Below are 56,046 nucleotides of genomic sequence, written 5' to 3'. Positions count from 1 at the left end.
TTGTCGGCCTCACGGCTCTCATCGTAGGCGGCGTCGGCATCGCCAATGCGGTGCGCGCTTTCCTCGATGCCAAACGGACGACCATCGCCACATTCAAATGCCTCGGCGCTCCGGCCTCGGTCGTGACGATGATCTATCTTTTCCAGATCATGCTTCTGGCCGCGATCGGAATTGTCGTCGGCCTCGTGATCGGCGCGATCTCGCCCTTCATCGCCTTCCGTTATCTCGAAGGCGTGCTGCCCGTTCCCGAACAAGCAACCATCTATGGCGGCGCTCTGGCGATAGCGTCCGCCTTCGGCCTGCTCGTCACCTTCGCCTTCACCATCCTGCCACTCGGCCACGCGCGGGAAGTGCCGGCAACGGCGCTGTTCCGTGAACAGGGTTTCGAGGCAAGGCGCCTGCCGTCATGGCCCTATCTGCTCGCAGCCGGAGCGGCCCTCGCAGCACTCGCGGCGCTGGCTATCTTCTGGGCCGACGACCGGCGCATCGCCTCCGTCTTCCTTGTCGCGGTTGCCGGATCCTTCCTTCTGCTGCGAGTGGTCGCCGCCGGCATTGCGGCGCTTGCCCGACGGAGCCCGCAAGTCAACTCGCCCGCCCTCCGCCTGGCGATCGGAAACATTCACCGCCCCGGCGCACTGACGCCATCAGTCGTATTGTCGCTCGGCCTCGGTCTCGCGCTGCTCGTGACACTGGCGCTGATCGACGGCAACATGCGCAATCAGCTGACCGGGCGCATCACCCAAGGGGCGCCGAACTTCTTCTTCGTCGACGTCCAGAGCGCCGAAGTCGACGGCTTCCGGCAGCTGTTGAAGACGCAGGCTCCCGAAGGAAAGGTCTTCGAGGTTCCGATGCTGCGCGGGCGCATTCTCGCCTTCAATGGCAAGGACGTCAGCCAGATGAATGTCCCGCCGGAAGGCCGCTGGGTTCTGCGCGGCGACCGCGGCATTACCTACGCGAAGAACAAGCCGGAAAGCTCGACGCTGACCGCTGGCGAATGGTGGCCGGAAGATTATGACGGCGAACCCCTCGTCTCCTTCTCTGCGGAAGAGGCGGGCGAACTTGGCCTGAAGCTCGGCGACACCGTCACCGTCAATGTTCTCGGCCGCAACATTACCGCAAAAATCGCCAGTTTTCGCAATGTCGAGTGGGAATCGCTCTCGATCAATTTCGTCATGGTCTTTTCGCCCAACACCTTCCGCGGCGCACCCCACGCCTGGCTGGCAACCTTGACTGAGCCATCCGCTTCGGCAGCGAAGGAAGCCGAAATCCTGAGAACAGTAACCACGGCCTATCCGACGATCACAAGCGTCAGGGTCAAGGATGCGATCGACCTGGTCGATCAGCTGGTCGGTCAGCTTGCAACCGCCATCCGTGCGGCAGCGGCAGTCGCGCTCGTCGCGTCGGTTCTGGTCCTGGCCGGTGCGCTCGCCGCCGGCAACCGAGCCCGCACCCATGATGCGGTCGTGCTGAAGACGCTCGGCGGTACGCGCCGCATGCTGATGCGTGCCTTCGGTTACGAATACCTGATCCTCGGCACGGCGACCGCGGTCTTCGCACTGCTTGCCGGCGGATTGTCGGCTTGGTTCGTGGTTGCCCGCATCATGCGCATGCCATCCTCCTTCCTGCCGGACGTCGCGGTACTCACGCTTGTGATCTCGCTGGTTCTGACGGTCGGTATCGGCCTTATTGGCACCTGGCGCATTCTCGGCCAGAAGGCGGCTCCGGTGTTGCGGGAACTCTAGGGTCATTCCAGCATAAGCGAGAACCGGCTTTGTGTCCGGGGTTACACCAAAACAAAGAGATAGGACGGTTTCGCGGTTCGAAGAAGCGTGAAAACGCCCTGATCACTCAGGGGTTGCAAAATACCGGAAATATCCGTCGAATTCGCGCAATAATATCCCAGAGGTTGCTAAATTACACGCGCAGTTGATGTTTTCCAGCGGCGAACCCCTTGTATGCAAAGCGATCTCGCATCATATTCTACGTCAGGCTTGCTGGAGCTCCGCAGCGGCGCCTGGGTCATATATTAGGGGGCCCGACACCGTAGTAATTCCGGAGCTTAAAGAGGAAACAATGGCTGACTTCAACAACTACCAGAACCGAATGGCGCAGTCCCGTGCGCAGTCCGGTGAGATGATCGATGCAGGCCTGCGCGCCTACATGCTTCGGGTCTACAACCTGATGGCACTCGGACTTGCGATCACCGGTGTTGCTGCTTACGGCACCTATGCATTCGCGGCCTCCAACCCGGCCGTTGCACAGGCGCTTTACGGCGGTCCGCTCAAGTGGGTTATCATGCTGGCTCCGCTGGGCATGGTGTTCTTCCTGAGCTTCCGCATCAACAAGATGAGCGTTCCGGCTGCGCAGATGACCTTCTGGGTCTATGCCGCACTGATGGGTCTCTCGCTGTCCTCGATCTTCCTGGTCTTCACCGGCCAGAGCATCGTTCAGACATTCTTCGTCACCGCAGCATCGTTTGGCGCCCTGTCGCTTTACGGCTACACGACGAAGAAGGACCTGTCCGGCCTCGGCTCGTTCCTGATCATGGGTCTGTTCGGCCTGATCATCGCGTCGATCGTCAACATCTTCCTACAGTCGTCTGCAATGGGCTTCGCGATCTCCGCCATCGGCGTGCTGATCTTCGCTGGCCTGACCGCGTACGACACGCAGAAGATCAAGGAAATGTACTGGGACGGTCACGACTCCGCCACGACGGGCCGCATGGCCATCATGGGCGCACTGACCCTGTACCTCGACTTCATCAACCTCTTCACCTTCCTGCTGCAGTTCATGGGCAACCGCGACGAATAAGCGGAAGAGTGATCGTTACTAAGAAGGCGGCTTTCGAGCCGCCTTTTTTGTTGCCTGGTTTTTTGAGCAAGCCTAGGCTGGACACAGTTTCAAACCAACATCCCGCTTGTTCCCCGCCATGACATTTTCCATTCGCAATGCTACTGCGGCCGACCTTCCGGCCATCACCGAAATCTATCGTGACAGCGTGCTGAACGGCACTGCAAGTTACGAAATCACTGCCCCCGACCTGATCGAGATGACCAGCCGCCAGTCCGGCATCATCGAAAAAGGGTACCCCTATATCGCAGCGGAAGCGGAAGACGGCAGCCTTCTCGGCTATGCCTATGCCTCAGCATTCCGCACCCGCCCGGCCTATCGCTGGCTAGTGGAGGATTCGATCTATCTCGCACCCGAAGCCCGCGGCAAAGGCGTCGGCAAGGCCCTGCTGAAGGAATTGCTGATCCGCTGTGAAGCGCTCGGCTTCCGGCAGATGGTAGCCGTCATCGGCGGCGCCAGCCCCGCTTCGGTTGCCGTCCACAAAAGTCTCGGCTTCGAGATGACCGGCACGCTGAAAGGCACGGGCTTCAAACATGGGAAATGGCTGGATACAGTCCTGATGCAGGTCTCGCTTGGTGAAGGCACTAAAACCGACCCGGATCTTGCAGCCTATCCCGGAACGCTGTTTGCGGGATAACGCGGACTCGTAAGCACCCATCGCTGCGCATCAATCGATCAGCTTCAAAGCCTTGTCGAAAACCTTCAGCACCTGCTGCAGTTCATGACCCCGTTTGAGAATCATGCCGTTAGTGCTGATCACCGAATAGGCGCCCTGTTTGCCGGCAAGCTTGGGATTTTTCTCCACTCGGAAAAGCGGCATCTCACCGGATCGTTTGAAGATGGAAAAGACTGCCCGATCCTTCAGATGATCGATCGCGTAGTCCTTCCACTCGCCTTCACCGACCATGCGGCCGTAAATCCAGAGAATGGCATCCAGCTCGCGCCGGTGAAATGTCACTGGAACAGGGTCAAGGCTCCGCTTGTATTCGCTGAGACTGACGACAACGGCCGCATCCTGGGGCCGCGCGCCCGCTGGCAAATCAGACTGATCGGCCATCAAAGCTCCAAACGTTACATGTCTTTGGTATGACAGTGTGCCCGACCCGTACAAAAATGCAAGTCATCGAGAAGGCTGCAGCAAGCGTCCCCCGCCGGGACAGATTTTTTCATCTGCCTAAATTCGGACAAAACAGCGCCAAAATCGGCATACATGTTGCGGCTGTTGGTTGGCGCGTTTAGCGCCATTGGCCCGGTCAGGTGCATTGACCCTTACCCCCAGCCCCCCAATGTTTCCGGGCCGGGCCATCCAACAACTTTCCAAGCTCATCGAAAAAAACGGCCGCCGGTTTCGCGCCAGGCAAAGACCGGGCACGATTTCCTGTTTTGAAAAAAGGCAGAAACGTCTTCGGAAAATATCCGGTCAGTCTTTTTTGCGGCCTGCCATCAAGACCGTCGCACCGATGATCGAGGCAGGCTCGCCTCCTGAACCAGATGTCTGCAGGAGGATGGCGCAGCCGTCCTTTTTGGTCTTGCCAAGCGCCTTGCCGGGCAGTTTCAGCGTCATCTTCTGGCCGTTCCACATACCGACCGACTGCACGTCGTAAACGGCATGCCAGTATTCCATGTTCTTGCCGCTGTTTTCGCCCTTGGTCACGTCCACCTGCTGGTGCTTGGTGAAATAGGCAACCACGACATCGGCCTGTCCCTGCCCTTCGCCGATCTCGATCTCGATCTCGTCCCCGTGCATGGTAGCAGCGACGGGGACGGTCAGGCCCTTGCCGGCTTTCTGCAGATCATTGACCTTGCCATTGATGACCGTCTGATCGGTGCCCTTCACATGCTCGCGGCCGTTGATGATCGCCTGCGGCGTGTAGACACCACTGCGCCCCATCGTCTTGGCGTAACCATATTGCCGCTCGGTGTTTTCCTTGGAGGACAGCGTGTCGGTCCAGCCGAGATAGTTCCAGTAGTCCACATGATAGGAAAGCACCACGAGATCACCCTGGGCCACCAGCTGCGACAGCGTGTTGTCGGCCGGCGGACAGGAAGCACAGCCCTGCGAGGTGAAAAGCTCGACGACGCCCTTTGGCGACCGCACCTCTCCGGCCGATGCGATACTGCCAACGAGCAGGCTCGCAAGGACGATAACGGCACGCAAGGCAAACGGCATGGATGACGAACCTTTTGTCAGGGCAATCGCAAGAAGCGGTTGCCATCGGCAGGAAAGAAAACAAATCTCTGGGCTGGCGGAAAGTAACCATCCACAATTTCAAGAGAAAGTCACGATGGGGTGAGAACGGAGAATGTGATTAATCGTCGCCTTTTGGTTGTAAAACCAACTTGGGTAACACCGAAGGATTAGACGAGCTTAAGCAAACCCTGCGCGAGATAAACCGCACCTACGCCAGTCACGACCCAACGGGTCCAGGCGCGAAAATTTGCATCCGTCATCTTCTGCAGAATGCCGTTTCCGGCCCGTGCGCCCAGGATCGCAATCGGTGCAGCAATCAGCACAGCGATCGCGTCCACAGTCGGCAAATGCGAGGCTGCATCCCAGTAGAAGGCGATCTTGGCGAGATGCGACAACGTCTGGATCGACGCCTTGGTGGCGATGATCTTGCGGCGGTCCATCTGGGTGCGGATGAAGAAGATATCGACGGTCGGACCGGCGACACCGACGCTGATCGTCATCGCGCCGGAAAGAAGCCCCGCCAGAAACGCATGCGACGGCCGTGAGGCGTCAAGCTGCAATCTGTTGACCGGCAGCCAGACAAGGATCGGCATCAGCCCGACGCCGATCAGAACCACGATCAGGCTCGGCGTATAATTGGTCAGGAACAGGACGACCGCCGACAGCGCTACCCCGGAACACAGGATGGAAAGGATCCGCCAGTCGATATAGGCGCGAGAAAACCAGGCGCGCGATCCGTTCGATACCATCTGGATGACGCCCTGGATCGCGATCGCGGTGCCGACCGGATAGAGGAAAAGCAGCACCCAGAGGAGGATCAGTCCACCGGCCATGCCGAAAATGCCGGAAAGCAGCGACGTCAGGAAAACGGTGACGGCCATTCCGATGAAGATGATGAGGGACAATAGAATACGCCTGAGAGGTCGAGCAGCCCCTCATCCGCCTGCCGGCACCTTCTTCGCCGCGAGCGGGAAGAAGGGATGTACCGCATCGTTCTGCCACATGTGCAACAACGACGTAGGCCACGTCCCCTCTCCCCGCAAGCGGGGAGAAGGTTAGGGTGAGGGGCGCCCCAATTACTGAAAACCACCCGCCGGAATGCCCGGCGGGTGGCTGATGTCGTTAAGCCGCGAGATCCCGCAGAACCGTCTGCAGGATGCCGCCATTGTTCATGTAGATAACCTCGTCGAGCGTATCGATGCGGCAGAGGATGTTGATCTCCTTCACCGTGCCGTCGCCATAGGTGATCTGGGCGGTCTTCCATTCGCGCGGCTTGATATCGCCTTCGAGGCCCTCGATGGTGACGACTTCGTCACCTTTGAGGTTGAGCGAAGCCCAGGTCGTACCCTCTTCGAAGACGAAAGGAACGACGCCCATGCCGACAAGGTTCGAGCGATGGATACGCTCGAACGACTGGGCGATCACTGCCTTGACGCCCAAGAGGTTGGTACCCTTTGCAGCCCAGTCGCGCGACGAACCGTTGCCATATTCGACACCGGCGAAGATGACCAGTGGAACGCCCTCTTCCTTGTATTTCATCGCCGCATCGTAAATCGACATCTCTTCCTTCGACGGATAGTGGATGGTGTAGCCGCCTTCCTTGCCGTTCGGGCCCAGCATGTGGTTGCGGATGCGAATATTGGCGAACGTGCCACGCATCATCACTTCGTGATTGCCGCGACGCGTGCCGTACTGGTTGAAGTCTGCAACGGCGACGCCGTTTTCGGTGAGATAAGCACCGGCCGGCGAGGACGCCTTGATTGAACCGGCCGGAGAAATGTGGTCGGTGGTGATCTTGTCACCGAAGAGACCAAGCACGCGGGCGCCCTTGATATCCTTCAGGCCCGAGCCCTTTTTGCCCATGCCGACGAAGTAAGGCGGGTTCTGCACATAGGTCGACTTGTCGTCCCAGGCATAGGTCTCGCCATCCGGGATCTGCACGGCCTGCCAGTTTTCATCACCCTTGAACAAGTCCGCATACTTGCTCTCGAACAGTTCGCGAGTGACGTATTTGGCGATGAACTCCTGCACTTCGGCAGATGTCGGCCAGACATCCTTGAGGAAGACCGGCTGGCCATCGCTGCCGATCCCGAGCGGTTCCGTCGTCAGGTCCTTCTGCACCGTGCCGGCCAGCGCATAAGCGACGACGAGCGGCGGCGAAGCCAGATAGTTGGCCTGGACATCCGGCGAGATACGGCCTTCGAAGTTTCGGTTACCGGAAAGCACACCCGAAACGATCAGGCCCTTGTCGTTGATCGTCTTGGAAATCGGCGCAGGCAGCGGGCCGGAATTTCCGATGCAGGTCGTGCAGCCGAAGCCGACAAGGTTGAAGCCAAGCGCATCGAGATCATTTTGCAAGCCGGACTTGGCAAGATATTCGCCGACGACCTGTGATCCCGGTGCAAGCGAGGTTTTCACCCACGGCGCGGTCTTCAAACCCTTGGCAACGGCGTTGCGGGCGAGAAGGCCGGCTGCGATCAGCACGCTCGGGTTCGAGGTGTTGGTGCACGACGTGATGGCAGCAATTGCGACGTCGCCATGGCCGAGATCGAAATCGGTGCCTTCGACCGGATAGCGGTTATCCAGCTGGCCCGGCTTCTTGTAGTCACTTTCCATCGAACCGGCGAAACCGGAAGCAATGTTTTCCAGCGGAATGCGGCCTTCCGGGCGTTTCGGACCGGCCATGGAAGGCACGACATCGCCGAGATCGAGTTCCAGCGTATCGGTGAAGACAAGCTCGGAACCGTCCGTGTCACGCCACATGCCCTGCGCCTTCGAATAGGCTTCGACGAGCGCGATACGCTCCTTGGTGCGGCCGGACATGTTGAGGTAGTTGACGGTTTCGGCGTCGACCGGGAAGAAGCCGCAGGTCGCGCCGTATTCCGGGCCCATGTTGCCGATGGTGGCACGGTCGGCGACCGGCATGTTGTCCATGCCCGGACCGAAGAATTCAACGAATTTCGAAACCACGCCCTTTTTGCGCAGCATCTGCACTACAGTGAGCACGAGGTCGGTCGCAGTGACGCCCTCTTTCAGCTTGCCGGTCAGCTTGAAGCCGATCACCTCCGGCAGAAGCATGGAAACCGGCTGGCCGAGCATCGAGGCTTCCGCTTCGATACCGCCCACACCCCAGCCGAGAACGCCAAGGCCGTTAATCATCGTGGTATGGCTATCGGTGCCAACGCAGGTATCGGGATAGGCGGTGACTTCACCGTCTTCTTCATTGGTCCAGACGGTCTGGCCAAGATATTCGAAATTCACCTGATGGCAGATGCCGGTGCCGGGCGGCACGACGCGAAAATTCTTGAACGCCTGCTGGCCCCATTTGAGGAAGCGGTAACGCTCGCCATTGCGCTGGTATTCCAACTCCACATTGCGGGCAAAGGCGGTCGGCGTGCCGAATTCGTCGACGATCACCGAGTGGTCGATCACGAGATCGACGGGCACGAGCGGATTGATCTTTTCCGGATCGCCGCCGAGCGATTTGATGCCGTCACGCATGGCGGCAAGGTCGACCACCGCCGGAACGCCGGTAAAGTCCTGCATCAGAACGCGCGCCGGGCGATAGGCGATTTCAGCCTCGGTCAGACCCTTGTTGCTCAGCCATTCGGCGACCGAAAGAATCTGCTCCTTGGTGACGGACTTTCCGTCTTCGAAGCGCAGCAGGTTTTCGAGCAGAACCTTCATCGAGAAGGGCAGCTTGGAAACACCCGCCAGGCCGTTCGCTTCGGCCTTGGGCAGTGAGAAATAGACATAGTCCTTACCGCCTACGGTAAGGACGGAACGACATTGAAAGCTATCGATAGACTTGGTCACGGATTAGAACCCCGCTGATATCAAGAGCCAACACGCGCGTGCGGACGCCTATGCATTAGAAATGCACTATAGGATGCGGGTGCGACCATTTCCGCTGTCCGCACGAGAAGATTTTGGTCTTCAGGTCCGGCGCTGAGTGGAAATCACGCCGGCCGCTGGCGTGGTTGCTATGTATATAGATAGTTTCTAAGAACCTTCCAGACACTTTGTCGCAGCGGGCAAACAATTTTTTGCGGCTAGATGATTGAGAACTTAAACAAGGTTTCCGTGATGCGGCTGACGGCCGAAAACTTGAGCGCCAGACGCGGCGAAGACCTGATTTTCAAGGACATTTCCTTCACTTTGGAAGGGGGTGAAAGCCTTGTCCTGACAGGGAAAAACGGCTCGGGAAAATCGACACTGCTGCGCGCCGTGGCCGGTCTTCTGCGGCCCGAAAGCGGGCGAGTGATCTGGGAGCAGGATGGCGCAGAGGCTGAAATGCGCGCCGCCGAAGCCTGCCACTATCTCGGCCACCGCAATGCGATGAAGGCCGAACTGACCGTCTCGGAGAACCTTTCCTTCTGGCGCGATTTCCTCGGTGATTTTAATGGAAATGCCGGCATAGGCATCGGCGAAGCAGCAGAAGCGGTCGGCCTCGGAGGCATCACCCACCTGCCTTTCGGCTATCTCTCCGCCGGCCAGCAGCGCCGCATGGCGTTTGCAAAACTGCTCGTCGCCTGGCGTCCGGTCTGGATCCTGGATGAACCGACCGCCGCGCTGGATGTGAGTGCCGAAGAGGTGTTTACAGGGCTGATAAAAGAGCATCTGGCCGCTGGCGGCATCGCGCTTGCCGCGACCCACCAGCCGCTCGGGCTGAAGGAGGCGCAGGAATTGCGGATGACAGGATTTGCCGGGCTGATGGAGGATATATGGTGACCCATTATCGTCTCGCCCAGTCAGCTCCCCTCTGCCCTGCCGGGCATCTCCCCCACAAGGGGGGAGATCAGCTGGGCGCACTCTCCTCAGACCACTTCAGTCTTGCCGCAAAGCGCATGCTTTTTGGAAGAGCGACAGTCAGGCCTCTGGTGATCTCCCCCCTTGTGGGGGAGATGTCCAGCAGGACAAAGGGGGGTAACTCCACCCACCAAGATAGCGGTCCTCATCCCATGGCTGATAGCAATACGCGGGGAACTCGAGCCCGATGACCGCCCTCCTCCTCCGTGACCTGAAACTCTCGGTCCGTGCCGGCGGCGGCGCACTGATTGGCGTGCTGTTCTTCATGACGGTCGTCGCCGTCATCCCCTTTGGAGTTGGGCCGGATCTCAATCTTCTCTCCCGTATCGGCCCGGCCATCGTGTGGATCGGCGCACTTCTCTCCGCACTCCTGGGCCTCGACCGCATGTTCCAGACCGACCGCGAGGACGGATCACTTGACCTGATCCTGATGCAGGAACACCCGCTGGCGCTGACTGTGCTGGTCAAATGTCTCGCCCACTGGCTCGGCAACGGCCTGCCGCTGGTCATCGCCTCGCCGCTGCTCGGCCTGTTCATGAACATGAGCGAAGTCGCGATCGGCGCGACCATGCTGACGCTTTTGGTCGGCACGCCGGCGCTGACTTTCATCGGCGCGGTGGGTGCTGCCGTCGCCGTTGCCCTTCCCCGTGGCGGCCTGCTGGTCTCGATCCTCGTCCTGCCGCTGGCAATCCCGGTATTGATCTTCGGCGTCAGCGCATCCTATGCGGCTGTCGAAGATCCCGCCCCCTTCATGCCGCCTTTTCTGATATTGGTGGCCATCACGATGTTTTTTGCGGTGATCGGTCCTATCGGCGCGGCACTCGCTTTGCGAAACACGGCCGATTGATTAGAATCATTCTCGAAAACGCACGACCCGGTTAGAAAGTCCAATGCCCGAAAGCCTTGCCATCACGAAAATCTCCGATCTGGCCAACCCGACACGCTTCCTCGGCCTGGCGGCGCGTATCCTGCCATGGATGGCCGGCATCACCGCGATCCTCTTTGCAATCGGGCTTTATCTCACCTTTGCCAGCGAAGGCGATTACCAGCAGGGCATGACGGTGCGCATCATGTATGTGCATGTGCCGGCCGCCTGGCTGTCGATGATGTGCTATTCGGTCATGGCGATGTCGGCGATCGGCACGCTCGTCTGGCGCCATCCACTGGCGGATGTTTCCCACAAGACCGCTGCACCGCTTGGTGCAGCCTTCACCCTCATCGCACTCGCCACCGGATCGCTCTGGGGCAGGCCGATGTGGGGCACATGGTGGGTCTGGGATGCAAGGCTGACTTCCGTTTTCGTGCTGTTTTTGATGTATCTCGGCCTGATTGCGCTCAATCGCGCCATGGACGATCCAAGCCGTGCTGCCCGCGTTTCGGCCGTGCTGATCCTGATCGGCTTCGTCAACATCCCGATCATCAAGTTTTCGGTCGACTGGTGGAACACGCTGCATCAGCCAGCGAGCGTCATCCGCATGGGCGGCCCGACGATCGACAAGGAATTTCTCTGGCCGCTGCTGATCATGGCCCTCGCCTTCACGCTGCTGTTCTTCACCCTGCATATCGCGGCAATGCGCAACGAGATCTGGCGCCGCCGTGTCTCGGCCCAACGCCGCATGGCCGCCCGCATGGCAGGCCGGACACCGGCGAAGGAGGCGTAAGATGAGCCATACGTTCTACATCTCCGCATCCTATGCCGTCGCCGCCATCGTTATGCTCTGTCTGATTTTCTCGGTCTGGCTAGATGGCCGCGCCCGCCAAAAGGAACTGGCAGAACTGGAAGCCTCCGGCATCCGCCGCCGCTCCGCTCGCCCTGCCCCAACAGACGGAGCCTCGTCATGACATCCGGCACGGAAGACGCCAACCTCAAACCAAAACGCAACCGCAGCCGTTACGCACTGGCGCTGATCCCGCTTGCCGTCTTTCTGGGCTTTGCCGCGATCGCCGGAAAGATGCTCTACGACCAGGACGTCAACGGGCTCGACGTTTCCGCCATCCCGTCTGCGCTGATCGGCAAGACGGCGCCATCGCTTGCGTTACCACCGCTGGAAGGTTCGAACACCGCTGCCCTGACGGATGCCGCCATCAAGGGCAAGCTGACCCTGGTCAACGTCTTCGCCTCATGGTGCGTGCCCTGCCGGCAGGAACATCCCATCCTGAAGCAGCTGGCGAACGATAGCCGGCTTAACATCGTGGGCATCAACTACAAGGACCGCAACGACAACGCCCTGCGTTTCCTCGGCGAGCTTGGTAATCCCTACAAGGCGATCGGCGTCGACCCGAACGGCAAGGCGGCAATCGACTGGGGCGTTTACGGCATTCCGGAAAGCTATCTGGTCGGCCCGGACGGCACGATCCTCTACAAGAAGGTCGGCCCCTTCGATGAGCGCAGCCTGACACAGCAACTATTGCCAGCGATTGAAAAGGCTTTGGGCGCAGCCAAGAGCTAACTTTATCTTTAAGAAACGATCCTGAGCGGCGGCGGTCCCTCCGGCGGCCGTTGCCCTTCTGTCACGACCCTGTTGCGACCGGAATTCTTTGCCGTATAGAGACAGGCGTCCGCCCGCGCGAGGGCATCATGCACGGAATGATCTCCGGGTGCGGTGGCCGAAACACCGAAACTCGCTGTAATCGTCCCATCGACCCCATGATCTTGCCAGCTCATGGCGGCAAACCCGAACCTCGCCTTTTCCACCATATCCGCCGCTTCCATTCGGCCGATACCAGGCAGAAAACTGACGAACTCTTCGCCCCCAAAACGCGCGATCGCAACACTTCTGAGGTTCGCTCTCAAAATCTGCGCAAACCCGATAATGACATGATCACCGGCTGCATGGCCGAAGCGATCATTGACCTGTTTGAAGTAATCGATATCCCCGACGATAACAGCCCCTGCAGGAAAGGCACCTCCCTTGGCTTCGGGCAAAGCCAGCTCGAAACCGCGTCGGTTGAACAACCCGGTGAGAGGATCGCGGCACGCCGCATCACGATGACCCATAACCACATCCGAGACGACCGAACCCAAAACAGCCAGCGCCATGATGAAGCCGACGATGCTCGCCGCCATCTGCATCAGGAAAGCATATTCGGAAGACAAGAACTGGTCGAGTGAATCAAAATTGCCAGCAGACGTGGAAACAAGGAGAGCCGACACCCGGATGGCGGTCTCCAGCACGACCATTGACGCCATAACCACGAGCAAACGATCAATCGCCGACTTGGCAAATCTCCACACGGAAACGATTGCAATACCAAGCAGCACCGCCAGCGATGAATCGCCGATCGCAAGCTGCGATCTCAGATCTTCCTCGACAAGGATAAACCAGCAGACGACCGCAAAAGCCGTCAACGTGAAAAGCAGCCGCGGCAGCAACAATGTCGGGCGCCTGAACCTGACAAGCATGGCATGGCTATAGAGAAAAAATGCTGCGTAGAAGAACACATTCGAGAGCACTGCCTGTGCCGGCAAAGGCAGCGCATAGGCAAGGATAGGAAAGGCAAAGCCGAGCGCCGCCGAAATGTAGCCCAGCCCCCAGTAACGAGCTGAGCCATCGGACCATCGGTCGGCGATCAGAAAAATGCTGCCGAAAACCAGAAAAATGAACGGCAAGAGATAGGCAAAATTATCGGTCTGTTCCATCTGACCCTGCGCAGAAAGCCTTCATGCATCCTGTCGGTTATGAAAAAGCCCTAGGCCTAGAACGTTAACATTTCGACGACAGTGGGGCTCGAAAAGGTACCTCTGCACAGGTTCAGCCGATGGCGCTCTGCCATGTCCTGACCGCATCTATCGGCCAGATCAGCATCAGCACATTGAGCGTGAGGTTGTCACGGATCAACCAGCCGGTGAAAAGCTCGAAAACGATTGCGACCGTGACGGTCAGCCAGACGGGCATGCGGGAAGCAAACAGAAACCCGAGTGTCATGAACACCGTATCCATTGCCGAATTGAGGATGCTGTCACCCGAATAACCAAGCGCCATCGTCGCATTGCGATACCGGTCGATAATGAGCGGCGAATTTTCCGCGATCTCCCATGCGGCCTCGATGAAAACCGCCAGCGCCAGACGCTCGGAGATCGACCGGCGACGCAGGAGCAACCAGCCAAAAGCATAAAACAGGAAGCCGTGAATGATATGCGACGGCGTGTACCAATCGGCCAGATGCTGCGAGTTTCCCGGCGAATTCACCCCCGGTTCGAACAGCTTCACATATCCGCATTCGCAGATCGGCACGCGACCCATGAAATAGAGGATCGTGATCTGCAGCAGAAAAAGGACGAGTGCGGCGATCAGCCGGCGCCGGGAGACATCGTCGGTTTCCGGCGTAAAGGTCGTCACTTGTCACCTTCGGCAACGGTGTCCTGCACGGTGTGGCGCATGATCAGCGGCATCTGCGACAGCGTGAATAGAATGGTGATCGGCATCGTGCCCCAGACCTTGAAATTGACCCAGGCCTCGTCGGAGAAATTGCGCCAGACCACCTCGTTGAGTATCGCCAGGAACAGGAAGAAAATTCCCCAGCGCAGGGTCAGCTTCTTCCAGCCCTCCGCATCCAGATTGAATGCGGCATTGAAGACATAACCGAGCAGCGACTTGCCGAAGACGAGGCCGCCGAGCAGCACGACACCGAACAGCGTGTTGACGATGGTCGGCTTCATCTTGATGAAGGTCTCGTCCTGCAGCCAGATCGACAATCCACCGAACACCATGACGACGACGCCCGAGACGAAGGGCATGACCGGCAGATGCTTGAAGACGATCTTCGAGATGATCAGCGAGATTACCGTCGCAACCATGAACAGCGCGGTGGCGATCAGCAGCGGCCCGCCGATGGCAGACAGTGCCGGAAACTTGCCGACCAGCCATTCGCCACGCAGGTTGCCGAAGAAGAAGACCAGCAAGGGGCCCAGTTCCAGTGCCATTTTCAGGCCCGGCTTCTGCTTCTCTTCCTTGGTCGGCGTAACATCGCTTTCGATCGTCTGCATGGGACCCAACTATAATTTGTATTTATCCGAAGCCAAATCTTTACTTCGTGTCATCAATGCGGCGCAGGTGTCAGCCCTGCAATCGCCTCGGCAAAATCCTTCGCCTCGAAGGGTTCGAGATCGTCGACACCTTCGCCGACACCGATGAAATAGACCGGTAGGCGATGCTTGGCGGCGATCGCCACCAGAATGCCGCCGCGCGCGGTCCCGTCGAGCTTGGTCATGATCAGACCGCTGACGCCGGCGACGTTGCGAAAAATTTCGACTTGGTTCATCGCGTTCTGACCGGTCGTCGCATCGAGCGTCTGCAACACGGTGTGCGGCGCATCCGGATCAAGCTTGTTGAGGACACGCACGATCTTCTCCAGCTCCGCCATAAGCTCGGCCTTGTTCTGCAGTCGGCCGGCAGTGTCAATGATCAGCACGTCGGACTTGTTTTCCTTCGCCTGCACATAGGCGTCATAGGCAAGTCCCGCCGCATCGGCGCCGAGCTTGGTGCCGATGAATTCCGAATTGGTGCGATCCGCCCAGATTTTCAGCTGCTCGATCGCCGCGGCACGGAACGTATCGCCGGCAGCCAGCATGACCTTGAGGCCCGAGCCCGAGAGCTTTGCCGCCAACTTGCCGATGGTCGTCGTCTTGCCGGTGCCATTGACGCCGACAACGAGAATGACATGCGGCTTGTGATTGAGATCGAGTGCCAGCGGCTTGGCGACCGGCGCCAGAACCTTGGTGATTTCGGCCGACATGATGCGCGACACATCCTCGCCGGTCACGTCCTTGCCGTAACGTTCCGATGACAAGGTACCGGTGATCCGCATCGCCGTCTCGACGCCGAGATCGGCCTGGATCAGCAGGTCCTCGAGATCTTCAAGCGTCTCGTCGTCCAGCTTGCGCTTGGTGAAGAGAGCGGCGATCTGGCCGGTCAGCTGCGAGGACGTGCGGGCAAGCCCGGCGCGCAGCCGCTGGAACCAGGTGAGCTTCGGCGGCGGCACGACTGCCACGACTTCCGGCTCGGATGTCGAGGTGGAAAAGCCTTTGGGGAGGACTGGCGGTGCGGCTTCCGTTACTTCGGAGGCGTTACCCCCCTCTGTCCTGCCGGACATCTCCCCCACAGGGGGGGAGATCGGCTGGCGGCTAACCGCCTGTTCCATATCAGCCGTCGAATTTACAGCATCGTCACCATCAGAAAGCTCAGTGCCTGCGGCAGCAATACCCTCTCCTTCAGCACCATCATCAAAAGCAGCCGTCAGCGGCGCATCCTTGATCTCCCCCCCTGTGGGGGAGATGCCCGGCAGGGCAGAGGGGGGTGTTTCCGCGAGAACGATGCTATCGGTCTCAGCCGCAGCCTCCGCCTCCAGCAGCGACAACGGCACGACACCGAGATCCGACGTCTCCTCAGCCCCGGCAAGAACCGCAACCGCCTCATCGCCCGTCGCCTCATCACTCGAAGGCCCCCCGGCCGTCTCGATCTCGGTCGGTGCGACCGGATCAACCGGCGTGACCGGCAAGTCCTCGACGGCAACGACGCCCGATGCAGGCGACTGGTCTTCAACCGGCTTTTCGACCGGCTGCTCGGCAGACCTGTCAACCGGCCGATCAACAGGCTTGTCGCCGAAGGTGAAGACGCGTTTGATGAAACTTACCATTACTTACAATCCGTTTCGGTCAAGCCGCCCGCTCATGGGTAGCCAGAAGCCGCATGTCGAGATGTTTGCCACTATGTCCCGTAATCATAACGCGCTCGATGTCGCGGGGAACCAGTCCCGGCGCTGCAACCAGCGAAAAGTTTTCCGTATGCGCCATGCCATTGTTTTCAATGATGACGGTCTGCTCGGTTCCGACCATCCGGTCGAGATGCGCAAGATGCAGCGCCTCTCCACGGGCGCGAAGCCTTGCGGCACGCTCCTTGACCAGCGCGCGGTCCACCTGCGGCATGCGCGCTGCCGGCGTGCCGGGGCGTGGGCTGTAGGGAAAAACATGCAGGAAGGAGATACCGGCCTCTTCCGCCAGGGTCGCAGCTCCTTCGAACATCTCTTCCGTCTCGGTCGGGAACCCGGCGATCATATCCGCACCGAAGGCAATCTCCGGCCGCAACCGTCGCGCCTGCTCGACGAAGGCCAGAGCCTCCGCGCGGGAATGACGCCGCTTCATCCGCTTTAAAATCATGTCGTCGCCATGCTGCAGCGACAGATGCAGATGCGGCATGAAACGCGGCTCGTCGGCGATCAGGTCCCACAGATGCGTATCGGCCTCGATACTGTCGATCGACGACAGCCGCAGACGCAGAATCTCCGGCACCTGTTTCAGAAGCGTCTTTGCGAGATAACCGAGCGTCGGATTGCCCGGAAGATCCGCGCCATAGCTGGTTGCATCGACGCCGGTCAGCACGATCTCGCGATAGCCGCTTTCGGTAAGTTTTCGCGCCTGCTCCACCACTGCGCCCATCGGCACCGAGCGGGAGTTACCCCGGCCGTAAGGAATGATGCAGAAGGTACAGCGATGGTCGCAGCCGTTCTGCACCTGGATGAAGGCGCGTACATGCCCGTCGATATGCTTGACCATCTGCGGCGCGGTCGCCTTGACGCTCATGATGTCGTTGACGCGCAGCTTTTCTTCCGCCGAAACGCCGAAATCCGGCAGGCCGCGATAGGAAGTGCTTTTCAGCTTTTCCTCATTGCCTAAAACGGCATCGACTTCCGGCATGTCGGCAAACACCTGCTTTTCGGTCTGCGCCGCACAGCCGGTGACGATGATGCGCGCATGCGGATTTTCCCGCCGCGCCCGGCGGATCGCCTGCCGCGCCTGCCGCACCGCCTCGCCTGTCACGGCGCAGGTGTTCACCAGCACGGCATTGTTGAGGCCAGCCTTTTCGGCCTCGGCCCGCATCACTTCCGATTCATAGGTGTTGAGCCGACAGCCGAAGGTTATGACCTCGACGCCGCTCAATTTGCCTTTACCTCGGGTTCCGCATCGCGGCTGAATGCGCCGGTTTCCGGATCGACCTTGCCCGACCATTCCCATTCGGCAGGTCCCGTCATCACCACATGATCGTTATCTTTCCATTCGATAACGAGCGGCTGGCGGCTGGGGGCGGAGGCAACATCGATGGTCACCTTGCGGCCGGTGCGACCGGTGCGGGCGGCCGAGACGCCAGCGGCACAGGCAGCCGAACCGCAGGCAAGCGTCAGGCCCGCACCGCGCTCCCAGGTGCGGGTACGCAAGGAACTGTCGCTTGTGACTTGCGCCAGCGTGATATTGGCCTTTTCCGGAAACATCGGATGGTTTTCCAGCATCGGCCCGAAGCGCTCCAGATCGAATGCCATCGGGTCCCTGTCGACCCAGAAGACCGCATGCGGGTTGCCCATCGACATGGCGGACGGCGAATGCAGGATCGGCGCATCGATCGGCCCGATCTGCAGCTCGATCCGGCTGGTATCGAAAAATTCTTCCGCAAGCGGGATCTTGTCCCATTGAAAAACCGGCTTGCCCATGTCGACGGAAATCGTGCCGTCCTCATGCTCCTGCGCATTCAGGATGCCGGCAACCGTCTGGAAGGTAAACGTCTTGCGGCCCGTCTCGGAGGCCAGCGCCTGCACCACGCAGCGCGTGCCGTTGCCGCAGGCCTGCGCCTTTGTGCCATCGCAGTTGAGAATATCGATCCAGGCATCGGTGCCCTGAGCCTTGGAATCATGGATCGCCATGATCTGGTCGAACTCGGTGGCTGGATCGGCAGCAAGCGCAATCGCGGCCTCAGGCGTCACCTTGTCGGTGCGACCACGCATATCGACGACCAGGATCTTGTTGCCAAGCCCGTTCATGCGCGCGAATTCGACCTGTCCTGCCATGATGATATCCACTCTTCGGGCCGTCAAACCGTCAATGGCCCACTCTTTATGGCGTATATGGCCGAAAGTGCTGCAAATTACCAGTGGCGGCGCATATGCCTAAAGATTGGCGCAAAGCCGCAACGCGTGTTAGGGGAGCCCCAAAAAGAGGCTTGACGATGTTACCCTGGGTTCAACTGGACAGCGCAAAGATACCGGACGATGGCGGCGAGTTGCGCCTGAAACAGCGCGGCCAGGAATTCTCCATCATGCTCGGTTCAAACGAGCTGATGAACAGCCGGCTGAGCGGCTCGGAAGAGGCGCTTGCGACGCTCTCCTGGGAAAAGATCAGGGATAGGTCCAAGCCATCCATCCTGATCGGCGGCCTCGGCATGGGTTTTACGCTCCGCGCCGCACTGGCGATCGTTCCGCCGGACGCCACCGTCACCGTCGCCGAACTGGTGCCGGCAGTGGTGAAATGGGCGCGCGGCCCGATGGCCGAGGTCTTCAAGGGCTGCCTCGACGACCCGCGCACGAAAATCCATCAGGGCGATGTCGGTGAACTGATCCGTGAATCGAAAGCAAGGTTCGACGCCATCCTGCTCGATGTCGACAACGGTCCGGACGGACTGACACGCGACAGTAACGACGCACTTTATAACGACCGCGGCCTGCGTGCCGCCCGCGAAGCCCTGCGCCCCGGCGGCGTGCTCTCCGTCTGGTCATCCGGCCCGGATTACGGCTTCACCAAGCGGCTGAAGGACACAGGCTACGAGGCCGAAGTCGTCAACACCCGCGCCAACGGCAAGCGCGGCGCCAAGCATGTGATCTGGGTGGCGACGCGCCGTTAATGATCGGCTGAAAATCAGCCGAAGATTTCGTCGACCAGCGCATGAACACGACGGAAGGCAGCCTTGGCGCCTTCGGCAGCTTCGAGTTCCTCAGCTTCAGTCAGCGGAAGATCGTTATAAGCGGCAACGAAATTGCGCCAATGCAGACCACGACCATCGGGATGCCCTGCCAGATGGCGTGCGCCAAAATCGTCCGACAGGCCGATCTTTGCCGCTTCCTTGCGCAGGAAGGCCGCTCCGAGATTGGAGCCTTCCGCAACATAGACCCAGCCGAGCGCCTGAGCCGGCGTCAGCGGACCGGTCGTTGCGCCGAGCTCTTCCGGAACGCCGCCGAGATCGACGATATCCTGACGCAGGGCTTCGTAACGATTGCGCTCGGCAAGGCCGGGCAAACGGCGATTGAGGTCTTCGTCGGCAAAAAGCGGCGCGACATCGGCATGAAAATGATGCTGGACCTCTAGGAACAGCGCATAACGCTCGCGGCTGGCAAACGGCTCGGCGCGCATGATGCGCTTGTCCAGCGTGTCATGGGTCCCGGTCGTCAGAGCCTTCAGCCGCTGGATACGGGTTTCTTCGGTCGGACGCTCTAACTCGATCTGCATTACTTTCCCCATGCACTCATGTTTTTCGCATCAAGCAAATCAAGGTGCGACAAGTCAAGCAGGACGTGAAGCCGGAACCTTGAAAACTTCACCGGGTCGCATCGGGCGGAACCGATCGCGGGCGATCTGTTGTGCATCGAGCGCCGCATGCAGTGCCTCGACCGGCTGTTCTATTCCCTCGTTGGTCAGCTTCACCGTACCCCAGTGATGCCCGGCAACATAGGAAGCGCCGCAAAGCTGCATGCCTTTGACCGCCTCTTCCGGGTTCTGGTGCTGCGCCTCCATGAACCAGCGCGGCTCATAGGCGCCGAACGGAAGATTGGCGAGCCGGAATGGCCCGTGCTTTTCACCGACAGCCCGATAGTTGCGACCTTCGTGAAAACCGGTATCGCCGATATGGTAGATTTTTCCAGCCGGCGTCTCGAAAACGAAAGCGGCCCAGAGCGCCTCGCGGCGATCTCCCAGTCCGCGCGCCGACCAGTGATGGCAAGGCTCGCAATGGAAGATAACACCGGGGCCGGCCGTCTCGCTGCCACCCCAGTCCATCACCGTGATCCTGGCATCTGGCACACGCGAACGAATGATCGTGTCATTGCCGAGCGGCGTGATGAAATGCGGCTTGTCGCGGCTCTGCAGCACCCAAAGCGTTTCGAGATCCATGTGGTCGTAGTGATTGTGGGTGACGAGCACGATATCGATCGGCGGCAGATCGCCGATGCGGATGCCGGGCGGGTTCACACGCTTCGGACCGGTCCAGGAGAACGGGCTGGTCCGCTCCGACCAGACGGGATCGGTGAGGATGTTGAGACCAGCGACCTGAATGAGCATCGATGCATGCCCGACCATCGTCACAACGATCCGGTCACCGTTCACCCGCGTCTCAGGCACCGCCTGCGCAAACGGGCTGGCAAATGTATCCGGCCAGGGAATATTGCCGTTTCCGAGCTTCCAACGCAAAAGATCCAGCCCGCCGCGCGGTTCGGTTCCACCCGGATTGAAAAAGGCCTTGCCGTCGAAATGATCGGACACGGGGCCGGAATAATACTTGTTGCCAGCCATGGCACTCCTTGCCGTGACCCCGCCGGCAAGCGCCGCGATGGCTGCAAGACCGGACCATTTGAAGAATGTGCGTCGGTTCATGGGGAATTATTATGGGATACAACGCACTAATCGCAAGAGAATGCGACCTCTTAGAAAGGCGAGCATTGAGGAATTTAGGATTTTTGCTGCGGCAAAGATTTGACCGAATTCTTGAAATTGCATCGCCGCAGCAGCTTTACAAGGACTCGTGCGTCGGCAATTTCGCGGATTCAAGAGGCGAATGAAAGACTCCAATCCTTGACTCTCCGCCGCATTTCCTGTTTAAGCCCGGCAATCTGCTGACAAGTCACGACTTGGAGCCGCCGACCGGGGCCGACATACTGAGCCCGGAGGTCAACATCCGACAGCGCGTTGCGCCCTCGGGTGCTTTTTGGCTTTGCGCGTTTCTGACGTCTTGTTTTTGCCGGCAAAAGACCCGACGTTTCCGGGCACCGAACGGAAACGAAGAAGGAAATGACGATGTTTGAAAACCTCCAGGACCGTCTTGGCTCCATTCTGAATGGACTGACCGGCCGTGGCGCATTGAGCGAAGCGGATGTTTCCGCCGCCCTGCGCGAGGTTCGCCGCGCGCTTTTGGAAGCCGACGTGGCGCTCGAAGTCGTACGCGCCTTTACTGATAAGGTCCGCGAAAAGGCTGTTGGCGCCGAAGTCCTGAAATCGATTAAGCCGGGCCAGATGGTCGTCAAGATCGTCCATGACGAACTCGTCGAGATGCTCGGCTCCGAAGGCGTCAGCATCAGCCTTCAGGCGGCAGCCCCCGTCGTCATCATGATGGTCGGTCTGCAGGGTTCGGGTAAGACGACCACGACCGGCAAGATCGCCAAGCGGCTGACCGACCGCGACAAGAAAAAGGTGCTGATGGCGTCGCTCGATACGCGCCGCCCGGCAGCACAGGAACAGTTGCGCCAGCTCGGTGTGCAGACCGGCGTCGATACGCTGCCGGTCATCGCCGGCCAGTCGCCGACCGATATCGCCGCCCGCGCCGTGCAGGCGGCAAAACTCGGCGGCCATGACGTCGTCATCCTCGATACCGCCGGCCGCACGCATATCGACGAACCGCTGATGCAGGAAATGGCGGAAATCAAGCGGAAGTCCAATCCGCATGAAATCCTGCTCGTAGCCGACAGCCTGACCGGTCAGGACGCCGTCAATCTTGCGCGCAATTTCGATGAACGCGTCGGCATTACCGGCCTCGTTCTGACCCGTATGGACGGCGATGGCCGTGGTGGTGCCGCGCTTTCCATGCGCGCCGTTACCGGCAAGCCGATCAAGCTGATCGGTGTCGGCGAAAAGATGACGGAGATGGAGGAATTCCATCCCCGCCGTATCGCCGACCGTATTCTCGGCATGGGCGACATCGTTTCGCTGGTCGAAAAGGCCGCCGAAAACATCGACGCCGAAAAGGCCGCCGCCATGGCCGCCAAGATGGCCAAGGGCAAGTTCGACCTGAACGATCTCGCCGACCAGTTGCGCCAGATGAAATCGCTCGGCGGCATGGGCGGCATCATGGGCATGATGCCCGGCATGGCCGGCATGAAGGACAAGCTCGCCGCTTCCGGCATGAACGACAAGATGTTCGACCGCCAGATCGCCATCATCGGCTCGATGACCAAGGCCGAACGCGCCAACCCGGACATGCTGAAACATTCCCGCAAGAAGCGTATCGCGGCCGGCTCCGGCACGGATGCTGCGGAAATCAACAAGCTTCTGAAAATGCACCGCCAGATGGCCGACATGATGAAAATGATGGGCGGCAAGGGCAAGGGCGGCATGATGAAGCAGATGATGGGCGGCCTTGCCTCCAAGATGGGTCTTGGTGGTGGCATGGGCATGCCCGATCTGTCGAAGATGGATCCGAAGCAACTCGAAGCCCTGCAGAAACAGGCGGAAGCCGCAGGCCTGAAGCCGGGCGGCATGCCGGGTCTTGGTGGCGGCCTGCCCGGTGGAATGGGTGGCCTGCCCGGTCTCGGCGGAGCAAAGCTTCCCGGCCTCGGCGGTTTCCCCGGTCTGCCGGGCAAGAAGAAATAAGGGAGGACGCGAATGGTTGATCCTGAAGTGAAGGCACGGCTTTCGAGCTACCGCCAGTCGATCGACAATATCGATGCGGCGCTGGTGCATATGCTCGCCGAGCGTTTTCGCTGCACCAAGGAAGTTGGCGTCCTGAAAGCCAAGTACGAATTGCCGCCGGCAGACCCGGCGCGCGAGGAATACCAGATCGAACGCCTTCGCCGTCTGGCAAAGGAAGCCAATCTGGATCCGGATTTCGCCGAGAAGTTCCTGAACTTCGTCATCAAGGAAGTCATCCGGCATCATGAAGCAATCGCCGCCGAACACGGTGGTGCAAAGTAAACAGCATGACCCGAGCCCGCCTGACGGCGGCCTCACAACAACAGATCGGACCACCGGATGGTGGCCCAAAAAGAAACCTAAGGAGTAAAACAATGTCCCTGAAGATTCGTCTCGCCCGCGGTGGTTCCAAGAAGCGCCCTTACTACACCGTTGTTGTTGCCGACGCCCGTTCGCCGCGTGACGGCCGCTTCCTCGAAAAGCTCGGTTCCTGGAACCCGATGCTCGCCAAGGACAACGAAAAGCGCGTTGAACTGAACGAAGACCGCATCAAGCATTGGCTCGCAAACGGCGCACAGCCGACCGACCGTGTTCTGCGCTTCCTCGCTGAAGCCGGCATCGCCACCCGCGACGCCAAGAACAACCCGGAAAAGGCAAAGCCGGGCAAGCGCGCTCAGGAACGCGCTGCTGAAAAGGCTCAGAAGGCTGCCGACGCAGCTGCCGCTGCAGAATAATTTCTGCAACGATTGTATTCGACGGGCAGTGCGGCAACGCACTGCCCGTTTTCTGTTTGGCCATGCTTGCGTTGCACCGCGAGCGGTTCATGGCTAAATGAGCGCAGACCAATCGGAACACCCGGCATGAAGAAGCTTGAAAACCCAATCCTGATGGCCACGATCGGCGCCGCCCAAGGTCTCCGGGGCGAAGTACGGGTCAAATCCTTCACTGCGAACCCGACAGCCCTTGGCGAATACGGGCATCTTTATGCAGAAGACGGGCGGCGGTTCGAAATCCTCGAAATCCGAGATGCAAAAAACGTCGTCGTTGTCCGCTTCCGCGGCATTAACGACCGTAATGCAGCCGAAGCCTTGAACGGGCTGGAACTCTTCGTCGAACGCGACAATCTTCCTGACGAAGAGCTTGACGAGGACGAATTCTATTATGCCGATCTCGAAGGCCTCGAAGCCGTCGATGCTGAAGGCAAAAGCTATGGCAAAGTCAGCGCAGTATTTGATTTCGGCGCTGGCGATTTGCTTGAACTGAAAGGTCCCGGTCGACGCCCGGCGCTCATCCCCTTTTCAGAAGCAGCGGTTCTGGAGATCGATCTGGACGCAGGCAAAATCCTGATCGACCCGCAAGCCGCTGGCCTGATCGAGGATCCGAACGACAGGGACCCAACCGCAGTCGGCAAACGTCCGCCCAAGCCCCGCCAGGGCCCCTCCAAAAAAGCTCCCGGCCAGGACGAAGAATGACATTCCGCGCAACGCTCCTGACGCTCTATCCGGAAATGTTTCCCGGACATCTCGCTTTCTCCCTTTCAGGCAAGGCGATGGAACGTGGCGACTGGTCGCTCGATACGATACAGATTCGCGATTTTGCTGAAGACAAGCACCGCACCGTAGACGATACGCCGGCCGGCGGTGGCCCCGGCATGGTGCTGAAAGCGGATATTCTGGCAAGAGCGATCGATTCTGTCGCCGCCGATACCCGCCCCCGCCTGCTGATGAGCCCGCGCGGCAAGCCGCTAAGCCAGAGCCGGGTGCGTGAACTCGCCGATGGCGAAGGCGTCGTCATCGTCTGCGGCCGCTTCGAAGGCGTCGACCAGCGCGTCATCGACGGACGCAACCTCGAGGAAGTGTCAATCGGCGACTACATCCTGTCGGGCGGCGAACCGGCAGCGCTGACCGTTCTCGACAGCATCATCCGCCTCCTGCCGGGCGTCATGGGCAATGCCCATTCCGGCACGAACGAAAGTTTTGAGCACGGCCTGCTGGAGCACCCGCATTACACCCGCCCGCAGGTTTTCGAAGGCCAGGAAATCCCGACGGTCCTGACTTCAGGAAATCACGCAGCGATCGAAAAATGGCGGCTGGAGCAGGCTCTAAAGCTGACACAAAAACGTCGCCCGGATTTGCTCGCAGACGACTGACGCCGCGATCACCCGGTTACGAAATAATAGACCGTCAGCGCCGATCCCACCGCGACCACGCACCAGCGAAGCACTGCCTGCGGCACGCGACGCGCCAGCCAGACGCCGGAATAACCACCGAGTGCACCTGCCGGGATCATCACCAGCGCCTCCGGCCATGCCACCACATCGCCACTGATGAAGACAACGATCGCCACGCCGGCAATCAGCATGGCAAACAGGTTCTTCATCGCATTGAGGTGATGATAGGTGCCGCCGGTCGTGAGCCCAAGCACCGCCAGCATCATGATCCCCATTCCGGCACCGAAGAACCCGCCATAGATCGCGTTGAAAAACTGGCCGACGATGCTGGAAACCCTGTTGGCGCTATGCTCCTCGGAAGAAACCTTCGGCTTGAGCAAGGGCCCCGCCGCAAAAATTGCCGTCGCCGCAGCAAGCAGCCACGGCACAAGCGCGCGGAAGGATGGATTGTCGAGCGACAGCAGGATCAGAGCGCCGGCGAGCCCTCCCACAAGCGACACGACGCCCAGCACGGCAATGCTCCGCCATCGATGAAGAATTTCCGCCCGATAGGCGATCGTCGACGTCACATACCCTGGAAACTGCACGATCGATGACGTGGCATTGGCCGAGATTGGCGGAATGCCGGCGAGCGTCATCACCCCGAAAGTAAGAAACGTGCCGCCGCCCGCAATCGCGTTGACAGCACCCGACAGAAACCCCGCCGCGGCCAGCAGCAGAATCATCATTATTGTCATTTCGCAATTTCCTCTTCCCGGAAATCCAGATATCCCGTTCCGAGCAAGGCAGCAACGATGCCCGCGACAAAAATTGCGACTGCGGGATGACAAACGCCCCGTATTGGTGTATTGGCCGGCGCGGAAATGGGAAAACTCCCGTCGACCAGCAACAAAGAATGGCGAATTCGCTAGCCCACAAGGCACGTCGCGAGGCCCTCGTATGAGGTGACCAAGGACGGGAGGCGCTCTGGCTGTTTCAGAAGAACTGAAAAGGTTTGACCGATGAACATCATCCAGCAGCTGGAAGCCGAACAGGCAGCCAAGATCGAAGCTCAGCGCAAGCTTCCTGAATTCTCCCCGGGCGACACGGTCCGCGTCAACGTTCGCGTGACGGAAGGTACCCGTACCCGCGTACAGGCTTACGAAGGCGTCTGCATCGCTCGTTCGGGCGGCGGCATCAACGAGAGCTTCACCGTTCGCAAGATCTCCTACGGCGAAGGTGTTGAGCGCGTATTCCCGGTTTACTCGCCGCTCGTTGAAGGCGTCGAAATCGTTCGCCGCGGTAAGGTCCGTCGCGCCAAGCTGTACTACCTGCGCGATCGTCGCGGCAAGTCGGCTCGTATCGTCGAGAACACCGGCACCCGCGCCCGTAAGCTGAACGACGCCGAGCGCGCCGCAGTTGCCGAGGAAAAGGCACGCATCGAAGCTGAAAAGATTGCAGCAGCACAGGCACTGGCCGCCGAAAAGGCAGCACAGGAAGCCGCTGAAGCAAAGGCTGCTGAAGAAGCAGCAAAGGCAGCAGAAGCTTCTGCAGAATAAGATTGCCGGTTACGGCATGAGAAAAAGGCGACCTTCGGGTCGCCTTTTTTGTTTGTGCGATTAGCGTGGACCGCCCGCATGTGCCGACGGCGGCACGTCCTTCGTCTCGCGCCCGAGCATCTGGCCCACGATGATCACCAGCACACCCGCTACAGCAAGGCATGCCGCCAGGAAGAACATTGGCAGGATGTTGCTGCCCGTCGCGTCATTGATCCACGGCACGACATTTTGCGCGATGAAGCCGCCGAGATTGCCGACCGAGTTGATCGCAGCCAGCCCAGCCGCAGCGCCGGCCCCTTTCAGAAAGCGTGACGGGAGGCTCCAGAACACCGGCTGGCCGGCAAAGATGCCCGCTGCGGCAATGCAGAGGAAAGCGAACTGCAGATAGGGCGAGGTCACCAGGACGGAAGCCGCCAGGGCCGCGGCACCGACAAACGCTGGCCCCACAATATAAGGCGTCTTTTTCTCGGTCTTATCGGCAGCCGAAGGAACCACCCAAAGCGCGACGGCGACGATCAGCCAGGGAATGATGTTGATGAAGCCGTTGGTCGTGTTCGATACGCCAAAACCCTTGACGATCGTCGGCAGCCAGTAGCTCAGGCCATAGGCCGCCAGCGGGAAGCCGATGAAGCAGAGGGCCATCAACAGCACGCGCGGATTGATCAGCGCCTTGAAGCCGTGGCCCGCATCCTCGTCCATTCCAGCATTTTCCTGCGCCAGCCGATCTTTCAGCCATTGCTTCTCGTCATTCGTCAGAAACTCTGCCTTTTCGGGCGTGTCGTCGAGATAGAAGAAGGTGAAGGCGCCGGCGATGACGGCGGGAATGCCGGTCGCGAGAAACACCCATTCCCATCCCTCAAGCCCCAGTGTGCCATCGAGATCGAGCAGCATGCCGCCGAGCGGCGCGCCGACCGCATTTGCGAGCGCACTGAAGATCATGAACAGGCCGACCATGCGACCGCGATAATCTTTCGGAAACCAGAGCGTCAGCAGATAGAGCACGCCCGGAAAGAACCCCGCCTCACAGGCACCGAGCAGAAAGCGAAGGATGTAGAACATCGTCATGTTCTGGGTGAAGGCCAGCGCGATCGTCACCAGCCCCCAGGACACGATGATCCGGGTGAACCAGATTCGCGCCCCGAAACGGGTCAGGAAGAGATTGGCCGGCACCTCGAAGATGAAATAGCCGATGAAGAACAGCGAGGCGCCGAGGCCATAGGCATATTCGCTCATCCCGAGTGAATCGACCATCTGCAGCTTCGCGTAACTCACGTTCTGCCTGTCGATATAGGCAATGAGATACAGGACCCCGAGAAGCGGCATCAGCCGCCAGGTGATCTTAGAGATCGTATTGCTTTCAGAGACCAAGATTTCCTCCCCGGCCAGCAGCCGTGTCTGATCTGTGGGGAGGAAATTAGGTGCATCACTGGATGCGGCAAGAGACCGCAGGCCTCTTTGAGACGAGTAAGCCGTTGCCCCGTGCAGGATTACCGCAGCACAAACCGGTCGCGGCCCGCTTCCTTGGCTTGATAAAGCGCCTCATCTACGGCCTTTAAGAGACCCAGCCGCTCCGACCCCGCCTCCGGCGCGAGAGCAGCGCCGATGCTGAGACGCGCGGTGACGATGTTGTCGTCAACGACGAAAGGTCGGCGAAACTCTTGGAGCAGGGATTCGGAAAGCTCGGAAAGCGCTGCGACATCCGGCGGATCGGGCACGAAGATCGCAAACTCGTCACCGCCCATGCGCACGACCACATCCTGCGCCCGCACACACTCGCTGATCCGCTTGGCAGCATGGGTCAGAACCTGATCGCCCGCATGGTGCCCAAGCTTGTCGTTGATCTGCTTGAAACCGTCCATGTCGAGATAAAGCACGCCGAACCCCTGCTGCGAGGAAAGCGCGTTGGCGAGCATCACGTCGATCAACGAGACCAATGCCGACCTGTTGTAAAAACCGGTCAGCGGATCGGTCATGGCCGCAAGCTTCAGCTTTTCCTCGGCAAACTCCATCATGAAATTCGCCTTCTGCAGCCGCAGGAGACCGCTTGCTACATCGGCAAACTGGCGCAGGTTGCGAATCTCGACATCGGTAAGGTCCCGCTGCTCGACATCGAGTAGGCAGAACGAACCGACCGGAAGATCAGGCTCCAGCGATACCGGAGCACCGGCATAAAACCGGAAACCTGGAGCCCCTTGAATTGCGGGAAAACTTCGGAATTCCGGGTGCCGGCTGAGGTCGGGCACCACGACGACTTCGTTGGCATAAACCACGCGGGAGCAGACGGAATCTTCTCGACTGCATTCACCGATCGGAATGCTACCGACCTGGCAGGCAACCCGCTGCCAGTCCTCGTCTATGATATTGACCGCAGCACAAGGGGTGCCGAAAACATCCTTGGCCAGTTGCACGAGCGTGGAAAGTTCAGACGTCGCATTGCCATCGACCGAAATCAGCCCCCGGACGGAAAGCAGACGATCAGCTTCATTGGCAGGAAGCTGGGCTGTAAGTGCCATACGCACCTCCTCGTTGTCCTCATCACCGCCGCCGCATGCAAATAAGGACACAAAAAAAGAGCTTTAACTGCCCGTCGCTTGTGCCATGCGCCCCTAATCGAAGCAATTGCCGTCCCTCTAAAAAACTGGTAATAGACCGGCCATGGGATCGAAATTCGGATGCCTCGCGAACAAATTTATCGTGCTGCAAGACCACAAGCGTCTGCCGGCACGTTTCTTCGCATCCGTATCCGGCGCTCTCAACAGCCGACTTAGCTGACGGTCGCTTAAACGCGACCCGTGCTGCGGCACACGCTTTTGCCGCGACAAATCCCCCTTTTCAAAAAACTGTTCTCGAACGGAATGGCAGCCATGAGCGCACCTCGCACCCTCTACGACAAGATCTGGGACGACCACGTCGTCTCTCAGGACGAAAACGGCACCTGTCTTCTCTACATCGACCGTCACCTGGTTCACGAGGTGACGTCGCCGCAGGCTTTCGAAGGCCTGCGCATGGCCGGCCGCAAGGTCCGCGCGCCCGAAAAGACGCTCGCCGTCGTCGACCATAACGTCCCGACCACGGCAGACCGCCACGAAGGCATCAAGAACGAGGAAAGCCGCATCCAGGTCGAGGCGCTTGCCCAGAACGCTCGTGATTTCGGCGTTGAATACTACTCCGAAAAGGACGTCCGCCAGGGCATCGTCCATATCGTCGGACCGGAACAGGGATTCACTCTGCCGGGCATGACCATCGTCTGCGGCGACAGCCACACCTCCACCCACGGCGCATTCGGCGCATTGGCGCACGGCATCGGCACGTCCGAGGTCGAGCATGTTCTCGCCACCCAAACGCTGGTGCAGAAGAAGGCCAAGAACATGCTGGTGCGTGTCGATGGCAAGCTGCCGGAAGGCGTCACCGCCAAGGATATCATCCTCGCCATCATCGGCGAGATCGGTACCGCCGGCGGCACCGGCCACGTTATCGAATTTGCCGGCGAAGCGATCCGCTCGCTGTCGATGGAAGGCCGCATGACCGTCTGCAACATGACGATCGAAGGCGGCGCCCGCGCCGGCCTGATCGCGCCGGACGAGACGACTTTCGAATACATCAAGGACAAGCCGCGCGCCCCGAAGGGCAAGGCCTGGGACATGGCGCTCGACTACTGGAAGACGCTCTACACCGAAGAAGGCGCCCATTACGACAAGGTCGTCGTCCTCGATGCCGCAAACCTGCCGCCGATCGTCACCTGGGGTTCTTCGCCGGAAGACGTCACGACCATCGAAGGCACAGTGCCGAATCCGGACGAGATCCAGGATGAGAACAAGCGCACGTCGAAATGGCGCGCACTGGATTACATGGGCCTGAAGCCGGGCACGAAGATGACTGACATCACCGTCGATCGCGTCTTCATAGGCTCCTGCACCAACGGTCGCATCGAAGACCTGCGCGCCGCCGCAAAGGTAGTCGAAGGCAAGAAGGTGGCCTCCAGCGTTTCCGCCATGATCGTGCCGGGCTCCGGCATCGTCAAGGAACAGGCGGAAGCCGAAGGCCTCGACGTGATCTTCAAGGATGCCGGCTTCGAATGGCGCGAGCCGGGCTGCTCGATGTGCCTTGCAATGAACGACGACCGTCTCAGCCCCTACGAGCGCTGCGCCTCCACCTCGAACCGCAATTTCGAAGGTCGCCAGGGCTACAAGGGCCGTACCCACCTCGTCTCGCCTGCAATGGCGGCGGCGGCGGCCGTGGCAGGACACTTCGTCGATATCCGCGACTGGAAATAAACTGCTTTCGTTGAATGACGTTTGAGATGCCCGGCCAAAGTGCCGGGCATTTTGTTTTGGACTACCCCAGAACCTTCACTAACGTCCCTTTTCGCAGATGCGGCAACAGCCGCTTCATGTCGCGCGGATGAACCGCCACGCACCCGGCCGTCGGCTGATAACCCGGCTTGATCAGATGAAAAAAGATTGCCGAGCCGCCGTAGCGCTTGCGAGAGGTAATGTTCCAATCCATCACCAGACAGACATCATAAAGCCCGTCCGTTCGCTTCATTTCTTCATGGCTCGGCTTGAACGGTGCCCCCACGCGTTGAGTGACCAGCCGGTTATAGGCCGCATGTTTCGGCTCGTCGCACCACAACATGTCTCCGGATATTCGCCGCATGGAAAGCGGCGTCTGCGGCAGCCTGATCCGCTCGCCGCGGGTGAAGCCGGAAATCAGCTTCATTGCCGCAATCGGCGTCGCCCCATCCCCTTCTCGCTTGAAGGCGGAGGTGCCGGAACGACCGATCGACGCCTGCAAAGTGATTCCCTTGAACGAGATAATCGCCCTTTGCCGGTTGCGAGGCGCAGTCCGGACGGTCACCACGGATTGCTTTTTGGACTTTTGCACACGGAAAAGCGGCATTTTCTCACGAGGTTTTGCTTTGAATATCATTTTGTTTGAAATCATAGCATCTTGGGCTTTACATCGGGGAGCCCTAAATACGCTTAGATTCCGACAACACGGACGAAAACGGGCGACACGAAAGGCAAGAGCTGTATGGCAAGAACGATACTCCTGGTAGATGACGACAACGACCTGCGCGAGACGCTGGTCGAGCAATTGTCGTTGTACGACGAGTTTTCGCTGTTGCAGGAGGAGAATGCCACCAAGGCCATGAACACGGCCAAGACGGCGCAGGTCGACCTTCTGATCATGGATGTCGGCCTTCCCGACATGGATGGCCGCGAAGCCGTCAAGCTCCTGCGCAAGAACGGCTTCAAGGCGCCGATCATCATGCTCACGGGCCATGACACCGACAGTGACACGATCCTCGGCCTCGAAGCCGGCGCCAACGATTATATCGTCAAGCCGTTCCGCTTTGCCGTCCTGCTCGCCCGTATCCGCGCACAGCTGCGCCAGTACGAGCAGAGCGAGGATGCGACCTTCACTGTCGGCCCCTACATCTTCAAGCCGAGCCAGAAGCTGCTGACCACTGACGACGGCAAGAAGATCCGCCTGACGGAAAAGGAAGCGGCAATCATCCGGTATCTTTACCGCGCCGGCCAGAAGGTCGTTACCCGCGATGTGCTACTGGAAGAGGTCTGGGGTTACAATTCCGGCGTCACCACACACACGCTAGAAACCCATGTCTACCGTCTTCGCCAGAAGATCGAACGCGACCCGTCCAACGCCGAGATCCTCGTGACCGAAAACGGTGGCTACAAGATCGTCCCGTAAATGGCACTGAACGACGATATAAAGCTTCTTTCAAGCGTTCCGCTGTTCCGCGAGCTGGATGGCGATCAGCTGCGTCTGATCGCCTTTGGCGCGGAACGCCGTTCGCTTGCCGAAACGCAGGAACTCTTTCGCGAAGGCTCTCCCGCAGAAGCAGCCTATATCGTCGCCAGGGGGCAGATCGGGCTTTATGCAGCCGACCGCTTTGGCGATATCCGCCACCAAAAGACGGTCGGTCCCGGCACGCTTCTGTCCGAACTCGCTCTGGTGACGATGGTGGAGCGCAAGTTCACCGCCGTCGCGGCGTCAGATGCCGAGGTGATGAAGATCAGCCGCCAGCTTTTCCAACGCCTGCTGGAGGAATACCCGCAGGTCGGGCGGTTGATAGAAGCTCGCATACGGGAAAACATCACCGGGCTGGCCAAGGCTGCGGCCGCGATGGAACATCGGTTTCGATAGGTTTTTAGCGTCGCCTCTTATCTAACAGCGACCGCTCTTCTTAGATCAGCCCCTCACCCTAACCCTCTCCCCGTCAGAACGGGGAGAAGGTGCCGGTAGGCGGATGAGGGGCAGCCGCTCGCTCGGCGTGGATCAATCAGAACTTGAACACCGCCGTAACCGGCACATGGTCGGATGGCTGGTTCCAGCCGCGAGCCTCTTTCAGGATATCGATCCGTTCGAGGAATGGCCCAAGCTCCGGCGAGGACCAGACGTGGTCTAGGCGACGGCCCTTGTTTGCTGCTTCCCAGTCCTTGGCGCGGTAGCTCCACCACGTATAGATCTTCTCCGGCTCCGGCGTGAACTGGCGCATCAGGTCCAGCCAGCCGCCCTTGGCGATCACGTCCTTCATCCCGTCGGTCTCGACCGGCGTGTGGCTGACGATCTTGAGCAACTGCTTGTGCGACCAGACGTCATGCTCCAGCGGCGCGATGTTGAGATCGCCGACAAGGATCGACGAGACACCCGGCATGTCCGCCTTTAACGCCTTCATTTCCTCGACGAAATCAAGCTTGTGGCCGAATTTCGGATTGATCTCCCGGTTCGGCTCGTCGCCGCCCGCCGGCACATAGAAATTATGCAGCCGGATACGGCGCGACCCGCGCTCGAAGATCGCCGAAATGTGCCGCGCATCGCCCATGCCGCAATAATTCTGCCGATGGTCTTCCAGAAGCGGGATCTTCGAGGCGATGGCAACGCCGTGATAGCCCTTCTGGCCATGTACGATGATGTGCTCGTAGCCGAGATCCTTGAGCGGCTGATACGGGAACTCCGGCTCCTGGCACTTGATTTCCTGCAGGCACAGAATGTCCGGCTGGTTGCGGACGATGAACTGCTGCACGATCGGCATGCGCAGGCGTACCGAGTTGATATTCCAGGTGGCCAGGGAAAATGTCATGGAGAACCTCGATTGTCCGTCGAGGTCTAGAGCAATTCCAGCAAAAGTGGGAACCGGTTTTGCGTCCGGAATTGCGTAAGACCAAAGGAGATAGAGCACTACTGGCGATCCAATGATCGCTGGCAATGCTCTATGTTATTTGGCGATTGATGAGAAGCAAAAAGGGCCGCGAATGTCGCAGCCCTTTAGACAGTATCAGGATGTAAATCTCAGCCGCGACCGCGCACTTCGGCATAGTCGATCGTAAACACCTTCTCGTCGAGGCTGACGCCTGTCTTGACGTTATAGATCATCACCGAGGTATCCTTGCCCTGATTGTCGGTGATCGTCCACTGGCGCAGATCATAGGTCTTGCTGTCGAACATCATGGTGATCGTCGAATCGCCGAAGATCGTCTTGTTACCGAGCACGATCGTGGTGAGATCGCTCTCTTCTTTCACGCCGCGCACGGCATCGTTGGAAAGATCGATCCGGTCTGCCAGAAGCAGCGTCAAAGGCGTCTTTGAAAGCGGATAGAGATCCCAGGTCTTCAGTTTGATATTGCCGACAACGACATTTTTTCCATCGGAAATCACGCGCAGCGGCGATGGATCTTCGAAATTGAAACGCAGCCTGCCGGGACGTTCGATATAGAATTTTCCGCCCGTCTGCTCGCCGCGCGGGCCGAACTGCACAAACTCGCCCATCATCGTCTTCACGGACGAAAAGTGGTCGGCGATCTTCTGCGCGGCCGCGCCGCCACCGCTCTGTGCGGAAGCCGCCACAGGCAGAAATGCGGAAGCGGCAAGGCCGAACAGGCCTGCGGAAAACTGTCTACGATCAATCCGGATGGAAAGAGCTGTTTTTTCTTTGGTCATTCTGGTCTCCATCCAAATGCACTGGGCCGCAAACGCGGCGTCATGATGACTTGCCGGCGGCTTGGCAAGCCGTAGCCGACACGATCACGAAAGACTTACCCGCGACTAGCGCTCGATAATGTCGGCCTCGGTCGGCACGAGGATCTCGCGCTTGCCGGCGTGGTTTGCCGGACCGATCAGCCCTTCCTTCTCCATCCGCTCGATCAGCGAGGCGGCACGGTTGTAGCCGATGCCGAGACGCCGCTGAACATAGGAGGTCGAAGCCTTGCCATCTCTCAACACGACTGCAACGGCCTGATCGTATGGGTCATCCGAATCCGATAGATTGGACATGCCCGCCGGGCCGCCACCGCCGCCGTCTTCATCCTCATCGTCGGCCGTGATCGCTTCGAGATATTGGGGCGACCCTTGAGTTTTCAAGTAGGCGACGATTTCTTCCACCTCATTGTCTGAAACAAACGGACCGTGAACGCGCTGGATGCGCCCGCCGCCGGCCATGTAGAGCATGTCGCCTTGACCAAGCAGCTGTTCGGCGCCCTGTTCGCCGAGGATCGTGCGGCTGTCGATCTTCGACGTCACCTGGAAGGAAATACGCGTCGGGAAGTTCGCCTTGATCGTACCGGTAATAACGTCGACCGACGGACGCTGCGTTGCCATGATGACATGGATGCCGGCCGCACGCGCCATCTGCGCCAGACGCTGCACGGCGCCTTCGATATCCTTGCCGGCGACCATCATCAGGTCGGCCATTTCGTCGATGATGACGACGATATAGGGCATCGGATCGAGATCGAACTCTTCCGTCTCGTACATTGCTTCGCCCGTCTGGCGGTCGAAGCCGGTCTGCACGGTGCGGGTCAGGATCTCACCCTTTTCCTTCGCCTGTTCAACGCGGGAATTGAAGCCGTCGATATTGCGAACACCAATCTTCGACATCTTCTTGTAGCGCTCTTCCATCTCGCGGACGGTCCACTTGAGCGCAACGACGGCCTTTTTCGGATCTGTCACGACCGGAGAAAGCAGATGCGGAATCCCGTCATAGACGGAAAGTTCTAGCATCTTCGGGTCGATCATGATCAGGCGGCACTTCTCCGGTGTATAGCGATAGAGAAGCGACAGGATCATCGTGTTGATGGCGACAGACTTACCCGAACCGGTGGTACCAGCGACGAGAAGGTGAGGCATCTTGGCAAGATCGGCTACGACCGGCTCCCCGCCGATCGTCTTGCCGAGCGCCATGGCAAGCTTTGCCTTGCTGCCTTCAAAGTCCTTCGAACCGATCATTTCGCGCAGATAGACCATCTCGCGGGTACGGTTCGGCAATTCGATACCGATTGCATTGCGGCCGGGAACGACGGCAACGCGTGCTGCGATTGCGCTCATCGAGCGAGCGATGTCGTCCGCAAGACCTATGACGCGCGAGGACTTGATACCGGGTGCCGGCTCCAGTTCGTAAAGCGTGACGACCGGGCCGGGCCGGACATGAATGATCTCGCCCTTAACGCCGAAATCCTCCAGCACGCCTTCCAGCATACGGGCATTCTGTTCCAGCGCATCGGCCGAAAGCGAGGCGTCGCGGGCAACCGCCTTCGGCTCGGTGAGCAGATGAACGGAAGGAAGCTGGAAACCGTCCGGACGAATAAACGAGCCCTGCGCATCGCGCGACACGCGTGCACTGGGCTTCGGCGCGGGCGCTGCAGGCGTGACACGAGCAGAACGGCCACCGGCCTGAGGTGTTCGCGATGCCAGGAACGGAGCGTCGTCATCATCCTCGTCATCGACAAGTATACCAGCCGGCCGACGGGGGATATCGTCCATGTCGAATGGCGGATCATCATCGTGGTCATGGCCGTAGATCGGCGGAGCGGAAACCACCCGGCGCGGATTGCCGGCAACCCGTTCACCAGCGCCGTCGAGCGACGGCTCCGTCCGGCGCGTGTCGCCACCAGCAGCCTTTGCCCGCACGGGCTCGTTCAGCTTGCCGAACTCGTCCTCGTTGAAATCGTAAGGCTGGTCGTAAGCCTGGCGCGCACGCTGCTTCATGCCCACCATACGGCGCAGACGGGCCTGGGTAATGTACCAATAATGCGCGGCAAGGCCGAGCGGCAGGAAGCGTTCAAGGAACCCGCCGTCATCCTCCTCTTCGTCTTCCTCGTCGCGCCGCGCGCGAGAGACGACGGCCGCAACAGGCTTGTCGTCGTCTTCCTCTTCCACATCCAGCTCGAGCGGATCACCGACGAGACCGGAGGCGAACAGCATCAGCCAGATGCAGGGAACGGTGAAGATGCCGCCAAGCACCATAGCGACCATGCCGGTCGGATAGGCGCCGACAAACAGTGCAGGAAACCGCAGGATCATGTCGCCGATAACACCGCCGATACCGTTCGGGATCGGCCATGTCTGCGGCGCGGGAAAACAGCCGAGCGTAGCCGAAGCCAGCAGCGTTCCACCGCCCCAGGCGGCGATACGCGCCGGAATGCGATCGAAACGACGGCCGGAGATCAGCGCCAGCGCAAAGGAAAGCACAGGCAGAAGCGCGATGAGCCCGGCAAGGCCGAGAAACTGCATCATCAGGTCGGCAAAGGCCGCACCGCCGAAACCTAGAAGATTGGTGGGGGGATTATCGGTAGCGTAGGAAAAGCTCGGGTCGGCGACATTCCAGGTGGCAAGCGCCGCAACGGCAAGCGCAAGGCCCAGGAAAATACCGAAGCCGATCAGCGCAAGCGCCTGCCGGAGCACGAAAGAGCTGAGAACTGAGCGGGTTGACCGGTTTGCCAATGCCGCCGAACTGCTTCTGCTCATCGTATCTGCCCGCCACCTGTGAAACGAAATAAGGTGCGCAATCCGGCAATGGCCGTCGCACAATTCCAAGACAAGGTAACGCGGGGATGGTTAACGCAGCTTTAACCAGATGATCCACAGGCCGCTTCCAAAGACGAAAATGGCCCGGCGCCAGGCCGAGCCATCTGATTGTGGTGAAGAATCAGGCCGGTTGAAACCGGCCTTGCCTCTTAGCTGTGATAGGCGGATTCGCCGTGTGCAGCGAGGTCGAGACCTTCGCGTTCGGCTTCGACCGGAACGCGCAGGCCGACGATCAGGTCGACAACCTTGTAGAGGATGATCGAGCCGATACCGCACCACAGGATGGTGACGACGACTGCCCAGACCTGGGTCATGAACTGGCCGCCCATCGTGACGCCCTCGGCATAACCGATGCCGCCGAGCGACGAGGATGCGAAGATGCCGGTTGCCAGCGCGCCGAAGAGGCCGCCTGCACCGTGAACGCCGAACACGTCGGCCGTGTCGTCATAACCGAACTTGTTCTTGATGACGGAGACGAAGAAGTAGCAGATCGGCGAAACGAGCAGACCCATGATGATCGCGCCCATCGGACCGGCAATGCCGGCAGCAGGCGTGATGGCGACGAGACCTGCGATCATGCCCGAAACTGCGCCGAGCAGCGAAGCCTTGCCGCGGGTGAAGGTTTCGACGACCGACCAGGAAACGACAGCAGCAGCGGTTGCCAGGAACGTGTTGACGGTTGCGAGCATCGCACCGCCCGAAGCTTCGAGGTTCGAACCGGCATTGAAGCCGAACCAGCCGAGCCACAGCATGGCGGAACCGACCAGCGTCAGCGTCATCGAGTGCGGAGCCATCATGTCCTTGCCGAAGCCGGTACGCTTGCCGACCATGATCGCACCGATGAGGCCTGCAAGACCCGCATTGATGTGAACGACGGTGCCGCCGGCGAAGTCAAGCGCGCCCCAGCCGAAGATCAGGCCGTTTGCGTCCCAGACCATGTGTGCGATCGGGAAGTAGACGAAGGTGACCCAGAGCAGGCAGAAGAGCACGGCAGCCGAGAACTTGATGCGTTCGGCAAACGCGCCGACGATCAGAACCGGCGTCAGGGCCGCAAACGTCATCTGGAATAGCATGAAGATGAATTCCGGAATGACGACGCCATCCGAGAAGGTCGAAGCCGTCGACTCGATCGTGACGCCGGAGAGGAACATCTTGGCCGTACCGCCCCAGAAGGCAGAGGTGCCGCCGCCGAAGGCGAAGGAATAACCGTAGATGACCCAGGCGAGCATGATGGAGGAACCGATCACGGTGCACTGCATCAGCACGGAGAGCATGTTTTTCGAGCGGACGAGACCGCCGTAGAACAGTGCAATGCCCGGCATGATCATGAAGAACACCAGAAGGGTGCAGAGGAACATGAAGGCGGTGTCGCCCTTGTCCGGAACTGGAGCGGCAGCAGCAGCCTCGGCAGCGGGTGCTGCAGCGGTCTGCGCGAAAGCGACAACCGGCGCAAACAGGGCTGCAGCAGCTGCGCCCATGCGTCCGAGGTTGGAAATCTTGGTCAATTGCATGGTTTGAAAACTCCCCTGTAAGCCGTGCTTAGAGCGCTTCGGTATTGGTTTCGCCGGTACGGATGCGCACGGCCTGCTCGATCGAATAGACGAAGATCTTGCCATCCCCGATCTGGCCGGTCTTCGCAGAAGAAGCGATCGCCTCGACAGCCTTCTCGACGAGATCTGCGGAAACCGCGATCTCGATCTTCAGCTTAGGCAGAAAGCTGACGGCGTATTCGGTGCCGCGATAGATTTCGGTGTGTCCCTTCTGGCGTCCGTAACCTTTGACTTCGGTGACGGTCAGGCCTTGGATACCGACAGCCGTGAGTGCTTCGCGCACCTCATCCAGCTTGAACGGCTTGATAATGGCCATCACGATTTTCATCTGGCTTCCCATCCTTTGTTTATTTCGGCCAAAGCCGACTCTCCTCATCACCGGCAGCAAAGCCTGCGACTGAGCATCTACATTCAAAGGGCGTGCCAGTTTCGAACGGCGTTTAAGTTATTGAAAAATAAAGATAGAAATCCGGGGCCTCATAAATGAGGCAAGCGAGCGCCATAAAGACGCCGAATTTCTGTGCATTTTAAATTTTTCGCACAAAAATTACTCATTTGCCTTTTTACGAATCAAACCTTCCTGAGCCACGGACGCCACCAGCACTCCCGAGCGCGTGTAGAGACTGCCGCGCGTCATTCCCCTGCCGCCGGAAGCGCTTGGGCTGTCCTGACTGTAAAGCAGCCAGTCGTCGAACCGGATCGGCCTGTGGAACCACATGGCGTGATCGAGGCTTGCTGCCTGCAGGCGCGGATCGAAAACGGAGGTGCCGTGCGGATAAAGCGAGGCGTCGAGCAGCGTCATATCGGAGAGATAGGCAAGGATGGCGGCCTGCACGCCACGATCGCCGGGCACATCACCGACCGTGCGAACCCAGACATCCTGAAGCGGCTCCAGCTTCTCCGTCGTCAGGTAATGCTTGAGAGACGTAGGGCGAAGCTCAATCGGGCGCGGCCGCTCCCAATAGCGGCGAATGGCTTCCGGCGCCTTGGGCAGGAAAATCCGTTTGAACTCGGCCTCGTCCATCAGCTCCTCCGGTGCCGGCACATCCGGCAGGGCGATCTGATGCTCATAGCCCTCCTCATCCCGCTGGAACGATGAGGACAGGGTGAAGATCGCCCGCCCATGCTGGATCGCCTGTACCTGGCGCGTGGCAAAGCTGCCGCCATCACGAAGCCGCTCCACCTGATAGACGATCGGAACGCTCGGATCGCCAGGACGCACGAAATAGGCATGCAGCGAATGAACGAATCGATCGGCATCGACCGTTCTTTGCGCCGCCACCAGCGCCTGCGCGATCACCTGCCCACCGAACACGCGCTGCCAGCCGATATCCGGGCTCGTGCCGCGATAAAGATTGTGCTCCAGCTGCTCCAGATCGAGCGTCTTGATGAGCTGTTCCATCGGGTTAGGACGCGAACCTGACATTTTTACGAACTCCGGCAATAGGAAGCGACGACCGGATGATCTATATCCACCCCATCAACAACCACAAGACTGACGGGAGCCTGTGAGATGCTGGACATGATGGTGGTCGGAGCGGGATATGTCGGCTTGGCGGCGGCAGTCGCGGTCAAGCAGGCCGCCCCGCACCTCAACATCGAAGTCGTGGAAGCGGCTCCGGCGCATGTATGGGAGAAGGATGAGCGCGCCTCCGCGATCATCACGGCTGCCAGCAAGATGCTCGACGTGCTAGGCGTCTGGGACGATATCCTCGTCCACTCCCAGCCGATCAACCGTATGATCGTCACCGACAGCCGCACCTCCGATCCAGTGCGCCCGGTTTTCCTCACCTTCGACGGCGAGATCGAGGAAGGCAAACCCTTCGCCCACATGGTGCCGAATGTGGAAATGGTGAGGGCACTAAGGGGAGCCGCAGAACGGCTGGGGATCGCCATCCGGCACGGCCTTTCCGCCACCGCGTTCACGACCACGAACACCAGCACGACCGTCACGCTGTCAGACGGCTCCACCATCGAGACCAAGCTGCTCGTCGCCTGCGATGGCGTGCGCTCGAAATTGCGCGACATGGCGGGCATCCGCACCGTCAACTGGCAATACGGACAGTCGGGTATTGTCACGACCGTCGCCCATGAGCGTCCGCATGAAGGCGTGGCCGAAGAACATTTCCTGCCCTCCGGCCCCTTCGCCATCCTCCCCCTGCCGAACAATCGCTCGTCGCTGGTCTGGACGGAACGGACGGAGGATGCCGACCGGCTGATCGCCTCCGATGATCTGATCTTCGAGGACGAATTGCAGCGCCGCTTTGGCCACAAGCTCGGCGAACTGACCGTTGTCGGTGGCCGCAAGGCTTTTCCGCTCGGCCTCACGCTTTCACGCGCCTTCATCGCGCCGCGTTTCGCGCTTGCCGGCGATGCAGCCCACGGCATTCACCCGATCTCCGGCCAGGGCCTCAATCTCGGCTTCAAGGATGTCGCAGCTCTTGCCGAGACCATTGTCGAGGCCGATCGACTGGGTCTGGATATCGGCTCGCTCAACGTACTGGAGCGCTACCAGTCCTGGCGCCGCTTCGACACGTTCCGCATGGGCGTCACCACCGATGTCCTCAACCGGCTATTCTCCAATGACATCACTCCGATCCGCATCGCACGCGATTTCGGCCTCGGCCTCGTCGAGCGCATGCCGAAACTGAAGGATTTCTTCATCACCCAGGCAGCTGGGACAGGCGCAGAGGGAAATCCGAAGCTTCTGGCCGGCGAGCAGATTTGAGTAGCGCAGCGATCACAGGCAAGGCTAACTCCTATTGCCGTCATCCTAGGGCTTGTCCCTAGGATCTAATCACGTCGCAAAAAATCGCAGCCTAGCAGGTCCTCGGGACATCCTCGGGTTAAACCCGAGGACGAGGACGACGAAGAGCGAGAGGAAACGTCAGTCCTCGATCTTCCGCGCTTCGGACACCAGCATGATCGGAATACCGTCACGGATCGGATAGGCGAGACGCGCGCCTTCCGAGACCAGTTCGTTGCGCTCGCGATCCAGCGAAAGCGTGCCCTTTGTCAGCGGGCACACGAGCAGATCGAGCAGCTTCGGATCGACATTGCTGAGCTTTTCGTCCACCACTTAGAGCCTTTCCTGGTTAAATTGAAACGTTCTGTTGGCTCAAACGGAGTCGGATAGTCGTCCGGCCGGCGCGAGTCGTAGCCAAAGCATACGGCCAAGCCGGCCGGACGACTAGGCGGCCCGTTTCAGCCAACCCGAAGGGCCGGACATCTTTCCGCCAGGATCAAAGGCGATCGGCTCGACCGTACCTTCGGGTATGCCCTTCGCCAATCGCCTTTGCCCTGACGAAAACCTGCTCCGGCAGAACGCTTCAATTTAACCAGGAAAGGCTCTGAGGCCTCACTGTAAAATCGTATCGGTATCCGCCAGCCCTCTTGCCAGCATGATTTCCGTGATCGCGATCAGCGTTTCCGCCCGCGTCTTCAGATCCGGCGCTTCCAGCAGCGCCTGCTTTTCCGCCGGACCGAAAGGCGACATCATCGATAGCGAATTGACGAGTGTGCGATTGCCCGCGCGCCCGACACTGTCCCAATCCACTTCCAGCTTGTTGGCGTCGAGATAGGCTCTGAACACCCGCAGCAGCTCGCGCCGGTCGACGGAAGCCTCGTCATCCTCTTCCGAAAGATCGCTCATGAACGGCGCGAACCGGAACATTCGATAGGGCTGACTATCGCCTGCTTCGTCCAGCAGCCGGAAACGGCACACACCGCTGAGCGAAAGGATATAGCGCCCGTCGCCGGTCTCGGCGAAAGAAGTGATACGCCCCAGGCATCCGACGGAGGAAAGCGCTGGCCGCAACGGATCGGACGCATCCGATGGCTCCAGCAGGGAAGGCTGCACAACGCCGATCAACCGGTCGCCGGCAAGGGCCGCATCGAACATGGCAAGATAACGCGGTTCAAAGATATTCAGCGGAAGCTGGCCGCCCGGAAGCAAAAGCGCTCCAGTCAGCGGAAACACCGGCATGACTTCCGGCAGATCTTCACGTTTTACGTACCGCGCGTTTCCCACATGCATCGGTTCGGCACCTCCCGCAGACTGCTCCTGATTACAGGTTTATAACCCGATATCTGGGGCTCCAACCGCCGATCGCAAGACCGGCGGCAGTGGATAACGTATTGTTTAGGAAAAGAGGATGGACGAAAGACGGCGACGGGCTGCAATCGTCGCGGGATCCTTCGGACCCCAAACCTCGAAGAACTGCAAAAGTTCCCGACGCGCGCCGTCATCGTCAAAAGTCCGGTCCTTGCGCATGATCGTCAGAAGATGGTCGGCCGCCTGTTCACGCTCGCCTTGAACGTTGAGGATTTTCGCAAGCTTCATCCGCGCCGCATGGTCGTCCGGATTGGCTTCCAGTTCGCGCATCAGCGCCACGGGATCGCCGAGCTTGCGGGCTTCGATGATCTGGTCGAGTTTCTTGGAAACCGCCTGGATCGCCGGATCGGCCGCCATCTCTTCAGGCAGCGATTGGAGCATCTGGCCGACACGTTCCGTTTCGCCCATGGCGATCAGGCACTGCATCATGCCGGCGGCAGCCTGGGCGTTTTCCGGATCGGCCTGCAGCACGGCACTATAAAGCTGCGCTGCTCCCTCGATGTCACTCGCGGCAAGCAGGCCATCCGCTTCACCGAGGATCGCCTCGATCTCGGCTGCCTGATCGGCACCGGCCGGGCCTGCAACCTTGTCGATGAACTCGTTGACCTGGCTTTCAGGAACCGCACCCATGAAACCGTCGACCGGACGGCCGTCGACGAAAGCAATGACCGCGGGGATCGACTGGATGCCGAGTTGGCCGGCGATCGACGGATGATCGTCGATATTCATCTTGACCAGCTTGACGCGCCCCTGGGCTTCGTTGACCGCCTTCTCGAGCACCGGAGTTAATTGCTTGCACGGACCGCACCAGGGCGCCCAGAAATCGACAAGAACCGGCTGGCGGCGCGATTCGTCCAGAACATCCTTGGCAAAGCCGGCCGTCGTGGTGTCGCTCACGTAACCACCTGCTGCCGTGGCTTCAGGCGCGGGGCTGGCAGCGGGCGAACCGAAGCTTGCCGTCTGGCTGCCGTATCCGCCGCCATAGGATCCGGCGCCGTAAGATCCAGCGTAGGGATTATCGTTGCCGCTCATGGATGTTCTCCCGGGAAATCAGGGTGTGAACCCTTTTAATTGTCTGCCCGAAACATCGTATGTCAGTCTGTAACTTTCAAGACAAGCGGCGTGTGACCGGTCGCCTCCAGAAAACGGATGAGATCGTTTCGTCCAATTGATGTCGTCGCATCATTGGAAAGCGGATGGCCGTTGATGATCTCGTGTTTCATCAGGTCTTCATCCAGCACAAAGGTGACATTCCTGTCCGTGTCGCAAAACGCGCCGAACACCGTCACCGAACCCGGCACGACGCCGAGATATTCGAGCATCATCTCCGGTCTACCGAACGAGACACGGCTCGACGCGCCGATGACCTTGTGAACCGTCTTGAGATCCACCACCGCATGCTCCTCGACCGTCAGGACGAAATACTGGTCCTTCTTGTCCTTCACGAACAGGTTCTTGGTGTGCCCGCCGGGAATCTGATCTCTCAGCTCCTGCGATTCGGCCACGGTGAAAACCGGCTCGTGCTGTTTCGTTGTGTGGGAAATGTCGAGACTGTCGAGAAAAGCGAACAGATCGGCGGCTGTCTTTGGCATATTTTCGGTCACATCCGGGATCGGGATTAGCGAGAGATGCGGACTATAAAGATAAGCCCGTCCACCTCCAAGCCATTCTCCACATAATCACCGAAAGCCAAAACCCCTGCAAAGCAAGGGACTTAGCGGAAAATGAAAAAATCTTTGCCCGGATCGTCATTTCTCTGTTGCATTTGAAAATCGTCTGGGCCATATAGCGCCTCGTCGGCGGCAACGAGCCACTGACCAGCCGGTTCCGAACTACCACACGGACCGACGGATTGATGAGCGGGTGTAGCTCAGTGGTAGAGCACAACCTTGCCAAGGTTGGGGTCGAGGGTTCGAACCCCTTCGCCCGCTCCAGTCCCTCCCAGGAAAAAGCAATCAGGCTGATGAAGCGTCGGATCAAACCTGACGCATAGCATTTTCTTGTAGATCCAGCCGTTTTTGATCTTTTCTCTGACCCGCCTCTGGAAAATCTTTTCGAGATTGACGATTGACTTATTCGCCCAAAGCAGAACAAACTGGGAACGAACAAGGATATCCAAATGGCCCACGCGGAAAAATTTATCGTCCTGCAATTCAAGAAGAACCGTGGCAATATCGTGCCGGGCGAAATGCGTCAGGCGTCAAACGCAGTATCTGCAGAAAAGATTGCCGCTGCCATGGCATCGCGTGTCGTGGGTGTAGCTGCTTATGCAGTGATGGTCGATGAGGAAACCGGCGACATGGCATCACCGCGTCTCATTGCCCAACACGGTGAGACGGCTGATATCGCCGCCTAATTCGCCGGGACACTGTGTGCTGCCCGCAAACAGGGAGCGCAACGCGGCTGAAAGCGGCTAACGGTCTTGCGGTGAACCGAGCAGGCGACACGCCCCTATTTCAGTTTCACAAGAAGCCGCCCCACCGCCTCAACTCTTCGAAAACACGTAATCCGTTTCCTGACGCAGCACTTCGCCTGGACGTAAGACCGCGTTCGGGAAATTCGCATGATTGACGGCATCCGGCCAGACCTGCGTTTCCAGGCACAGGCCGGCATAGTTTCCGTATCTACGGCCATCGAAGCCCGGCACCGGCACATTGACCATCACACCGGCATAAAACTGCACGCCCGGCTCGGTGGTCCTCACTTCCATTGAGACACCCGAATAAAGGCTGCGCACCAGCGCCACAGAGCGTTTGGCAACACGCTCGTTCGACAGGCAGTAATTGTGGTCAAACGGCACCTGGCGACCATCCTCGAGCGCACGCCGCACCGGCCCCATCTGCCTGAGATCAAAGGGCGATCCGGTCAGGTCATTGAGCTTGCCGGTCGGAACCAGCCTTGCATCGACATCCGTTATCCTGTCGGCGGCAATCATGATCTCGTGGCCGAAAATGTCTTCGCGGCCGTCGAGATTGAAATAGGAGTGCTGACAGACATTGGCAGGCGTCGGCTGGTCCGACAGGCTTTCATAGACGACCGAGAGCACGCCATCCGCCTTCAACCGGTAGGTCGCGGTCACCGTGCAATTGCCGGGATAACCCGCGCGCCCATCGGCATCGGTAATCGAAAGCACCACCCTGTCGAACTGATGTTCGACAATCGTCCAGTTGCGCTTTCCCATGCCGTCCGAGCCGCCATGCAGATGCGTGACACCGCGCTCGTTCAGTTCGAGCTGGTAATCGCGGCCATCGATCGAGAATTTTCCATCGCCGATCCGGTTGGCGCAACGGCCAGGCGTGGCACCGAAATAGGGTGAATATGCCGGATAGGAGGCGAAGTCGTCGAAACCAAGCACCAAAGGCGCATCATGCCCTTCAAGGCGCAGGTCCTGAATGACCGCACCCCAGGTCATTACATTGGCAGTCAGCCCGCCGCCGCTGATCTGGACGCGATAGACGGGCTCCCCGTCCTGCGTGGTGCCGAACACCTCGAATGCCTGCCCTGCCATGAGTTTCCTCCGCCGTTTTTATCGGCGGCAAACTGCGCGATTTGGCAAGGTCCCGCAATGGGAAACGGCGACGCGCGGCGTCTTTTCCCGACGCCGCCCCAGAAGCCACACCAAGCGCCTATTCGGTGCCAATCTTGTCCATGTCGTAATGGGTCGTCTGGTACATCTCGTTGATCCAGTTTCCGAATAGAAGATGCGCATGACTGCGCCACCGGTTCTGCGGCGTCAGCGTATCGTCGTTATGCGGAAAATAGTCATGCGGCATCTTGATCGGGATACCGGCATTCACGTCGCGAAAATATTCGTCCGCCAGCGAGGTGGAATCATATTCGACGTGGTTGAACATGTAGAGACGGTTACCTTTCTTCTCATGCACGAGGCAAAGGCCCATCTCGTCGGATTCCATCAGGATTTCCAGATCGGACTTCTTCTCGACATCCTCGCGACGCACCTCTGTCCAACGTGACACCGGCACCTGGAAATCATCGGAAAAGCCGTTGAGATAAACCGAGGCCGGCGCGAGATTGCGGTGACGGTAAACGCCGAAAGCCTTTTCAGTGAGTGCATGTTTCGGCACGTCGTGAAAATGGTAGATCGCCGCCATCGCGCCCCAGCAGACATTCATCGTCGAATGCACATTGGTCGTCGTCCAGTCAAAAATCTGGCGCATCTCGTCCCAATAGCTCACATCCTCGTAGTCCATCTGCTCCACCGGCGCGCCGGTGATGATGAACCCGTCGAACTTGCGGTCCTTCACCTCTTCCCAGGTGTGATAGAAGGAGAGCAGATGTTCCTCGGACGTATTCTTCGCCTTGTGCGTGCCGAGCCTTATCAGCGAAAACTCCACCTGCAGCGGCGAAGCGCCGACCAGGCGCGCCATCTGCACCTCGGTCTTGATCTTGTTCGGCATAAGGTTGAGAAGTCCGATCTGCAGCGGACGAATGTCCTGGCGCACGGCGACCGTTTCGGTCATGACGCGCACGCCCTCGGAAACGAGGGTGGTAAACGCTGGAAGCGTATCGGGAATCTTGATCGGCATAGTAAGGCCCCACAAACAAAAAGCCGGCAACGAAAAATCGCAACCGGCCCGTGGGAAGTGAAGTCTAACTTCTCGCGGCCCTTTAGCGACTTTTTTAACGTGGCTGCAAGCCGGCCGGCCAAATCACCACGGAAGTTCGGTTTATCAGATAATCCTTGCGAGAGCCTCCGTCAATGGGAGCAAATTTGACCTGACGCCACCATGGCGCGACCGAAATAGGCATATGCACTGTTTCCCTTCCGCTACCCTTTGCGCTATGGGCAATGCCCATGGCCAATTCGACCTTCACAATCCTGCTTGGCGGCAATCTTGTCGTCACCGATCGCGTCAGACATGCGATCGCGGGAAGCCGTGTGATTGCCGCAGATAGTGGCATGCGCCACGCGGCCGGGCTTGGTGTGATACCGGAACTCTGGGTCGGCGACTTCGACTCTTCCGACGAAGACCTGATCGCCCGTTTTCCCGAGGTGGAGCGAAAGACTTATCCACTGGCTAAGAACGAGACCGATGGCGAGATTGCCACGGCCGAGGCGATCGAACGCGGCGCAAAGCGTCTGATCCTGATCGGCGCACTTGGCGGCGAGCGTTCCGACCACGCGCTGCAGCATCTTCTGCTTGCCATGAGCCTTGCCGAACGCGGCTTCGACATACTTCTCGCCTCGGGTGATGAAGAGGCCATTCCCTTTCTGCCGGGCAAAAAAGCGATCGACCTCCCCAAGGACGCGCTGTTTTCCGTCCTCGGCTTTTCCGCCCTGTCGGGCCTCGACATTTTGGGCGCAAGATATCCCTTAAAGGATTTCTCGCTGCCTTTCGGTTCATCCCGCACGGTTTCGAATGTTGCGGAAGGGCCGGTCGAATTCCATCTAAAGAGCGGCAAGGCGATGATCCTTGCCCGTCCCCACGATTTTTCCGGAGCATAAACGGTCCTCATGGCACCTCCCATTCTCAAGCTTGACGACATCTTCCTGAGCTTCGGCGGCGCGCCGTTGCTGAACGGCGCAGGCCTGCAGGTGGAACCGGGTGACCGCATCTGCCTCGTCGGCCGCAACGGCTCTGGCAAGTCGACACTTATGAAGATCGCGGCCGGCATGGTCGAGGCGCAGTCGGGCGAAGTTTTCCGTCATCCATCTGCGACGATCCGTTATCTCGAACAGGCTCCCGATTTCGCCGGGTATTCGACCGTGCAGGCCTATGCCGAAGCGGGCCTCGGTCCGGGCGACGATCCCTATCGTGTCACCTATCTGCTCGAACATCTGGGCCTGACCGGCGAAGAAGATCCGAACCGGCTGTCCGGCGGCGAAGCGCGCCGTGCAGCACTTGCCCGTGTCATGGCACCGGAACCCGATATCCTTCTGCTCGACGAACCGACCAACCATCTCGACCTGCCGACCATCGAATGGCTGGAAGACGAGTTGCGCAAGACGCGCAGCGCACTTGTCGTCATCAGCCACGACCGTCGTTTTCTTGAAAAGGTCTCCAACGCCACGGTCTGGATCGATCGCGGCACCGCCCGAAGGCTGTCTCGCGGCTTCGGCCATTTCGAAGCCTGGCGTGATCAGGTTCTCGAAGAGGAAGAGATCGAACAGCACAAGCTCGGCAAGGCGATCGAGCGCGAAGAGCACTGGATGCGCTACGGCGTTACCGCACGACGCAAGCGCAACATGCGCCGTGTTGGCGAATTGCAGGCAATGCGCGCCGCCTATCGCGGCCATAACGGACCGCAGGGCAGCGTTCAGGCCTCGGTTGCCGAGGGTCGCGAGTCCGGCAAGCTGGTCGTTGAAGCCGAAAACATCACAAAGGCATACGAGGAGCGCACAATCGTGGCGCCCTTCTCCATCCGCGTGCATCGCGGTGACCGCATCGGTCTGGTCGGCCCGAACGGCGCCGGCAAGACAACGCTCCTGAAGATGCTGACCGGCCAGCTGGAGCCCGACAGCGGCTGGGTCAAGCTCGGCACGAACCTGGAAATCGCAACCCTCGACCAGAAGCGCGAGGACCTCGATCCCGAGGATACCCTGTCCCATTATCTGACCGATGGTCGCGGCGAGACCCTGCTGGTCAACGGCGAACAGCGCCATGTTGCCGGTTACATGAAGGATTTCCTGTTCCAGCCTGAACAGATCCGCACGCCGATCAAGAACCTGTCGGGTGGCGAGCGCGCCCGTCTGATGCTGGCCCGCATGCTGGCAAGGCCTTCGAACCTCTTGATCCTCGACGAACCGACCAATGATCTCGACATCGAGACGCTGGACCTGCTGCAGGAAATCGTCGCTGGCTATAACGGCACCGTCATCCTCGTCAGCCACGACCGTGACTTCCTCGACCGGACCGTGACCTCGACTATCGCCCCGGCCACCCCGGATGCGCCCGATGGCCGCTGGATCGAATATGCCGGCGGCTACACCGACATGCTGGCGCAGCGCAAGGGCGCGCAGGAAGAGCGGAAAAAGGCGGAGAAAGCAGCCGAAAAGCCGAAGGCCGAAAACGCAGCCTCTTCCTCCGACGCACCCAGAGCCAAGGGAAAGCTCTCCTACAAGCAGAAGTTCGCGCTGGAGAATATTCCCAAGGAAATGGAAAAGGCCGAAGCCGAGATCGCTCTGCGAGAAAAGAAGATGGCCGATCCCAACCTCTTCACCAAGGACCCGGCAAGCTTCAACAAGTTGGCTGCCGAGATGGAAAAGCTGCGCGAAAAGCTGACCCAAATGGAGGAGGAATGGCTGGAGCTGGAAATGTTGCGCGAGGAAATCGAGGGTTGAGCACGATGCGACAGGCATCCGAAAATTAAATATTTGTTAGCCTTAACAAATATTTAATCAAGAAAATCAGTGTCTCGCCCCGGAACAATCCAGACATTCATCGCGTTTGGTGCGTGTCAGGTTGCTAAAACATGCAACTGGCAAAACCGAGATGAACTCTGGAGATGTCCAATGCTGACAAGTGTATCGCGTCGTCGGCTGGCAAATGAGGCGATGAATCAGCGCGTATTGATTATCGAGGATGAGTTTCTGATTGCGCTCGACGTGGCCGACACGATCGAGAACATGGGCCTGAAGGTGGTGGGGCTGGCGAATGCCCGCAAGCATGCACTTTCGCTCGCAGCCCATGCGGATATCGCGCTCGTCGATGTCAATCTCGCCGATGGCCGGACGGGACCGGAAATCGGCCGCGAACTTGCCGAACAATATGGCCTCACGGTCGTATTCATGACCGGCAATCCGGAAGATATCGCGGATGGCGTAGAAGGAACACTCGGCGTTCTGACTAAACCCGTCATGCCTGAAGTAGTCGAACAGACGATCGGTTATGCGATCGCCAACCGCCTCGGCGGCATGGCCATCGTTCCCCGCGAACTCAAGGTTTTTCGCGGAAACGCAAACTGAGTCAAAATTCCGGCATGGACTTGTCGAATCCGTGCCGCATCTTTCGTCCTTGGAGGAAGGGCGCCAGCTGATGGCGTCCATAATCAAGGAGGAATCGCGACATGCGGATGATTTTCGTGAACCTGCCGGTGGCGGATCTTCAGGCTTCAACGGCGTTTTACACGGCGCTGGGCTTCAACAAGAACCCCGATTTTTCCGATGACACCGCAAGTTGCATGGTCGTCAGCGAGCAGATCTACGTGATGCTTCTCACCCACGACAAGTTCCGCATGTTCATCAATGGCGATATCTCCGACGCCAGGAAGACGAAAGAGGTGCTGAACTGCCTTTCCGCATCGAGCCGCGACGAGGTTGACGGCTTCAAGGCAAAGGCGCTTGCCGCAGGAGGTGGCGAATGGAAGCCGAACATGGAAATGGGCCCTATGTACGGCTGCAGCTTCCAGGACCTCGACGGCCATGTCTGGGAAGTCATGTATATGGACATGTCCGGTGGGTGATCCACTGGCAATTGCGGCTCACCGATAAAAGCCCCCTCCCAACCATCCCCACAAGGGGGAGGGCTAACCTCGACGTGTCGCTTATGCCCGATTGGAAACAAGCGGGTGCGGCGGTTTTTTGTCCCCCTTTTTGGCGGAGATGGCCGGCAGGCCAGAGGGGAATTTTCATGAAGAGAACGATTGTGTTGCCCCTCTTGCCAGCATGAAGCGAGACCGGTAAATCTTTGCACGCTCTAACGGGGTGCCCTGCGTCTGCTGGGCTGAGAGGCGAAACGCCAACCCGCGGAACCTGATCCGGCTAACACCGGCGGAGGGATTAGACGGCTCGCAACCAGCGCCTATTCCCCACATCGACATTTTGAGGAGGCGCTGATGCGCGGGATTTCGAATTTTCTTCTGGCCGCCACGGCCATGCTTTTTACCCCTTTTGCTGCTGAAGCTCAGGACAAGACGCTCACCGTCTATACCTATGAGAGCTTCACCTCCGACTGGGGTCCCGGCCCGAAGATCAAGGCCGAGTTTGAAAAGACCTGCGCCTGCACCGTCAATTTCGTCGGCGTTGCCGATGGCGTGGCGCTTCTCACCCGTCTAAAGCTGGAAGGTACGGGATCGGAAGCCGATATCGCGCTCGGCCTCGATACCAGCCTGATCTCCGAAGCCAAAGCCACCGGCCTTTTCGAGGCGAACGGCGTCGATGCAGGCGCCGTCAAGGTTCCCGGCAATTATGCAGACGACACGTTCATTCCCTATGACTACGGCCACTTCGCCGTCATCTACGATACGCAAACGATCAAGAACCCGCCGAAGAGCCTCAAAGATCTGATCGAGGGGGACGCTTCGCAGAAGATCGCCATTCAGGACCCGCGCACCTCGACGCCGGGTCTCGGCCTTCTGCTCTGGGTAAAGTCCGTCTATGGCGACAAGGCGCCGGAAGCCTGGGCGAAACTCAGGGACCGGGTTCTGACCGTCACTCCCGGCTGGTCGGAAGCTTATGGCCTGTTCACCAAGGGCGAAGTGCCGATGGTGCTCTCCTATACAACCTCGCCGGCCTATCACATGGTCGAGGAAAAAAACGACCGCTATCAGGCCGCAAGTTTTTCGGACGGCCATTACATCCAGATCGAAGTCGCCGGCATGCTGAAACACGCCCGGGATAAGGATCTGGCGAAAAGCTTCCTGACGTTTCTGATATCGCCGGCCGCACAGGATATCATTCCGACCACCAATTGGATGATGCCAGCCGCCGCCGCCCCGCTGCCTGAGGCTTTCGACAAGCTTGTAAAGCCGGAAAAGACGCTGCTGATCGGCTCCGACGAGGTTGCGAAGAACCGTCAGGCTTGGATCGACGAATGGCTGACCGCCATGAGCAAGAAGTGACATGTCGAAACGGGCGGAATATCGCATTTGCTGACGACTGCTGAAAGACGACGCGGCATCGTTGCTGGCCTTGTCGTGCTTGCCGCCGTCATAGTCTTTGTCGGCACGGCGATCGCGACGCTGCTGGCCTGGGATGGCGATCAATCGGCATCCCGGCTTTTCACCGCCTATACCTGGAGCATTCTGCGCTTCACGCTTTGGCAGGCGGCCCTGTCGACCTTGCTGTCGGTTGCCTTCGCCATTCCGGTAGCGCTGGCACTGGCTCGCCGCCCCCGCTTTGCAGGCAGAGCCTGGATTCTTCGCCTCATGGCCTTGCCCATGGGCCTACCGGCACTCGTCGGCGCGCTCGGCCTCCTCGGCGTCTGGGGCAGGCAAGGAGTTTTGAACGGCTGGCTTACTGCCGCCGGACTGGAACACCCGGTCAGCGTCTACGGCCTTTCCGGCATTCTGCTTGCCCACACTTTCTTCAATATCCCGCTTGCCGTGCGCCTGCTGCTTGCCGTACTTGAGCGACTGCCGGCGGAGTACTGGCTTCTGTCGGCCAGCCTCGGCATGAAACCGCTCTCGATCTTCCGCTTTGTCGAATGGCCGGCGCTCGCGCGTGTCGTGCCAGGCGTCGCGGGGCTGATCTTCATGCTCTGCGCCACCAGCTTCACGCTAGTCCTCGTGCTCGGCGGCGGCCCGGCTGCAACCACGCTGGAAGTGGCGATCTACCATGCCCTGCGCTTCGATTTCGACCCGCCCCGCGCGGTCGCACTCGCCTTTCTGCAGATTGCCCTCACCGCAGCCGTGATCGGCCTCATCGCGTTTCTGCCGGCGGCAACCGATACGGTCTGGACCGCAGGCCGAAAGGTCTTGCGCCTCGACGGGCGCTCATCCGCATCCCGCCTGTGGGATGGCCTCATCATTGCTGTCGCCGTCATCTTCGTCGCCTCGCCGCTCTTCTCGGTTTTGGTCGCTGGCCTTCGTGCGGATCTCTGGAAACTCGTCAACGGACCACGCTTCATTCAGGCAGCCACGACAAGCCTTGTGATCGCCGTAACCGCCGCAGTGATCGCCGTCTCCGCATCGCTCGCCATCATCACGGCGCGGCAGGCGATCAGGGACCGGCGTGATCCCAATATTGCTGCACGGCTTCTATCGACCTCGCTCGCCGGCACATCCTCGCTTGTGCTCGTCGTCCCGCCAATCATTCTCGGCACCGGCTGGTTTTTGGTGCTTCGGCAATTCGGCAATGTCGCAGCGTTCGCCCCCTTTCTCGTCGCCTTCATCAATGCTCTGATGGCATTGCCCTTCGCCGTGCGGGTGCTCGAACCGGCACTGGATGACCACCACCATCAGACCGCCCGGCTGGCCACCTCACTCGGCATCAGCGGCCCTGCCAAGTGGCGGCTAATCGATCTCCCCGTCCTGACACGCCCGATACTCACCGCCCTCTCCTTCGCTATGGCACTTTCCCTCGGCGATCTCGGTGCGGTTGCCCTGTTCGGCTCCAGCGAGCTCGTCACCCTGCCCTGGCTGGTCTACAGCACGCTATCGAGTTACAGAACAAATGATGCGGATGGGCTGGCGCTGATCCTCGGCGTGATCTGCCTTGCCCTGACCATACTCGGCACCGCGGGCAAAAAGGAAAACGCGAATGCATGACGGCATCGTCCTCGACAAGGTCGCGCTGACGCTCGGCAAGACGAGTTTCGCTTTCGATTGCCGCATCGAACCGGGCGCAGTCACCGCGATCGCCGGCCCGTCGGGCGCAGGAAAATCGACGCTGCTCAATCTGATTGCCGGTTTCGAACGTCCGCAATCAGGCCACATCCTTATCGCCGGAATCGACCAGACCTTGAGCCACCCGTCGGAAAGACCGGTCTCGGTAGTCTTCCAGGATCACAACCTCTTCGCCCATCTCGACATCTTCACCAACGTCGCGCTTGGCCTCAACCCGTCTTTGCGGCTTTCCCCGCAAGACAGGGACCGCGCCGAAAACGCCTTGGTGCGTGTTGGTCTTGCCGGATTCGGCAAGCGCATGCCGGGCTCGCTATCGGGAGGAGAAAAACAGCGGGCAGCATTTGCCCGGGCTTTGCTGCGCAACAAGCCGGTGCTCCTGCTGGACGAACCCTTCGCAGCGCTAGACACCGATCTGCGTCTGCAAATGTCCGCCCTTCTTCTTGACCTGCATAAGGAAAATGCAAATACCGTGGTCATGATAACCCATGACCGCGAGGAAATTGCCCGCATTGCAGATCGCATCCTGCATGTCGAAAAGGGGCAGATCGCTACCGACGAAGCAAAGGCGGATTACCTTTCGCGATTTGCCGCACCCGTTTCGGCCCTATCCGGCACTGTGTGAACGAAAGTCATCAAGCGTGCATGGGCACCGCCACAATTTGGACGTGGCCCAATGGCATCGGCGTTCAAGTTTATTTTCTTTTCATACCCAGTAGGCAATACATATTCATTTAGGAATATCTGTGCAGTTGGCGCGAAAGACGGTAAGCGACAACGGGCGGAAGACGAAGCCAGACGCGACGGCAGGATGCCGAAGTGTAATTCCGGAGATGGTAGTGCAGGCGAAGACTGTAAAGACGGATCGTGCCAGGTGGCCGAGATTTTGGCAGCGTAGCCGCGCATTCCGTTCCGCAGCCACACTCTTTGCCGTCACCTCGATGCTTTACGGCTGCCAGTCGATCTTCGACCAGGCCTATACACCCAATGTATCGCCGTCGGAAAACCCGCAGACTGTCGACCAGGTTCAGAAGAATGA

At 59.4% G+C, this 56,046-nt stretch carries 55 protein-coding genes, 1 tRNA gene, 2 pseudogenes and 2 riboswitches (2 of these 60 only partly in view); of the genes and pseudogenes, 29 read left to right on the top strand and 29 right to left on the bottom strand.

Annotated elements, in window-relative coordinates; genetic code table 11:
- The 3 genes from MRBLMR1_RS26035 to MRBLMR1_RS26025 form a co-directional block, all read left to right on the top strand.
- Positions 1-1,742, top strand: partial view of an ABC transporter permease gene (locus tag MRBLMR1_RS26035; protein ID WP_148147809.1) — the 3' portion only. It extends 802 nt beyond the left edge of the window; only the last 1,742 of its 2,544 coding nucleotides appear in the window; the start codon falls outside the window, past its left edge; it ends in the stop codon at positions 1,740-1,742.
- A 331-nt stretch (positions 1,743-2,073) separates the two neighbouring features.
- Positions 2,074-2,811: a Bax inhibitor-1/YccA family protein gene (locus MRBLMR1_RS26030; RefSeq protein ID WP_148147808.1), complete on the top strand. Its 738-nt coding sequence runs from the start codon at positions 2,074-2,076 to the stop codon at positions 2,809-2,811.
- Positions 2,812-2,929: 118 nt separating this feature from the next.
- Entirely contained in the window at positions 2,930-3,487 is a 558-nt protein-coding gene (locus MRBLMR1_RS26025) for a GNAT family N-acetyltransferase (RefSeq protein ID WP_148147807.1), read from the top strand.
- Positions 3,488-3,517: 30 nt separating this feature from the next.
- Here the strand turns inward: MRBLMR1_RS26025 and MRBLMR1_RS26020 are convergent, their stop codons facing one another.
- From MRBLMR1_RS26020 to acnA, 4 genes are all read right to left on the bottom strand, one after another.
- Positions 3,518-3,907: a DUF2794 domain-containing protein gene (locus MRBLMR1_RS26020; protein ID WP_148147806.1), complete on the bottom strand. Its 390-nt coding sequence runs from the start codon at positions 3,905-3,907 to the stop codon at positions 3,518-3,520.
- A 363-nt stretch (positions 3,908-4,270) separates the two neighbouring features.
- Positions 4,271-5,020: a DUF1223 domain-containing protein gene (locus MRBLMR1_RS26015; RefSeq protein WP_148147805.1), complete on the bottom strand. Its 750-nt coding sequence runs from the start codon at positions 5,018-5,020 to the stop codon at positions 4,271-4,273.
- A gap of 188 nt (positions 5,021-5,208) precedes the next feature.
- The gene (locus MRBLMR1_RS26010) at positions 5,209-5,946 is read right to left on the bottom strand and encodes a sulfite exporter TauE/SafE family protein (protein WP_210297992.1); all 738 of its coding nucleotides are present in this window, start codon (positions 5,944-5,946) and stop codon (positions 5,209-5,211) included.
- A 217-nt stretch (positions 5,947-6,163) separates the two neighbouring features.
- The gene (gene acnA / locus MRBLMR1_RS26005; protein WP_500066943.1) at positions 6,164-8,857 is read right to left on the bottom strand and encodes an aconitate hydratase AcnA; all 2,694 of its coding nucleotides are present in this window, start codon (positions 8,855-8,857) and stop codon (positions 6,164-6,166) included.
- Positions 8,858-9,127: 270 nt separating this feature from the next.
- On the opposite strand from acnA, the gene ccmA reads away from it, so the two are divergent.
- The 5 genes from ccmA (at position 9,128) to MRBLMR1_RS25980 (ending at position 12,300) form a co-directional block, all read left to right on the top strand.
- A complete protein-coding gene (gene ccmA / locus MRBLMR1_RS26000) occupies positions 9,128-9,772 on the top strand; it encodes a heme ABC exporter ATP-binding protein CcmA (protein ID WP_148147855.1) in 645 nt (214 codons plus the stop codon).
- Between the two features lie 265 nt (positions 9,773-10,037).
- Positions 10,038-10,697 (top strand): heme exporter protein CcmB, encoded by a 660-nt coding sequence (ccmB, locus tag MRBLMR1_RS25995; RefSeq protein WP_148147803.1) that lies wholly within the window; start codon positions 10,038-10,040, stop codon positions 10,695-10,697.
- A 43-nt stretch (positions 10,698-10,740) separates the two neighbouring features.
- Positions 10,741-11,511, top strand: a complete 771-nt coding sequence (locus MRBLMR1_RS25990) for a heme ABC transporter permease (RefSeq protein WP_148147802.1) — start codon at positions 10,741-10,743, stop codon at positions 11,509-11,511.
- A gap of 1 nt (position 11,512) precedes the next feature.
- Positions 11,513-11,692 carry a heme exporter protein CcmD gene (ccmD, locus tag MRBLMR1_RS25985; RefSeq protein ID WP_148147801.1) on the top strand — a complete coding sequence of 60 codons (180 nt, stop codon included), beginning with the start codon at positions 11,513-11,515 and terminating at the stop codon, positions 11,690-11,692.
- Positions 11,689-12,300, top strand: coding sequence for a DsbE family thiol:disulfide interchange protein (locus tag MRBLMR1_RS25980; protein WP_148147800.1), 612 nt, complete (start codon positions 11,689-11,691; stop codon positions 12,298-12,300). The genes ccmD and MRBLMR1_RS25980 overlap by 4 nt, the downstream gene beginning before the upstream one ends.
- Positions 12,301-12,308: 8 nt before the next feature.
- Here MRBLMR1_RS25980 and MRBLMR1_RS25975 read toward each other — a convergent pair whose 3' ends face one another.
- From MRBLMR1_RS25975 to dapF, 6 genes are all read right to left on the bottom strand, one after another.
- On the bottom strand, positions 12,309-13,490 hold the full coding sequence (locus MRBLMR1_RS25975; RefSeq protein ID WP_148147799.1) for a GGDEF domain-containing protein: 1,182 nt from the start codon (positions 13,488-13,490) through the stop codon (positions 12,309-12,311).
- A gap of 112 nt (positions 13,491-13,602) precedes the next feature.
- Positions 13,603-14,190, bottom strand: coding sequence for a DUF2585 domain-containing protein (locus MRBLMR1_RS25970; protein ID WP_500066942.1), 588 nt, complete (start codon positions 14,188-14,190; stop codon positions 13,603-13,605).
- Complete coding sequence (locus MRBLMR1_RS25965; RefSeq protein WP_148147797.1) at positions 14,187-14,837, bottom strand: septation protein A; 651 nt, start codon at positions 14,835-14,837, stop codon at positions 14,187-14,189. Before MRBLMR1_RS25965 ends, MRBLMR1_RS25970 begins: the two co-directional genes overlap by 4 nt.
- A gap of 53 nt (positions 14,838-14,890) precedes the next feature.
- A complete protein-coding gene (gene ftsY, locus MRBLMR1_RS25960; RefSeq protein ID WP_148147796.1) occupies positions 14,891-16,486 on the bottom strand; it encodes a signal recognition particle-docking protein FtsY in 1,596 nt (531 codons plus the stop codon).
- Positions 16,487-16,505: 19 nt separating this feature from the next.
- The gene (gene mtaB, locus MRBLMR1_RS25955; RefSeq protein WP_148147795.1) at positions 16,506-17,786 is read right to left on the bottom strand and encodes a tRNA (N(6)-L-threonylcarbamoyladenosine(37)-C(2))-methylthiotransferase MtaB; all 1,281 of its coding nucleotides are present in this window, start codon (positions 17,784-17,786) and stop codon (positions 16,506-16,508) included.
- Positions 17,783-18,685: a diaminopimelate epimerase gene (gene dapF / locus MRBLMR1_RS25950; protein WP_148147794.1), complete on the bottom strand. Its 903-nt coding sequence runs from the start codon at positions 18,683-18,685 to the stop codon at positions 17,783-17,785. The genes mtaB and dapF overlap by 4 nt, the downstream gene beginning before the upstream one ends.
- 158 nt (positions 18,686-18,843) lie before the next feature.
- Here dapF and MRBLMR1_RS25945 point away from each other — a divergent pair, with 158 nt between their 5' ends.
- The gene (locus MRBLMR1_RS25945; protein ID WP_148147793.1) at positions 18,844-19,515 is read left to right on the top strand and encodes a spermine/spermidine synthase domain-containing protein; all 672 of its coding nucleotides are present in this window, start codon (positions 18,844-18,846) and stop codon (positions 19,513-19,515) included.
- Positions 19,516-19,529: 14 nt separating this feature from the next.
- Here the strand turns inward: MRBLMR1_RS25945 and MRBLMR1_RS25940 are convergent, their stop codons facing one another.
- Both MRBLMR1_RS25940 and MRBLMR1_RS25935 read right to left on the bottom strand, forming a co-directional pair.
- Entirely contained in the window at positions 19,530-20,117 is a 588-nt protein-coding gene (locus MRBLMR1_RS25940) for a biliverdin-producing heme oxygenase (RefSeq protein ID WP_183686357.1), read from the bottom strand.
- A gap of 54 nt (positions 20,118-20,171) precedes the next feature.
- On the bottom strand, positions 20,172-21,257 hold the full coding sequence (locus MRBLMR1_RS25935; protein ID WP_148147791.1) for an MBL fold metallo-hydrolase: 1,086 nt from the start codon (positions 21,255-21,257) through the stop codon (positions 20,172-20,174).
- 414 nt (positions 21,258-21,671) lie between these two features.
- Here MRBLMR1_RS25935 and ffh point away from each other — a divergent pair.
- Positions 21,672-22,991: pseudogene (gene ffh / locus MRBLMR1_RS25930) on the top strand (signal recognition particle protein); the annotation flags it as partial.
- On the opposite strand, the pseudogene MRBLMR1_RS25925 reads toward ffh, so the two are convergent.
- Positions 22,915-23,352: pseudogene (locus MRBLMR1_RS25925) on the bottom strand (hypothetical protein); the annotation flags it as partial. The pseudogenes ffh and MRBLMR1_RS25925 overlap by 77 nt on opposite strands.
- Between MRBLMR1_RS25925 and MRBLMR1_RS25920 the strand changes: the two are divergent.
- The 4 genes from MRBLMR1_RS25920 (at position 23,259) to trmD (ending at position 25,434) form a co-directional block, all read left to right on the top strand.
- Complete coding sequence (locus tag MRBLMR1_RS25920; RefSeq protein WP_148147789.1) at positions 23,259-23,567, top strand: chorismate mutase; 309 nt, start codon at positions 23,259-23,261, stop codon at positions 23,565-23,567. The pseudogene MRBLMR1_RS25925 and the gene MRBLMR1_RS25920 sit on opposite strands and share 94 nt — an antisense overlap.
- Positions 23,568-23,659: 92 nt before the next feature.
- Positions 23,660-24,019 carry a 30S ribosomal protein S16 gene (gene rpsP / locus MRBLMR1_RS25915; protein ID WP_148147788.1) on the top strand — a complete coding sequence of 120 codons (360 nt, stop codon included), beginning with the start codon at positions 23,660-23,662 and terminating at the stop codon, positions 24,017-24,019.
- A gap of 126 nt (positions 24,020-24,145) precedes the next feature.
- Positions 24,146-24,757 carry a ribosome maturation factor RimM gene (gene rimM, locus MRBLMR1_RS25910; RefSeq protein ID WP_148147787.1) on the top strand — a complete coding sequence of 204 codons (612 nt, stop codon included), beginning with the start codon at positions 24,146-24,148 and terminating at the stop codon, positions 24,755-24,757.
- Positions 24,754-25,434 carry a tRNA (guanosine(37)-N1)-methyltransferase TrmD gene (trmD, locus tag MRBLMR1_RS25905; protein WP_148147786.1) on the top strand — a complete coding sequence of 227 codons (681 nt, stop codon included), beginning with the start codon at positions 24,754-24,756 and terminating at the stop codon, positions 25,432-25,434. The genes rimM and trmD overlap by 4 nt, the downstream gene beginning before the upstream one ends.
- Positions 25,435-25,442: 8 nt before the next feature.
- Here trmD and MRBLMR1_RS25900 read toward each other — a convergent pair whose 3' ends face one another.
- Positions 25,443-26,192 carry a sulfite exporter TauE/SafE family protein gene (locus MRBLMR1_RS25900; RefSeq protein WP_148147785.1) on the bottom strand — a complete coding sequence of 250 codons (750 nt, stop codon included), beginning with the start codon at positions 26,190-26,192 and terminating at the stop codon, positions 25,443-25,445.
- Between the two features lie 264 nt (positions 26,193-26,456).
- On the opposite strand from MRBLMR1_RS25900, the gene rplS reads away from it, so the two are divergent.
- Complete coding sequence (gene rplS, locus MRBLMR1_RS25895) at positions 26,457-26,993, top strand: 50S ribosomal protein L19 (protein ID WP_148147784.1); 537 nt, start codon at positions 26,457-26,459, stop codon at positions 26,991-26,993.
- Positions 26,994-27,053: 60 nt separating this feature from the next.
- Here rplS and MRBLMR1_RS25890 read toward each other — a convergent pair whose 3' ends face one another.
- Positions 27,054-28,361: an MFS transporter gene (locus MRBLMR1_RS25890; RefSeq protein ID WP_148147783.1), complete on the bottom strand. Its 1,308-nt coding sequence runs from the start codon at positions 28,359-28,361 to the stop codon at positions 27,054-27,056.
- Positions 28,362-28,480: 119 nt separating this feature from the next.
- Entirely contained in the window at positions 28,481-29,506 is a 1,026-nt protein-coding gene (locus MRBLMR1_RS25885; protein WP_148147782.1) for a sensor domain-containing diguanylate cyclase, read from the bottom strand.
- A gap of 351 nt (positions 29,507-29,857) precedes the next feature.
- Between MRBLMR1_RS25885 and leuC the strand changes: the two genes are divergently transcribed.
- Complete coding sequence (leuC, locus tag MRBLMR1_RS25880) at positions 29,858-31,267, top strand: 3-isopropylmalate dehydratase large subunit (protein WP_148147780.1); 1,410 nt, start codon at positions 29,858-29,860, stop codon at positions 31,265-31,267.
- A 61-nt stretch (positions 31,268-31,328) separates the two neighbouring features.
- Here leuC and MRBLMR1_RS25875 read toward each other — a convergent pair whose 3' ends face one another.
- Entirely contained in the window at positions 31,329-31,892 is a 564-nt protein-coding gene (locus MRBLMR1_RS25875) for a L,D-transpeptidase family protein (protein WP_148147779.1), read from the bottom strand.
- Positions 31,893-32,027: 135 nt separating this feature from the next.
- Here MRBLMR1_RS25875 and MRBLMR1_RS25870 point away from each other — a divergent pair, with 135 nt between their 5' ends.
- The gene (locus MRBLMR1_RS25870) at positions 32,028-32,708 is read left to right on the top strand and encodes a response regulator transcription factor (protein ID WP_112453880.1); all 681 of its coding nucleotides are present in this window, start codon (positions 32,028-32,030) and stop codon (positions 32,706-32,708) included.
- Entirely contained in the window at positions 32,709-33,164 is a 456-nt protein-coding gene (locus tag MRBLMR1_RS25865) for a cyclic nucleotide-binding domain-containing protein (RefSeq protein WP_148147778.1), read from the top strand. It begins immediately after the preceding gene.
- Positions 33,165-33,300: 136 nt separating this feature from the next.
- Here MRBLMR1_RS25865 and MRBLMR1_RS25860 read toward each other — a convergent pair whose 3' ends face one another.
- From MRBLMR1_RS25860 to tesB, 6 genes are all read right to left on the bottom strand, one after another.
- Positions 33,301-34,101 (bottom strand): exodeoxyribonuclease III, encoded by an 801-nt coding sequence (locus tag MRBLMR1_RS25860; RefSeq protein ID WP_148147777.1) that lies wholly within the window; start codon positions 34,099-34,101, stop codon positions 33,301-33,303.
- A 209-nt stretch (positions 34,102-34,310) separates the two neighbouring features.
- Positions 34,311-34,958 carry a LolA family protein gene (locus MRBLMR1_RS25855; protein WP_148147776.1) on the bottom strand — a complete coding sequence of 216 codons (648 nt, stop codon included), beginning with the start codon at positions 34,956-34,958 and terminating at the stop codon, positions 34,311-34,313.
- A gap of 105 nt (positions 34,959-35,063) precedes the next feature.
- Complete coding sequence (locus tag MRBLMR1_RS25850; RefSeq protein WP_500066941.1) at positions 35,064-37,760, bottom strand: FtsK/SpoIIIE family DNA translocase; 2,697 nt, start codon at positions 37,758-37,760, stop codon at positions 35,064-35,066.
- 209 nt (positions 37,761-37,969) lie between these two features.
- Positions 37,970-39,331 (bottom strand): ammonium transporter, encoded by a 1,362-nt coding sequence (locus tag MRBLMR1_RS25845; protein ID WP_148147774.1) that lies wholly within the window; start codon positions 39,329-39,331, stop codon positions 37,970-37,972.
- Between the two features lie 28 nt (positions 39,332-39,359).
- Positions 39,360-39,710 carry a P-II family nitrogen regulator gene (locus MRBLMR1_RS25840; protein WP_183686359.1) on the bottom strand — a complete coding sequence of 117 codons (351 nt, stop codon included), beginning with the start codon at positions 39,708-39,710 and terminating at the stop codon, positions 39,360-39,362.
- A 207-nt stretch (positions 39,711-39,917) separates the two neighbouring features.
- The gene (gene tesB / locus MRBLMR1_RS25835; RefSeq protein ID WP_500066940.1) at positions 39,918-40,796 is read right to left on the bottom strand and encodes an acyl-CoA thioesterase II; all 879 of its coding nucleotides are present in this window, start codon (positions 40,794-40,796) and stop codon (positions 39,918-39,920) included.
- 87 nt (positions 40,797-40,883) lie between these two features.
- Between tesB and MRBLMR1_RS25830 the strand changes: the two genes are divergently transcribed.
- Positions 40,884-42,098, top strand: a complete 1,215-nt coding sequence (locus MRBLMR1_RS25830; protein WP_148147772.1) for a ubiquinone biosynthesis hydroxylase — start codon at positions 40,884-40,886, stop codon at positions 42,096-42,098.
- Positions 42,099-42,257: 159 nt separating this feature from the next.
- Here MRBLMR1_RS25830 and MRBLMR1_RS25825 read toward each other — a convergent pair whose 3' ends face one another.
- From MRBLMR1_RS25825 to MRBLMR1_RS25810, 4 genes are all read right to left on the bottom strand, one after another.
- On the bottom strand, positions 42,258-42,446 hold the full coding sequence (locus MRBLMR1_RS25825; protein WP_112505770.1) for a Trm112 family protein: 189 nt from the start codon (positions 42,444-42,446) through the stop codon (positions 42,258-42,260).
- 282 nt (positions 42,447-42,728) lie between these two features.
- On the bottom strand, positions 42,729-43,406 hold the full coding sequence (locus MRBLMR1_RS25820) for an LON peptidase substrate-binding domain-containing protein (protein ID WP_148147771.1): 678 nt from the start codon (positions 43,404-43,406) through the stop codon (positions 42,729-42,731).
- A 105-nt stretch (positions 43,407-43,511) separates the two neighbouring features.
- Complete coding sequence (gene trxA, locus MRBLMR1_RS25815; protein WP_148147770.1) at positions 43,512-44,516, bottom strand: thioredoxin; 1,005 nt, start codon at positions 44,514-44,516, stop codon at positions 43,512-43,514.
- Positions 44,517-44,578: 62 nt separating this feature from the next.
- The gene (locus tag MRBLMR1_RS25810; protein WP_148147769.1) at positions 44,579-45,088 is read right to left on the bottom strand and encodes a prolyl-tRNA synthetase associated domain-containing protein; all 510 of its coding nucleotides are present in this window, start codon (positions 45,086-45,088) and stop codon (positions 44,579-44,581) included.
- 255 nt (positions 45,089-45,343) lie between these two features.
- Here MRBLMR1_RS25810 and MRBLMR1_RS25805 point away from each other — a divergent pair.
- Both MRBLMR1_RS25805 and MRBLMR1_RS25800 read left to right on the top strand, forming a co-directional pair.
- Positions 45,344-45,418: transfer RNA gene (locus MRBLMR1_RS25805), tRNA-Gly, on the top strand.
- Positions 45,419-45,603: 185 nt separating this feature from the next.
- Positions 45,604-45,840, top strand: a complete 237-nt coding sequence (locus MRBLMR1_RS25800) for a hypothetical protein (protein ID WP_148147768.1) — start codon at positions 45,604-45,606, stop codon at positions 45,838-45,840.
- A gap of 129 nt (positions 45,841-45,969) precedes the next feature.
- On the opposite strand, the gene MRBLMR1_RS25795 is transcribed toward MRBLMR1_RS25800, so the two are convergent.
- Entirely contained in the window at positions 45,970-46,992 is a 1,023-nt protein-coding gene (locus MRBLMR1_RS25795) for an aldose epimerase family protein (protein ID WP_148147767.1), read from the bottom strand.
- A 118-nt stretch (positions 46,993-47,110) separates the two neighbouring features.
- Positions 47,111-48,031, bottom strand: coding sequence for a homoserine O-acetyltransferase MetA (gene metA, locus MRBLMR1_RS25790; protein WP_148147766.1), 921 nt, complete (start codon positions 48,029-48,031; stop codon positions 47,111-47,113).
- A gap of 62 nt (positions 48,032-48,093) precedes the next feature.
- Positions 48,094-48,171, bottom strand: a riboswitch (SAM riboswitch).
- Positions 48,172-48,294: 123 nt separating this feature from the next.
- Between metA and MRBLMR1_RS25785 the strand changes: the two genes are divergently transcribed.
- The 8 genes from MRBLMR1_RS25785 to MRBLMR1_RS25750 form a co-directional block, all read left to right on the top strand.
- Positions 48,295-48,951, top strand: a complete 657-nt coding sequence (locus MRBLMR1_RS25785; protein WP_148147765.1) for a thiamine diphosphokinase — start codon at positions 48,295-48,297, stop codon at positions 48,949-48,951.
- 9 nt (positions 48,952-48,960) lie between these two features.
- A complete protein-coding gene (locus MRBLMR1_RS25780) occupies positions 48,961-50,787 on the top strand; it encodes an ABC-F family ATP-binding cassette domain-containing protein (RefSeq protein WP_148147764.1) in 1,827 nt (608 codons plus the stop codon).
- A 171-nt stretch (positions 50,788-50,958) separates the two neighbouring features.
- On the top strand, positions 50,959-51,411 hold the full coding sequence (locus MRBLMR1_RS25775; protein ID WP_148147763.1) for a response regulator: 453 nt from the start codon (positions 50,959-50,961) through the stop codon (positions 51,409-51,411).
- 101 nt (positions 51,412-51,512) lie between these two features.
- Positions 51,513-51,908: a VOC family protein gene (locus tag MRBLMR1_RS25770; RefSeq protein ID WP_148147762.1), complete on the top strand. Its 396-nt coding sequence runs from the start codon at positions 51,513-51,515 to the stop codon at positions 51,906-51,908.
- A 227-nt stretch (positions 51,909-52,135) separates the two neighbouring features.
- A riboswitch (TPP riboswitch) is annotated at positions 52,136-52,241 on the top strand.
- A 39-nt stretch (positions 52,242-52,280) separates the two neighbouring features.
- The gene (thiB, locus tag MRBLMR1_RS25765) at positions 52,281-53,285 is read left to right on the top strand and encodes a thiamine ABC transporter substrate binding subunit (protein WP_148147761.1); all 1,005 of its coding nucleotides are present in this window, start codon (positions 52,281-52,283) and stop codon (positions 53,283-53,285) included.
- A 27-nt stretch (positions 53,286-53,312) separates the two neighbouring features.
- Positions 53,313-54,932, top strand: a complete 1,620-nt coding sequence (gene thiP / locus MRBLMR1_RS25760) for a thiamine/thiamine pyrophosphate ABC transporter permease ThiP (protein ID WP_148147760.1) — start codon at positions 53,313-53,315, stop codon at positions 54,930-54,932.
- Positions 54,925-55,632, top strand: a complete 708-nt coding sequence (locus tag MRBLMR1_RS25755) for a thiamine ABC transporter ATP-binding protein (RefSeq protein WP_148147759.1) — start codon at positions 54,925-54,927, stop codon at positions 55,630-55,632. Before thiP ends, MRBLMR1_RS25755 begins: the two co-directional genes overlap by 8 nt.
- Before the next feature lie 316 nt (positions 55,633-55,948).
- A protein-coding gene (locus MRBLMR1_RS25750) for a M48 family metalloprotease (RefSeq protein ID WP_246436449.1) crosses the window boundary here: on the top strand, positions 55,949-56,046 show its beginning. Its footprint extends 1,321 nt past the window's final position; 98 of the gene's 1,419 nt are visible here — the first part of the coding sequence; its start codon is at positions 55,949-55,951; its stop codon lies off the right edge, out of view.

The organism is Neorhizobium sp. LMR1-1-1.1 (assembly GCF_040675795.1).
Classification (GTDB): Bacteria; Pseudomonadota; Alphaproteobacteria; order Rhizobiales; family Rhizobiaceae; genus Neorhizobium; species Neorhizobium cellulosilyticum.
The sequence above is the reverse complement of the archived record's forward strand: the minus strand, read 5'-3'. Positions and strand labels throughout refer to the sequence as shown.

Bases quoted from the DNA above. Each gene is read 5' to 3' on its own strand.
- trxA (WP_148147770.1), bottom strand. From the start codon at position 44,516: ATGAGCGGCAACGATAATCCCTACGCTGGATCTTACGGCGCCGGATCC.
- leuC (WP_148147780.1), top strand. From the start codon at position 29,858: ATGAGCGCACCTCGCACCCTCTACGACAAGATCTGGGACGACCACGTC.
- MRBLMR1_RS25855 (WP_148147776.1), bottom strand. From the start codon at position 34,958: ATGACCAAAGAAAAAACAGCTCTTTCCATCCGGATTGATCGTAGACAG.
- MRBLMR1_RS25780 (WP_148147764.1), top strand. From the start codon at position 48,961: ATGGCACCTCCCATTCTCAAGCTTGACGACATCTTCCTGAGCTTCGGC.
- MRBLMR1_RS26030 (WP_148147808.1), top strand. From the start codon at position 2,074: ATGGCTGACTTCAACAACTACCAGAACCGAATGGCGCAGTCCCGTGCG.
- MRBLMR1_RS25965 (WP_148147797.1), bottom strand. From the start codon at position 14,837: ATGCAGACGATCGAAAGCGATGTTACGCCGACCAAGGAAGAGAAGCAG.
- MRBLMR1_RS25945 (WP_148147793.1), top strand. From the start codon at position 18,844: ATGTTACCCTGGGTTCAACTGGACAGCGCAAAGATACCGGACGATGGC.
- dapF (WP_148147794.1), bottom strand. From the start codon at position 18,685: ATGGCAGGACAGGTCGAATTCGCGCGCATGAACGGGCTTGGCAACAAG.
- trmD (WP_148147786.1), top strand. From the start codon at position 24,754: ATGACATTCCGCGCAACGCTCCTGACGCTCTATCCGGAAATGTTTCCC.
- MRBLMR1_RS25940 (WP_183686357.1), bottom strand. From the start codon at position 20,117: ATGCAGATCGAGTTAGAGCGTCCGACCGAAGAAACCCGTATCCAGCGG.
- metA (WP_148147766.1), bottom strand. From the start codon at position 48,031: ATGCCGATCAAGATTCCCGATACGCTTCCAGCGTTTACCACCCTCGTT.
- thiB (WP_148147761.1), top strand. From the start codon at position 52,281: ATGCGCGGGATTTCGAATTTTCTTCTGGCCGCCACGGCCATGCTTTTT.
- MRBLMR1_RS25870 (WP_112453880.1), top strand. From the start codon at position 32,028: ATGGCAAGAACGATACTCCTGGTAGATGACGACAACGACCTGCGCGAG.
- tesB (WP_500066940.1), bottom strand. From the start codon at position 40,796: ATGTCAGGTTCGCGTCCTAACCCGATGGAACAGCTCATCAAGACGCTC.
- MRBLMR1_RS25755 (WP_148147759.1), top strand. From the start codon at position 54,925: ATGCATGACGGCATCGTCCTCGACAAGGTCGCGCTGACGCTCGGCAAG.
- MRBLMR1_RS25980 (WP_148147800.1), top strand. From the start codon at position 11,689: ATGACATCCGGCACGGAAGACGCCAACCTCAAACCAAAACGCAACCGC.
- MRBLMR1_RS25800 (WP_148147768.1), top strand. From the start codon at position 45,604: ATGGCCCACGCGGAAAAATTTATCGTCCTGCAATTCAAGAAGAACCGT.
- MRBLMR1_RS25990 (WP_148147802.1), top strand. From the start codon at position 10,741: ATGCCCGAAAGCCTTGCCATCACGAAAATCTCCGATCTGGCCAACCCG.
- ccmD (WP_148147801.1), top strand. From the start codon at position 11,513: ATGAGCCATACGTTCTACATCTCCGCATCCTATGCCGTCGCCGCCATC.
- MRBLMR1_RS26015 (WP_148147805.1), bottom strand. From the start codon at position 5,020: ATGCCGTTTGCCTTGCGTGCCGTTATCGTCCTTGCGAGCCTGCTCGTT.
- ftsY (WP_148147796.1), bottom strand. From the start codon at position 16,486: ATGGTAAGTTTCATCAAACGCGTCTTCACCTTCGGCGACAAGCCTGTT.
- MRBLMR1_RS25920 (WP_148147789.1), top strand. From the start codon at position 23,259: ATGGTTGATCCTGAAGTGAAGGCACGGCTTTCGAGCTACCGCCAGTCG.
- MRBLMR1_RS25830 (WP_148147772.1), top strand. From the start codon at position 40,884: ATGCTGGACATGATGGTGGTCGGAGCGGGATATGTCGGCTTGGCGGCG.
- ccmA (WP_148147855.1), top strand. From the start codon at position 9,128: ATGCGGCTGACGGCCGAAAACTTGAGCGCCAGACGCGGCGAAGACCTG.
- MRBLMR1_RS25775 (WP_148147763.1), top strand. From the start codon at position 50,959: ATGCTGACAAGTGTATCGCGTCGTCGGCTGGCAAATGAGGCGATGAAT.
- rpsP (WP_148147788.1), top strand. From the start codon at position 23,660: ATGTCCCTGAAGATTCGTCTCGCCCGCGGTGGTTCCAAGAAGCGCCCT.
- MRBLMR1_RS25850 (WP_500066941.1), bottom strand. From the start codon at position 37,760: ATGAGCAGAAGCAGTTCGGCGGCATTGGCAAACCGGTCAACCCGCTCA.
- rimM (WP_148147787.1), top strand. From the start codon at position 24,146: ATGAAGAAGCTTGAAAACCCAATCCTGATGGCCACGATCGGCGCCGCC.
- MRBLMR1_RS25845 (WP_148147774.1), bottom strand. From the start codon at position 39,331: ATGCAATTGACCAAGATTTCCAACCTCGGACGCATGGGCGCAGCTGCT.
- MRBLMR1_RS25865 (WP_148147778.1), top strand. From the start codon at position 32,709: ATGGCACTGAACGACGATATAAAGCTTCTTTCAAGCGTTCCGCTGTTC.
- MRBLMR1_RS26025 (WP_148147807.1), top strand. From the start codon at position 2,930: ATGACATTTTCCATTCGCAATGCTACTGCGGCCGACCTTCCGGCCATC.
- MRBLMR1_RS25900 (WP_148147785.1), bottom strand. From the start codon at position 26,192: ATGACAATAATGATGATTCTGCTGCTGGCCGCGGCGGGGTTTCTGTCG.
- ccmB (WP_148147803.1), top strand. From the start codon at position 10,038: ATGACCGCCCTCCTCCTCCGTGACCTGAAACTCTCGGTCCGTGCCGGC.
- MRBLMR1_RS25840 (WP_183686359.1), bottom strand. From the start codon at position 39,710: ATGGGAAGCCAGATGAAAATCGTGATGGCCATTATCAAGCCGTTCAAG.
- MRBLMR1_RS25770 (WP_148147762.1), top strand. From the start codon at position 51,513: ATGCGGATGATTTTCGTGAACCTGCCGGTGGCGGATCTTCAGGCTTCA.
- MRBLMR1_RS25875 (WP_148147779.1), bottom strand. From the start codon at position 31,892: ATGCCGCTTTTCCGTGTGCAAAAGTCCAAAAAGCAATCCGTGGTGACC.
- rplS (WP_148147784.1), top strand. From the start codon at position 26,457: ATGAACATCATCCAGCAGCTGGAAGCCGAACAGGCAGCCAAGATCGAA.
- MRBLMR1_RS25785 (WP_148147765.1), top strand. From the start codon at position 48,295: ATGCCCATGGCCAATTCGACCTTCACAATCCTGCTTGGCGGCAATCTT.
- MRBLMR1_RS25935 (WP_148147791.1), bottom strand. From the start codon at position 21,257: ATGAACCGACGCACATTCTTCAAATGGTCCGGTCTTGCAGCCATCGCG.
- MRBLMR1_RS25795 (WP_148147767.1), bottom strand. From the start codon at position 46,992: ATGGCAGGGCAGGCATTCGAGGTGTTCGGCACCACGCAGGACGGGGAG.
- MRBLMR1_RS25975 (WP_148147799.1), bottom strand. From the start codon at position 13,490: ATGGAACAGACCGATAATTTTGCCTATCTCTTGCCGTTCATTTTTCTG.
- MRBLMR1_RS25860 (WP_148147777.1), bottom strand. From the start codon at position 34,101: ATGACATTTTCCCTGGCCACCTGGAATATCAACTCGGTACGCCTGCGC.
- MRBLMR1_RS25820 (WP_148147771.1), bottom strand. From the start codon at position 43,406: ATGCATGTGGGAAACGCGCGGTACGTAAAACGTGAAGATCTGCCGGAA.
- MRBLMR1_RS26020 (WP_148147806.1), bottom strand. From the start codon at position 3,907: ATGGCCGATCAGTCTGATTTGCCAGCGGGCGCGCGGCCCCAGGATGCG.
- MRBLMR1_RS25885 (WP_148147782.1), bottom strand. From the start codon at position 29,506: ATGGCACTTACAGCCCAGCTTCCTGCCAATGAAGCTGATCGTCTGCTT.